Source organism: Aeromicrobium sp. (genome assembly GCF_047606445.1).
Lineage (GTDB): Bacteria > Actinomycetota > Actinomycetes > Propionibacteriales > Nocardioidaceae > Aeromicrobium.
The window spans coordinates 1-55750 of the sequence record NZ_JASGEK010000027.1; the positions used below are offsets into that span (position 1 = coordinate 1).

55 protein-coding genes and 1 tRNA gene are annotated in these 55750 nt (G+C 70.5%); 16 read left to right on the forward strand and 40 right to left on the reverse strand.

Annotated features, from left to right (window positions below):
• Positions 1–357 precede the first annotated feature (357 nt).
• The 4 genes from QM621_RS06105 to QM621_RS06120 form a co-directional block, all read right to left on the reverse strand.
• Positions 358–431, reverse strand: a tRNA-Met gene (locus QM621_RS06105).
• 90 nt (positions 432–521) lie between these two features.
• Complete coding sequence (locus QM621_RS06110; protein ID WP_414989478.1) at positions 522–3416, reverse strand: UPF0182 family protein; 2895 nt, start codon at positions 3414–3416, stop codon at positions 522–524.
• Between the two features lie 45 nt (positions 3417–3461).
• Positions 3462–4025 carry a PPA1309 family protein gene (locus QM621_RS06115; RefSeq protein ID WP_414989479.1) on the reverse strand — a complete coding sequence of 188 codons (564 nt, stop codon included), beginning with the start codon at positions 4023–4025 and terminating at the stop codon, positions 3462–3464.
• Positions 4022–5143: a PDZ domain-containing protein gene (locus QM621_RS06120; RefSeq protein ID WP_414989480.1), complete on the reverse strand. Its 1122-nt coding sequence runs from the start codon at positions 5141–5143 to the stop codon at positions 4022–4024. The genes QM621_RS06115 and QM621_RS06120 overlap by 4 nt, the downstream gene beginning before the upstream one ends.
• A gap of 36 nt (positions 5144–5179) precedes the next feature.
• Between QM621_RS06120 and QM621_RS06125 the strand changes: the two genes are divergently transcribed.
• The gene (locus tag QM621_RS06125) at positions 5180–6496 is read left to right on the forward strand and encodes a zinc-dependent metalloprotease (protein WP_414989481.1); all 1317 of its coding nucleotides are present in this window, start codon (positions 5180–5182) and stop codon (positions 6494–6496) included.
• Positions 6497–7054 carry an NUDIX hydrolase gene (locus tag QM621_RS06130; RefSeq protein WP_414989482.1) on the forward strand — a complete coding sequence of 186 codons (558 nt, stop codon included), beginning with the start codon at positions 6497–6499 and terminating at the stop codon, positions 7052–7054.
• Here the strand turns inward: QM621_RS06130 and QM621_RS06135 are convergent.
• Positions 7017–7508 carry a M48 family metallopeptidase gene (locus QM621_RS06135; protein WP_414989483.1) on the reverse strand — a complete coding sequence of 164 codons (492 nt, stop codon included), beginning with the start codon at positions 7506–7508 and terminating at the stop codon, positions 7017–7019. The two genes, QM621_RS06130 and QM621_RS06135, sit on opposite strands and share 38 nt — an antisense overlap.
• Before the next feature lie 223 nt (positions 7509–7731).
• Here QM621_RS06135 and QM621_RS06140 point away from each other — a divergent pair, with 223 nt between their 5' ends.
• Together QM621_RS06140 and QM621_RS06145 are read left to right on the forward strand one after the other, a co-directional pair.
• On the forward strand, positions 7732–8631 hold the full coding sequence (locus QM621_RS06140; protein WP_414989484.1) for a hypothetical protein: 900 nt from the start codon (positions 7732–7734) through the stop codon (positions 8629–8631).
• 4 nt (positions 8632–8635) lie between these two features.
• The gene (locus QM621_RS06145; RefSeq protein WP_414989485.1) at positions 8636–9985 is read left to right on the forward strand and encodes an ABC1 kinase family protein; all 1350 of its coding nucleotides are present in this window, start codon (positions 8636–8638) and stop codon (positions 9983–9985) included.
• Here QM621_RS06145 and QM621_RS06150 read toward each other — a convergent pair.
• Both QM621_RS06150 and QM621_RS06155 read right to left on the reverse strand, forming a co-directional pair.
• A complete protein-coding gene (locus QM621_RS06150; protein WP_414989486.1) occupies positions 9953–11983 on the reverse strand; it encodes an ATP-dependent DNA helicase UvrD2 in 2031 nt (676 codons plus the stop codon). The genes QM621_RS06145 and QM621_RS06150 overlap by 33 nt on opposite strands.
• Positions 11984–12039: 56 nt before the next feature.
• Positions 12040–12279, reverse strand: coding sequence for a hypothetical protein (locus QM621_RS06155; RefSeq protein ID WP_414989487.1), 240 nt, complete (start codon positions 12277–12279; stop codon positions 12040–12042).
• 153 nt (positions 12280–12432) lie between these two features.
• Between QM621_RS06155 and QM621_RS06160 the strand changes: the two genes are divergently transcribed.
• Positions 12433–12675 carry a mycoredoxin gene (locus QM621_RS06160; protein WP_414989488.1) on the forward strand — a complete coding sequence of 81 codons (243 nt, stop codon included), beginning with the start codon at positions 12433–12435 and terminating at the stop codon, positions 12673–12675.
• A gap of 162 nt (positions 12676–12837) precedes the next feature.
• Here QM621_RS06160 and QM621_RS06165 read toward each other — a convergent pair whose 3' ends face one another.
• The 4 genes from QM621_RS06165 to glpK all read right to left on the reverse strand — a co-directional run bounded on the left by QM621_RS06165 (position 12838) and on the right by glpK (position 17486).
• Positions 12838–13380 (reverse strand): nucleosidase, encoded by a 543-nt coding sequence (locus QM621_RS06165; protein WP_414989489.1) that lies wholly within the window; start codon positions 13378–13380, stop codon positions 12838–12840.
• Positions 13377–14162 carry a DUF4097 family beta strand repeat-containing protein gene (locus QM621_RS06170; protein ID WP_414989490.1) on the reverse strand — a complete coding sequence of 262 codons (786 nt, stop codon included), beginning with the start codon at positions 14160–14162 and terminating at the stop codon, positions 13377–13379. The genes QM621_RS06165 and QM621_RS06170 overlap by 4 nt, the downstream gene beginning before the upstream one ends.
• Complete coding sequence (locus QM621_RS06175) at positions 14159–15907, reverse strand: glycerol-3-phosphate dehydrogenase/oxidase (protein WP_414989491.1); 1749 nt, start codon at positions 15905–15907, stop codon at positions 14159–14161. Before QM621_RS06175 ends, QM621_RS06170 begins: the two co-directional genes overlap by 4 nt.
• A gap of 73 nt (positions 15908–15980) precedes the next feature.
• Complete coding sequence (gene glpK / locus QM621_RS06180; RefSeq protein WP_414989492.1) at positions 15981–17486, reverse strand: glycerol kinase GlpK; 1506 nt, start codon at positions 17484–17486, stop codon at positions 15981–15983.
• A 77-nt stretch (positions 17487–17563) separates the two neighbouring features.
• Between glpK and QM621_RS06185 the strand changes: the two genes are divergently transcribed.
• Positions 17564–18139: a hypothetical protein gene (locus tag QM621_RS06185; RefSeq protein ID WP_414989493.1), complete on the forward strand. Its 576-nt coding sequence runs from the start codon at positions 17564–17566 to the stop codon at positions 18137–18139.
• Positions 18140–18146: 7 nt separating this feature from the next.
• Here QM621_RS06185 and QM621_RS06190 read toward each other — a convergent pair whose 3' ends face one another.
• Positions 18147–18995, reverse strand: coding sequence for an SDR family oxidoreductase (locus QM621_RS06190; RefSeq protein ID WP_414989494.1), 849 nt, complete (start codon positions 18993–18995; stop codon positions 18147–18149).
• Between the two features lie 129 nt (positions 18996–19124).
• On the opposite strand from QM621_RS06190, the gene QM621_RS06195 reads away from it, so the two are divergent.
• Positions 19125–20984 carry a hypothetical protein gene (locus tag QM621_RS06195; RefSeq protein WP_414989495.1) on the forward strand — a complete coding sequence of 620 codons (1860 nt, stop codon included), beginning with the start codon at positions 19125–19127 and terminating at the stop codon, positions 20982–20984.
• A gap of 7 nt (positions 20985–20991) precedes the next feature.
• On the opposite strand, the gene QM621_RS06200 is transcribed toward QM621_RS06195, so the two are convergent.
• From QM621_RS06200 to QM621_RS06220, 5 genes are read right to left on the reverse strand one after another with little or no spacing between them, the layout of a single operon-like run.
• A complete protein-coding gene (locus tag QM621_RS06200; RefSeq protein WP_414989496.1) occupies positions 20992–21720 on the reverse strand; it encodes a DsbA family protein in 729 nt (242 codons plus the stop codon).
• Positions 21721–21768: 48 nt separating this feature from the next.
• On the reverse strand, positions 21769–23904 hold the full coding sequence (locus tag QM621_RS06205) for a M28 family peptidase (protein WP_414989497.1): 2136 nt from the start codon (positions 23902–23904) through the stop codon (positions 21769–21771).
• A complete protein-coding gene (locus QM621_RS06210; protein WP_414989498.1) occupies positions 23888–24655 on the reverse strand; it encodes an ABC transporter permease in 768 nt (255 codons plus the stop codon). Before QM621_RS06210 ends, QM621_RS06205 begins: the two co-directional genes overlap by 17 nt.
• Positions 24652–25419 carry an ABC transporter permease gene (locus QM621_RS06215; RefSeq protein WP_414989499.1) on the reverse strand — a complete coding sequence of 256 codons (768 nt, stop codon included), beginning with the start codon at positions 25417–25419 and terminating at the stop codon, positions 24652–24654. Before QM621_RS06215 ends, QM621_RS06210 begins: the two co-directional genes overlap by 4 nt.
• Positions 25416–26366, reverse strand: coding sequence for an ATP-binding cassette domain-containing protein (locus QM621_RS06220; RefSeq protein WP_414989500.1), 951 nt, complete (start codon positions 26364–26366; stop codon positions 25416–25418). Before QM621_RS06220 ends, QM621_RS06215 begins: the two co-directional genes overlap by 4 nt.
• A gap of 112 nt (positions 26367–26478) precedes the next feature.
• On the opposite strand from QM621_RS06220, the gene QM621_RS06225 reads away from it, so the two are divergent.
• Both QM621_RS06225 and QM621_RS06230 read left to right on the forward strand, forming a co-directional pair.
• Positions 26479–27165 (forward strand): helix-turn-helix domain-containing protein, encoded by a 687-nt coding sequence (locus tag QM621_RS06225; protein ID WP_414989501.1) that lies wholly within the window; start codon positions 26479–26481, stop codon positions 27163–27165.
• A 138-nt stretch (positions 27166–27303) separates the two neighbouring features.
• Entirely contained in the window at positions 27304–29031 is a 1728-nt protein-coding gene (locus QM621_RS06230) for an AMP-dependent synthetase/ligase (protein WP_414989502.1), read from the forward strand.
• Here QM621_RS06230 and QM621_RS06235 read toward each other — a convergent pair.
• From QM621_RS06235 to QM621_RS06245, 3 genes are all read right to left on the reverse strand, one after another.
• Positions 28998–30224 carry a hypothetical protein gene (locus QM621_RS06235; RefSeq protein ID WP_414989503.1) on the reverse strand — a complete coding sequence of 409 codons (1227 nt, stop codon included), beginning with the start codon at positions 30222–30224 and terminating at the stop codon, positions 28998–29000. The two genes, QM621_RS06230 and QM621_RS06235, sit on opposite strands and share 34 nt — an antisense overlap.
• 40 nt (positions 30225–30264) lie before the next feature.
• Positions 30265–31173: an NlpC/P60 family protein gene (locus tag QM621_RS06240; protein ID WP_414989504.1), complete on the reverse strand. Its 909-nt coding sequence runs from the start codon at positions 31171–31173 to the stop codon at positions 30265–30267.
• Between the two features lie 226 nt (positions 31174–31399).
• Entirely contained in the window at positions 31400–31630 is a 231-nt protein-coding gene (locus tag QM621_RS06245) for a hypothetical protein (RefSeq protein ID WP_414989505.1), read from the reverse strand.
• 122 nt (positions 31631–31752) lie between these two features.
• Between QM621_RS06245 and QM621_RS06250 the strand changes: the two genes are divergently transcribed.
• Complete coding sequence (locus tag QM621_RS06250) at positions 31753–33414, forward strand: DEDD exonuclease domain-containing protein (protein WP_414989506.1); 1662 nt, start codon at positions 31753–31755, stop codon at positions 33412–33414.
• On the opposite strand, the gene QM621_RS06255 is transcribed toward QM621_RS06250, so the two are convergent.
• From QM621_RS06255 to QM621_RS06265, 3 genes are all read right to left on the reverse strand, one after another.
• The gene (locus tag QM621_RS06255) at positions 33415–33591 is read right to left on the reverse strand and encodes an Lrp/AsnC ligand binding domain-containing protein (RefSeq protein WP_414989507.1); all 177 of its coding nucleotides are present in this window, start codon (positions 33589–33591) and stop codon (positions 33415–33417) included.
• 94 nt (positions 33592–33685) lie between these two features.
• On the reverse strand, positions 33686–34723 hold the full coding sequence (gene trpD / locus QM621_RS06260) for an anthranilate phosphoribosyltransferase (RefSeq protein WP_414989508.1): 1038 nt from the start codon (positions 34721–34723) through the stop codon (positions 33686–33688).
• Complete coding sequence (locus tag QM621_RS06265) at positions 34720–35139, reverse strand: hypothetical protein (protein WP_414989509.1); 420 nt, start codon at positions 35137–35139, stop codon at positions 34720–34722. The genes trpD and QM621_RS06265 overlap by 4 nt, the downstream gene beginning before the upstream one ends.
• A gap of 84 nt (positions 35140–35223) precedes the next feature.
• Between QM621_RS06265 and QM621_RS06270 the strand changes: the two genes are divergently transcribed.
• The 4 genes from QM621_RS06270 to QM621_RS06285 all read left to right on the forward strand — a co-directional run bounded on the left by QM621_RS06270 (position 35224) and on the right by QM621_RS06285 (position 39521).
• Complete coding sequence (locus tag QM621_RS06270) at positions 35224–35826, forward strand: cytochrome c oxidase subunit 3 (protein WP_414989567.1); 603 nt, start codon at positions 35224–35226, stop codon at positions 35824–35826.
• A gap of 79 nt (positions 35827–35905) precedes the next feature.
• Complete coding sequence (locus QM621_RS06275; protein WP_414989510.1) at positions 35906–36748, forward strand: c-type cytochrome; 843 nt, start codon at positions 35906–35908, stop codon at positions 36746–36748.
• The gene (locus QM621_RS06280; RefSeq protein WP_414989511.1) at positions 36745–37815 is read left to right on the forward strand and encodes a Rieske 2Fe-2S domain-containing protein; all 1071 of its coding nucleotides are present in this window, start codon (positions 36745–36747) and stop codon (positions 37813–37815) included. Before QM621_RS06275 ends, QM621_RS06280 begins: the two co-directional genes overlap by 4 nt.
• On the forward strand, positions 37815–39521 hold the full coding sequence (locus QM621_RS06285; RefSeq protein WP_414989512.1) for a cytochrome b: 1707 nt from the start codon (positions 37815–37817) through the stop codon (positions 39519–39521). The genes QM621_RS06280 and QM621_RS06285 overlap by 1 nt, the downstream gene beginning before the upstream one ends.
• A 244-nt stretch (positions 39522–39765) precedes the next feature.
• Here QM621_RS06285 and QM621_RS06290 read toward each other — a convergent pair whose 3' ends face one another.
• From QM621_RS06290 to QM621_RS06325, 8 genes are read right to left on the reverse strand one after another with little or no spacing between them, the layout of a single operon-like run.
• Positions 39766–40167, reverse strand: coding sequence for a metal-sulfur cluster assembly factor (locus QM621_RS06290; protein WP_414989513.1), 402 nt, complete (start codon positions 40165–40167; stop codon positions 39766–39768).
• A complete protein-coding gene (gene sufU, locus QM621_RS06295) occupies positions 40167–40610 on the reverse strand; it encodes a Fe-S cluster assembly sulfur transfer protein SufU (RefSeq protein ID WP_414989514.1) in 444 nt (147 codons plus the stop codon). Before sufU ends, QM621_RS06290 begins: the two co-directional genes overlap by 1 nt.
• An 18-nt stretch (positions 40611–40628) precedes the next feature.
• Complete coding sequence (locus tag QM621_RS06300) at positions 40629–41864, reverse strand: cysteine desulfurase (protein ID WP_414989515.1); 1236 nt, start codon at positions 41862–41864, stop codon at positions 40629–40631.
• A complete protein-coding gene (gene sufC / locus QM621_RS06305) occupies positions 41864–42640 on the reverse strand; it encodes a Fe-S cluster assembly ATPase SufC (protein ID WP_414989516.1) in 777 nt (258 codons plus the stop codon). Before sufC ends, QM621_RS06300 begins: the two co-directional genes overlap by 1 nt.
• A gap of 1 nt (position 42641) precedes the next feature.
• On the reverse strand, positions 42642–42959 hold the full coding sequence (locus QM621_RS06310; RefSeq protein WP_414989517.1) for a Rieske (2Fe-2S) protein: 318 nt from the start codon (positions 42957–42959) through the stop codon (positions 42642–42644).
• Complete coding sequence (sufD, locus tag QM621_RS06315; RefSeq protein ID WP_414989518.1) at positions 42952–44112, reverse strand: Fe-S cluster assembly protein SufD; 1161 nt, start codon at positions 44110–44112, stop codon at positions 42952–42954. Before sufD ends, QM621_RS06310 begins: the two co-directional genes overlap by 8 nt.
• The gene (gene sufB, locus QM621_RS06320) at positions 44109–45551 is read right to left on the reverse strand and encodes a Fe-S cluster assembly protein SufB (protein ID WP_414989519.1); all 1443 of its coding nucleotides are present in this window, start codon (positions 45549–45551) and stop codon (positions 44109–44111) included. Before sufB ends, sufD begins: the two co-directional genes overlap by 4 nt.
• Positions 45548–46246, reverse strand: a complete 699-nt coding sequence (locus tag QM621_RS06325) for a helix-turn-helix transcriptional regulator (protein ID WP_414989520.1) — start codon at positions 46244–46246, stop codon at positions 45548–45550. Before QM621_RS06325 ends, sufB begins: the two co-directional genes overlap by 4 nt.
• 102 nt (positions 46247–46348) lie before the next feature.
• Here QM621_RS06325 and QM621_RS06330 point away from each other — a divergent pair, with 102 nt between their 5' ends.
• Entirely contained in the window at positions 46349–47428 is a 1080-nt protein-coding gene (locus QM621_RS06330) for a DNA polymerase domain-containing protein (RefSeq protein ID WP_414989521.1), read from the forward strand.
• 10 nt (positions 47429–47438) lie between these two features.
• Here the strand turns inward: QM621_RS06330 and QM621_RS06335 are convergent, their stop codons facing one another.
• From QM621_RS06335 to QM621_RS06345, 3 genes are all read right to left on the reverse strand, one after another.
• The gene (locus tag QM621_RS06335; RefSeq protein ID WP_414989522.1) at positions 47439–48053 is read right to left on the reverse strand and encodes a hypothetical protein; all 615 of its coding nucleotides are present in this window, start codon (positions 48051–48053) and stop codon (positions 47439–47441) included.
• Positions 48054–48139: 86 nt separating this feature from the next.
• Entirely contained in the window at positions 48140–48607 is a 468-nt protein-coding gene (locus QM621_RS06340; protein ID WP_414989523.1) for a helix-turn-helix domain-containing protein, read from the reverse strand.
• Positions 48532–48879 (reverse strand): hypothetical protein, encoded by a 348-nt coding sequence (locus QM621_RS06345; RefSeq protein WP_414989524.1) that lies wholly within the window; start codon positions 48877–48879, stop codon positions 48532–48534. Before QM621_RS06345 ends, QM621_RS06340 begins: the two co-directional genes overlap by 76 nt.
• A gap of 61 nt (positions 48880–48940) precedes the next feature.
• Between QM621_RS06345 and QM621_RS06350 the strand changes: the two genes are divergently transcribed.
• Positions 48941–49276, forward strand: a complete 336-nt coding sequence (locus tag QM621_RS06350) for a VOC family protein (RefSeq protein ID WP_414989525.1) — start codon at positions 48941–48943, stop codon at positions 49274–49276.
• A 74-nt stretch (positions 49277–49350) separates the two neighbouring features.
• Here QM621_RS06350 and QM621_RS06355 read toward each other — a convergent pair whose 3' ends face one another.
• From QM621_RS06355 to QM621_RS06380, 6 genes are read right to left on the reverse strand one after another with little or no spacing between them, the layout of a single operon-like run.
• Complete coding sequence (locus tag QM621_RS06355; protein WP_414989526.1) at positions 49351–50178, reverse strand: GNAT family N-acetyltransferase; 828 nt, start codon at positions 50176–50178, stop codon at positions 49351–49353.
• A 13-nt stretch (positions 50179–50191) separates the two neighbouring features.
• A complete protein-coding gene (gene ispG, locus QM621_RS06360; RefSeq protein ID WP_414989527.1) occupies positions 50192–51343 on the reverse strand; it encodes a flavodoxin-dependent (E)-4-hydroxy-3-methylbut-2-enyl-diphosphate synthase in 1152 nt (383 codons plus the stop codon).
• A gap of 22 nt (positions 51344–51365) precedes the next feature.
• The gene (locus QM621_RS06365; RefSeq protein WP_414989528.1) at positions 51366–52664 is read right to left on the reverse strand and encodes a M50 family metallopeptidase; all 1299 of its coding nucleotides are present in this window, start codon (positions 52662–52664) and stop codon (positions 51366–51368) included.
• A complete protein-coding gene (dxr, locus tag QM621_RS06370; protein WP_414989529.1) occupies positions 52661–53863 on the reverse strand; it encodes a 1-deoxy-D-xylulose-5-phosphate reductoisomerase in 1203 nt (400 codons plus the stop codon). Before dxr ends, QM621_RS06365 begins: the two co-directional genes overlap by 4 nt.
• A gap of 28 nt (positions 53864–53891) precedes the next feature.
• Entirely contained in the window at positions 53892–54710 is an 819-nt protein-coding gene (locus QM621_RS06375; RefSeq protein ID WP_414989530.1) for a hypothetical protein, read from the reverse strand.
• Complete coding sequence (locus tag QM621_RS06380; RefSeq protein WP_414989531.1) at positions 54707–55618, reverse strand: ABC transporter ATP-binding protein; 912 nt, start codon at positions 55616–55618, stop codon at positions 54707–54709. Before QM621_RS06380 ends, QM621_RS06375 begins: the two co-directional genes overlap by 4 nt.
• Positions 55619–55750 lie beyond the last annotated feature (132 nt).

Here is a 55750-nt window from a genome sequence, read left to right on the forward strand (position 1 = left end):
CGACGCCGCGCCGGACGAGCCGAAGGCGAGTGCGGCGCGGCGTCGGCGCCGGGGTGGACCTCACGCCCTCGCGGGCGAGCGCCAGCGAGGCCCGCGAGGGCGTGAGGGACTGGTCATAGAGGACCGGTCCCGTCACCGATCAGTGCCCGACCCGATCCCGTGGAGCCGGGCCGAGGCACGAGGCCCGGATCGTCGCCCGCGCGAGCGGATCACCGACCTGGTCCAGCATCCGAGAAAACGACGTGATCTAGGTCACAATCTAGGTCTCTACGCAACACCTTACGCAACTTCGGCCATTTTCGGCCTATTTCAGGCAAAAGCAAAGCCCGGGATTCCTTGGAATCCCGGGCTTTTTAGTAGCGGGGACAGGATTTGAACCTGTGACCTCTGGGTTATGAGCCCAGCGAGCTACCGAGCTGCTCCACCCCGCGTCGGCTTGTCCTACAGTACACGACGGTGTCGGGCAGACAAAATCGAGGCGGTGTGACGTGGCCGACACCAGGCCACACCGCCCGTCGAGATCACTCCGTCAGCGAGTTCTGCGCGCCCTTGATCGCCTCGTTCATCTTGTCGACCTGAGTCTGGTACTCGCCCAGGTCGCCGGCCTCCATGGCCTCCTGGGCGGCGTTGTAGGCCGCAGCGGCCTCGGCCAGCCATTCGTCAGTGGTCTTGTCGGGGGTCGAGTCCTCGCCGTCGGCGTCAGCGTCCTCGTCGGGCACCTGACCCGGCTGCAGGCCGAGCGCCACCGCCAACGCGTCGTCGAGCGTCGTGCCGAAGCCGACGTCGCCGCCCATCGACACCGCCACGAACTGCAGCACCGGGAAGGTTCCCTCGCCCGCGCTGCGCTGGATATAGACCGGCTGCACGTACAACAACCCGCCGCCGACCGGCAGCGTCAGCAGGTTGCCGCGCAGGATCCGGGCCTCCTCGGACTGCTCGAACTGCAACAGCGCCTGCGTGACGCCCTTGTCGCTCTGGAAGGAGTTCGCGATCTGCGACGGGCCGGGCACCTGCGTGTTGCTCGGCAACTGCAGGATCTGCATCGTCCCGTAGTCCTCGCTCGTCGCCTCGGAGTTCACCGACACGAACGACGCCAAGTTCTGACGGCTGTTCGGCAGGAACACGCTCGTCAGCGAGAAGTTCGGCGTCTCCTCCCCCGGGCGGCTCATCGACAGGTAGTACGGCGGCTGCAGCACCGGCGAGTTCTTGCCCTGCGTCGGGTCGCTCGGCACCTTCCAGCGCTCTCCGTCCTCGTAGAACGTCTGCGCGTCCGTCACGTGGTAGCGCGCCAACACGTCGCGCTGCACCTTGAACAGGTCGACCGGATAACGCAGATGGCTCATCAAGTCGTCGCTGATCGTCGACTTCTCCTTCACCGTCCCCGGGAAGACCTCCATCCACGCCTTCAACAGCGGGTCCTCGGTGTCCCACTGGTACAGCTCCACCGTCCCGTCGTAGGCGTCCACGACCGCCTTGACCGAGTTGCGCATGTAGTTGATCTCGTCGGTCGGCAGCGCCGCCTGCGCGCTCGTCTGCGTCAGCGTGTCGGCCGTGGCCTCGCCCAGAGAACGATGCTCGGAGTACGGGTAGAAGTTGCTCGTCGTGTACCCGTCGACGATCCACACCACACGCCCGTCGACCACCGCCGGGTAGACGTCGCCGTCGACCGTCAGCCACGGCGCGACCTTCTGCACCCGGTCGCGCGGATGACGGTCGTAGAGGATCTTCGAGTTCTCGTTGACGCGATCGGACAGCACGATGTTCGGCTCGCCGAACTTCACCGCGTACAGCACCTTGTGGAACATGCCGCCCACCGGCACGCCGCCCTCGCCGTCATAGACGTTCTGCGTGGCCTGCGCCTCGCCGTCGGCCTCGGCCGACTCGTCGCTCGATCCGCCGCCGCGCGGGATGTCGACCTCGACGGGCGCGGCGCCGTCCGGACGTCCCACGATCGAATAGCTCGGGGAGTTCTCGCCGAAGTAGATGCGCGGCGGGACGTCGGTCTCGATCTCGCCCACCGGCGGGATGTCCTTCTCCACCCACACCGGCGCGCCCTGGTCGCCGCGCTGGTTGCCGCGCGCCGCGATCACGCCGTATCCGTGGGTGTAGACGGTGTGGTCGTTCGACCACGTGCGCTCGCTCGGCTGCAAGCCCTCCAAGTCGACCTCGCGCGCGGCGATGATGACGTCCTGCGGCGTGTCGCCGCCCTCCAGCGCGTACCGGTCGACGTCGAGCGTCTGCGGCACCGTGTAGTAGCCGCGCACCTGCTGCAACTGCTGGAAGGCGTCGGAGATGAGCGTCGGGTCCAGCAGACGGCTGCTCACCCGCGACTCCGCCGACGCGCTCAGCTCCTGCGGCGTCAGCTCGGTCTTGGCCGAGTAGTCCTCGACCGTCGAGTCGGCGACGTCGTAGGCGTCGCGGGTCGCCTCGATGTTGTGGGCGATGTACGGCCCCTCCTTGTCCGGCTCGGACGGCTTGACCTGGAAGGACTGCATCGCGTATGGCCAGATGCCTCCGATGACGACCGAGGCGACCAGGAGCCCCGCCAGGCCGATTCCCGGCAGTGTCCACGACTTCATGAAGACGGAGGCGAAGAACAACAGCGCGACGACGATCGCCAAGACCGTCAGCACGTCGCGCGCCGGGATGCGCGCCATCGCGTCGGTGTGGCCGATGCCGTCGAACAGTGCCGAGTTGCCGACCGCGTAGCCGAAACGGTCGAGGTAGTAGCCGAACGCGCGCAGCAGCAGGCCGATGCCGACCAGGACCGCGATCTGCGTCTTCGCCGCCCGCGTCATGCGCACGCCGCCGACCACACGGATCGCGCCGAACACGTACAGCGTGAACACCGTGACCGACAGCGCGACCACGAGCATCGTGAAGCCGAAGCTCGACAGGAACCGCAGCCACGGGTAGTCGAACATGTAGAAGCCGACGTCTCGTTCGAAGTGCGGATCCTTCACGCCGAACGAGCCGCCCGCGCGCCACAGCAAGTACGTCTGCCACTGGCCGGAGGCGACCGACCCGGCGAACGCGGCGAACAGCAGCGACGCCGCGACGGTGATCGGACGCAGGATCGGGGCCAACGCCTGGCGGTAGCGGACTGCGGGATCGTCGCGTCGCGTCGGCGGGCTCGACGGGCGGAACCGCCACGCCAGATGCGCGCTGCCCGTGACGAACAGGCTGAAGAACAGGCCGAACACGACGAACAGTCCGATCCGCGTCACCAGCACCTTGGTGAACACGTCGGTGTAGCCGACGGATTGGAACCAGAGCCGCTCGGTGTAGACGTTGGCGAGCAGCGACCCGACCACCGCCAGCACGGCGACGGTCACGAGGGTCGGCATCAGCACTCGTCGTCGGCGCTCCGGGACGGGCTGCTGCGGGGGCTGGGCGGTACCGAAGATGTCGCTCACTGGGCTCCTGAGTCGGATGAGTCCGTGGACGTCGGCAACTCTACGTCACGTCGTCTCAGTCAAGGTCTGGTCGAGGAGGGCGACCAGCTCGGGCACCAGGTCGGGCCCTTCGAGCAGGTCCGAGTCGTCCGAGCCCTCCCCCGCCGCGCGACGGCGGACCGTCGTGTGGGCCTTCCCTCCGCGCAGCACCGCGGCGACGAGCCGCACGTCCTCGCGGTCGGGGTGGGCGGCGGCCGCCTCGGCCACCAGCGCGGGGTCGGCGGGCAGATCCTCCTGCGCCGACGGCGGCAGCATGACCCGCTCGAGGGCGACCGCGCAGCCGTGCACCGAGTCCGGCCAGCTCAGCCGGGTGAGCGCCTCCTCGAAGCCGGGGTCGACGGGCACGCCGTCCTGCTCGACCGGCGTGAACGAGCCGTCGGAGCCGTCGCCGAGCTGCTCGGCCAGACCCGGCTGGCTCGCCACGAGGTCGGCGGTGCGCACCAACGCGAACAGCCGTGGCGGCTGGTCCCACCCCTCGGCGGCCACATGCGCCTCCACCTCCAGCGCCGCGCGGCGCAGCGGCGAGTCGGGGCGCAACTCCAGGACAGGGGTCTCCTCGCCGTCGCTCATGAGCAGGTCTCCACCGGGGCGTCAGCGTCCTCGGCCAGCGCCTCCAACGCCGCGATGGCGTCGTCGAGCGTCTCGACCCTCACCAGGGTCATGCCGAAGTCGTCGCCCTGGACCGCCTCGGCGCAGTTCTCCGCGGGGACGAGGAAGATCTCGATGTCGTCGGCCGACGCGCCCGCCATCTTCTGCCGCACGCCGCCGATGGGGCCGACCACGCCGTCGGGGCTGATCTCGCCGGTGCCGGCCACCCGATGGCCGCCGGTCAGGCTGCCGGGCGTCAGCAGGTCGTAGATCGCGAGGGCGAACATCGTGCCGGCGCTGGGGCCGCCGATGGAGTCGCCGACGTTGTTGGTGACGCTGACCGGCAGGTCGAAGCTCGACGACAGGCCCACGCCGATACGCGGCTTGTCCGGGTCGTCCTCGTCGGGCCGCGTCGTGACCACGACCTGCTGGGCCGCGTCGTCGCGGGTGATCGCGAGGGTCACCTCGTCGCCCGGCGTCAGCGCGCCGATCACGTCGACCGCCTCCTGCGGCGCGTCGACCGGCGTGCCGTCGACCGACCGCAGGACGTCGCCGTCCTGCAAGACCTCGGCGGACGCGCCCTCCTCGTCGACGCCGCTGACGACCACCTGCTCGGGCACCTCGTAGCCGAGCGCCCGCAGCGCAGCGACCGCCGAGTTGTCCTTCGAGGAGGCCAGCTGCGCCGCCGAGACCGCGTCGGACTCCTCGGCGGTCTCGTCGTCGGGGTAGAGGAAGTCGCGCGGGACGAGGTTCACGTCGTCGTCGGCATAGGCCCACAGCGCCTCGACGAAGCTGACCGAGCCCTCCGGCGACGTGACCGAGACGGTCGTGAAGTCGAGCGTGCCGTCGGTCGGGTACAGCTCGGCCCCCTCGATGCTGAGCATCGGCTGGTCGTCGAACTCGCCCAGCGTGTCGAACACCGGCCCCGGCTGCATCGTCGCGTAGGGCACGGGCAGCAGCATGGCGACGCCGGCGAGGACGATGCTGGTGACCGCGGCGACGGCGACCGTCAGATAGCGGTCGCTGGCTTTCGGATCGGACTGCGGCTCGTCGGCGGCGTCGGTCGGGGCGTGCGTGCTCGGTGGGGGCGTCTCTGACACGGCCCCCACGATAGGCCAGACCGCTATCGTGGGGTCATGTCCGATCTCAGCCGCCCCGACGACAGCGGCGACGACGCCCCCCAGAACCCCTTCGCCGGAACGCCCTTCGAGGCGATCTTCGCCCAGTTCGGCTCGGCCGGAGCCATGCCCGGCGCGATGGGCGGACAACTGCCCGACCTCACCGCGCTGATGGCGCAGATGCAGCGTATGTTCACCCCGCACGAGGGCACGATCAACGGCGACCTCGCCCTCGACATCGCCCGGCACACCTCTGCGGCGGCCGGCGCCGACCCCTCGCCGACCGCCGCCCAGCAGGCGGCCGTCGCCGACGCGGTCCAGCTGGCCGAGATGTGGCTCGACCACGCCACCGACCTGCCGCGCGGCGCCACCACCAGCGCGGCGTGGAGCCGGGCCGAGTGGATCACCCACACCGCCGGCGCCTGGCGCGTCCTCGCCGAGCCGGTCGCCGAGCACGTCGTGGAGGCGATGGGGTCGGCGATGAGCGACGAGATCCGCAGCTTCGCCGGCCCGCTGGTCGGCATGCTCTCGCAGACCGGCAGCGCGATGTTCTCCCAGCAGCTCGGCCGCGGCCTCGGCGAGCTGTCCGGCGAAGTCGTCTCCTCGACCGACATCGGCCTGCCGCTCGGCCCCGACGGGGTCGCGGCGGTCCTGCCCGGCGGCATCGCGGCCTTCGGCGACGGATGGGAGCAGTCCGCGACCGACCTGCTGCTCTACGTCGTCTTGCGCGAATGCGCCCACCACCGGTTGTTCGCGGCGGCCCCATGGCTCAAGCCCGCGCTGGTCGCCGCCGTCGAGGAGTACGGGCGCGGCACCCGCATCGACCTGTCGTCGATGCGGGAGAAGGCCGCCGACTTCGACCCCTCCCGTCCGCAGGAGATCCTCGAGGCGGTGCAGAACGGCCTGTTCGACCCCGAGCCCACCGCCGACCAGCGGCAGGCGCTCGCGCGGTTGGAGCATCTGCTGGCGCTGGTCGAGGGCTGGGTCGACGAGGTCGTCGCGCAAGCCACCGTCGACCGCATGCCCGCCGCGGTCGCGCTCGCGGAGTCGATGCGCCGCCGCCGGGCCACCGGCGGCCCGGCCGAGCAGACCTTCGCCAGCCTCGTCGGCCTGCGCCTGCGGCCACGTCGCTCGCGTGACGCGCTCGGCCTGTGGGCGGCCGTGCGCGACCGGCACGACGCCGCCACCCGTGACCGGTTCTGGCAGCATCCCGACGTCATCCCGACGCCTGCCGACCTCGACGACCCGTTGGGCTTCGCCGAGCGCGCGGGCACGCCCGACGCCGACGGCGACGACTTCGACGACGCGCTGCGCCGCTTGCTCGACGAGGGCTGAGTGGGCCCGCTCCACGCCGACGCGGCCGCGTGCCTGTCCGGCTGGACCGCGTCGGACGCCGCCCAGGAGTCGCTCCGGCAGGACTACCTGCGGCTGCTGGCCGACCGGCCCGACGCGATGTGGCGCACCTGCCATCCCGACCATCTGACCGCGAGCGTGCTGGTGTTCTCCGCCGACCTGCGTCGGGTCGCGCTGACCCTGCACGCGAAGGCGGGCCTGTGGCTGCAGACCGGCGGCCACTGCGAGCCCGACGATCGGACGCTCGCCGGGGCCGCGCTGCGCGAGGGCGCCGAGGAGACGGGCGTCGACGGGTTGTCCGTCGACCCCGTGCCCGTGCTGTTGTCGCGTCACGAGGTGCCGTTCTGCGGCCCTGTCCAACCGGCCCACCATCTCGACGTGCAGTTCGTCGCGGTGGCGCCGCCCGACGCTCGGCTGACGGTCAGCGAGGAGTCCGCCGACCTGGCCTGGTTCGCCGTCGACGACCTGCCCGTACAGACCGACGAGGCGGTGCGACGGCTGGTCAGCTCAGGTGGGCGACGCCTGCGAGGAAGCCTTTGACCCACTCGGCCTTCGGGTGGCGGTCGGCGAGCTCCCAGAACGTCGGCGTGTGGCCGTCGGTGACGACCAGATGCGCCAACTCGTGCAGCAGCACGCACTCGACCACGTCGGCGGGCATGCCCCGGACGCGGTCGGACAGCCGGATCTCGCCGGTGTCGATCGAGCACGATCCCCAGCGCCGCTGCTGATTGCCCACCCACCGCACCGAGGTGGGCCGCGCCGCGCCGTCGAGGTGCCGCCGGGACAACTGAGCGGCCAGTTCCATGAGGTCGTCGTCGCTGCGACGGGCTTTGCGCTCGCGCCGTTCGACCTTGGCGACCATGTCGTCGACCAGCGCGCGCTCGGCCGCCAGGTCGAGCCCCGCCGGGACCATGACCACGACCCTGTCCCCCTCGCGCCGCGCGGCCACCGTGCGCCGACGCCGTGCCGACCGACGGATCTCCACCTCGTCCATGCCCCGAGCCTACGACGCGCCTCGGACGCGCCTCGGAACTGCGGGAACACTGAATCCTTGCCACTCACCCACAGGTTCGTCCACATGCCCGCTCGGCGATTCGCACAGGAAATCCACACCCTTGTCCACAACAGTGGAAACTCTGAAGGCGAACATGAGAGAACCGCTCAGATCTGTGGATAAGCCAGGTGACAGCCTCGGCGATCAGCGCCACAGTGAGACCATGACCTCCTCGCCCCACCTCGCCCTCCCTCCCGGCGCCCGCGTCGCCCGGCACGACGCCCGCCGCCTGCGCGTCGGCTCCCGACCCGGTGTCCTCGTCGACGACTCCCCCGGCGCCCGCGCGGTGCTACTGGCCGTCGACGGGGTCCGCGACCGCGACCGCGTGCGCTCGGCCGCCGCCAAGACCAGCGGCGAGCCCGTCGAGGCGATCGACCGACTCCTCGACCGACTGATCGACTGCGGCGCCGTCCTGGCGAACGCCCCGTGGACCCGGCTGCGCGCGCCCGCCGACGAGATCCAAGCCGCCGTCCTGCGCGGTCGCGACCCGCACGCCCTCTCCGGCCGGTCGCACGCTTCGCTGACCACGCACGCCGCCCTCGGCTGCGCCGACCTCGCCGAGCTGATCGCCCTCTCCGCCCGTGTCGGCGGGGTGTCGCCCCGCCCCAACGGCGGCCCGCGCCTGCACGTCGTCGCCACGCCCGGCGAACCGCCCCGAGACGACGTCGACGAGCTGACCGACACCGGGGCGACCGTCCTTCCCGTCGGGCTGATCGAGGGACGTTGCGTCGTCGGCCCGTGGATCGTCCCTGGCCAGACGCCCTGTCTGCGCTGCGCGGACCTCACGCGGGCCACCTGGGAGCCCGGCTGGACCGGCCACTGGCCCGACCTCGACCGCCCCGACCGGCCGCACGCGGTCGGCGTCGAGCTGCTCCAGGCGGTCGCCGCCTTCGTCGTCTCCGACGTGCTGGCGGCCTGCGACGGACGTCTGCCCCGCACGCACTCGGCGCGTTTCCTGCTCGGCCCCGAACCCGACCAGGCGCACCGCTCCCGCGTCGACCTCCATCCCACCTGCGTCTGCCACGCGGCTCCGTCCCCCTCCACCGCCGAACCCGTACCCTGAGCAGGTGGGCAACCAAGAGGGCGAACGCCCCAGCGCCGTCCCCGGGGGCGTCGTGGGACGCACCGCACGACTCGCCGCCCTCCCGATGAGCTTCGCCGGACGCTCGGCGCTCGGCGCCGGAAAACGCATGGTCGGCCGCCCCGCCGAAGCGGTCATGAGCGACGTCCAGCGCCGCACCGCCGAGCAGGTCTTCTCGGTCCTCGGCCAGCTCAAGGGCGGCGCGATGAAGTTCGGCCAGGCGATGAGCGTGTTCGAGGCGGCCCTGCCGGAGCAGTTCGCCGAGCCGTATCGCGAGGCGTTGACGAGATTGCAGGACGCCGCGCCGCCGATGCCCGCCGCGACCGTGCGGAACGTGCTGGAGATCGAGTTCGGCGACTTCTGGCGCGAGCGGTTCCGCGACTTCGACGAACGCCCCGTCGCGGCGGCCTCCATCGGCCAGGTCCATCGCGCGGTCTGGCATGACGGGCGCGAGGTCGCGGTCAAGCTGCAATATCCCGGAGCGGCGAAAGCGCTGCGCGCCGACCTGCGCCAGATCAGCCGCCTGTCGCGCCTGTTCGGCGTGTTCGCGCCGGGCCTCGACGTCAAGCCTCTCGTCGCCGAGTTGCAGGCCCGGGTCAAGGAGGAGCTCGACTACTCGCTGGAGGCGCTGTCCCAAGAGCAGTTCGCCGCCGCCTACGCCGACCACCCTGACTACGTCGTGCCCGGCGTGGTGGCGCACAGCCAGCGGGCGTTGGTCACCGACTGGCTGGATTCCGACGGCTCGCTCGCCGACGTCGTCGCCGACGGCTCGCAAGCCGAGCGCGACCGTCGCGGCGAGCAGTTCGCTCGCTTCCTCATCGGCGCCCCGCGCCGCGCGGGCCTGCTGCACGCCGACCCGCATCCGGGCAACTTCCGGCTCTGCCCCGACGGGCGGCTCGGCGTGGTCGACTTCGGCGCCGTGGCCGCTTTCCCCGACGGACTGCCGCCGGCCATCGGGACGCTGATGCGCGCCGCCGCCCGCGACGACGCCGACCAGGTCGTCGAGGGACTGCGCGCCGAGGGCTTCATCCTGCCCGGCACCCAGATCGACCCCGAGCAGCTGCTCGACTACCTGCGTCCCTTCGTCGAGCCCGCGCTGACCGACGAGTTCAGCTTCGGCCGCGCCTGGCTGCGCGAGCAGACCACCCGCGTCATGACCCCGACCAAAGAGGGCATGGGGCTGGCGCTCAAAGTGAACCTGCCGCCGTCGTACCTGTTGATCCATCGCGTGTGGACAGGCGCGATCGGCGTGCTGAGCCAGTTGGGCGCGACCGCGCCGTTCCGGCAGATCCTGCTCGACGAGCTACCCGGATTCGCCGACGATCTCCAAGACTGAGGCGCCGAACTCCTCGAGTTTGCGCCGCCCGACACCACTGATCCGCAGCAGCGAGGCCTCGTCGGCGGGCTTCGCCTCGGCGATCAGCTGCAAGGTGTGGTCGTTGAAGACGACGTAGGCAGGGACCTTGCGGTCGGCGGCGACCTCGGAACGCCAGCCGCGCAGACGCTCGAACAGCTCCTCGTCATAGGTGACCGGACAGTCGGCGCAGCGTCCCCGCTTGCGGTCCGCCGACGTCGCCAACTCGTCGCCGCACACCGGGCAGCGGCGCACCTTGCGGTCGCCGCCGCGGGTGGCGCGAGCCGCGTGCGCAGGCGGCAGCAGGGTGTCGAGGAAGCGCGTCGGGCGACGTTGGGAACGTGACCCGGGCGTGCGCGCGGTGGCCCAGGCGAGGTAGAGCTTGTCGCGGGCGCGGGTGAGGCCGACGTAGAACAGCCGCCGCTCCTCCTCGACCGCCTCGGGGGTCTGGGCGTGGACGATCGGCATCATGCCCTCATGCAGTCCGGTGCAGAACACCGCGTCCCACTCCAGGCCTTTCGCGGAGTGGAAGGTGGCCAGCGTGACGCCGTCGGCGGTGGGCGCGTGCGCCGACTCGGCCCGGCGCTCCAGGTCGGCGACGAGCGCGGCGATGGTGGCGTGCGGGTCGGCCTCGACCAGATCGGCGGCCATCGAGGTGAGCGCGTGCAGCGACTCCCACCGGTCGCGGGCGGCGCCGGCGTTCTTCGGCGGCTCGTCGGTGTAGCCGAGACCTGAGAGCACCGCGCGCACCTCCGACATGAGGTCGCCGTCGGCCGAGGCCGAGGTGGCGGCGCCACGCAACAGAGTGACCGCCTGACGCACCTCGGCACGCTGGAAGAAGCCCTCGACGCCGCGCAGCACGAACGGGACGCCGCGCGAGCCGAGCGCCTCCTCGAAGGCCTCCGACTGGGCGTTGACGCGGAACAGCACCGCCATCTCGCGATACGGCGTGCCCGCGCGGCGCAGGGCGACGATCTCCTCGGCGACGCCAGCGGCCATGGCGGGCTCGTCGGCGTAGCCGGTGTAGTCGACCGGGACGCCGGGCTCGCGCTGGGCCTTCAAGGTGACGCCGGAGCGGTCGTGACCTGCGAAGACGGCGTTGGCGGCGGCCACGATCTGCGGGGTGGAGCGGTAGTTGCGCACCAGCTCGACCCGTTGGGCGTCGGCGAAGCGCTGGGCGAAGGTGCGCAGCGTGGCCGGCGACGCGCCCGCGAAGGTGTAGATGGTCTGGTAGGGGTCGCCGACGACGCAGACGTCGGAGCGGCCGCCCATCCACAGGTCGAGCAGGGTGGACTGCAACGGGTTGACGTCCTGGAACTCGTCGACGACGAACCAGCGGTACTGGGCGCGCACCTGCGCGGCGACCCGCTCGTCGCTGTCGAGCATGGAGGCGGTGAACAGCAGGATGTCCTCGAAGTCGAGCACGCGGCGGTCGCGCTTGAGGTCCTCATAGGCCCGGTAGACCGCGCCGACGTCGGCCCGGTCGAGGTCGCCGACCGAGCGGTGCGCGGCCTTCGCGGTGTAGACGTCGGGGGTGACGTTGCTGACCTTGGACCACTCGATCTCGGCGGCGAGGTCGCGCACGGTGGCGTTGTCGGGACGCAGGCCGGTGCGGCTGGCGGCGGAGGCGACGAGCGCGAACTTGGATTTGATCAACTCCGGGAACTCGCCGCCGTAGACCTGCGGCCAGAAGTAGCGGAGCTGGCGCAGCGCGGCGGAGTGGAAGGTGCGCGCCTGCACGCCGGGCGCGCCGAGCTGGGCGAGGCGTCCGCGCATCTCGCCTGCCGCCCGGGTGGTGAAGGTGACCGCGAGGACTTCCTGCGGCTTGTAGACCCCCGTCCGGACGCCGTACGCGATGCGGTGGGTGATCGCCCGCGTCTTGCCGGTGCCGGCGCCCGCGATGACCACGACCGGCCCTTTCAGCGCGACCGCGACCTCACGCTGCTCGGGGTCGAGCGCGTCGAGCAGGGAGTCGGACACAGGCTTCCTCAGGGTCGTCGAGCAGGGACTGGCCCAGTTTAGAGGCGACGGTGCGCTCAGTCAGAGTCCCGCCAGTACCACTCGTGGCACCTGACGCCTTTCTCACGCAGCCAATCCTTCGTGTCCAAGCTTCTCCCCCAATGGCTGAAGGTTTCCGCCTGCGCTTCGATCAACTCGACCGGATCATCGTCAGGACCACCACCGAGAGCAGCCACGAGCGCGACCACGTCGGCACTCCTGATCGTGATGATGTGCTCACCATGCCACCCCGGACCCGGCAAGTAGTCGAGAACCACGTCTCCATTCGATTTGCGATAAGGCTTCACTGACAACCTCCTTCGACGACGAGGCAACAGCCTACTCTCGACCACCGTCGGCCATCCGCTCAATGAGGGAATCGGCGGGCCTCGGTCGTGGTTGACTCCGAACGAGAAATCACAGGAGACGACATGAGCGATACCTTCACGATGTACACGACCACGTGGTGCGGCTACTGCCACCGGCTGAAGAAGCAGCTGGAGCGCGAGGGCATCGCCTTCGAGGAGGTCGACATCGAGGCGCGGCCGGAGACGGCGAAGATCGTCGAGGAGGCCAACGGCGGCAACCAGACCGTCCCGACGCTGGTCTTCGCCGACGGCACCGCCCTCACCAACCCCAGCGTCGCGCAGGTCAAGGCCCAGCTCGGGGTGTGACGCTGGATGAGGATGAGCTCATGACTCGGCTCGACCGCATCACCTCCCACCCCGATTGAGCGTCATACAGCCAACGTGGCGACTGCCTTGTCGACCAACGATCGCGTCGAGATCACCCCTACGCACATCGTGATCCACCGCTGAGCCGCCGCACGACACAGCTCAGAGCAACGCGTTCGCCCGCAGCCAGTCGCCCAGCGCGCGGGCGCTGGCGTCGACCTGGGCGGGCCAGTCCGTCGCGGTCTCGTCGGCGTGATCGCTGACGTGTTTGACGAGGCGCACCGGGACGCCCGCGCGCTGGCAGGCGCGGGCGACGGCGAAGCCCTCCATGTCGACCAGGCCGGCCCGCCGAGCCAGCGCGTCGCGCAGGGCCGGGTCGCTGACGAAGACGTCGCCGGTGGCGAGCACCGTGCCGTCGCCTCCGGGGATCGTCACCTCGTCGACCGCCTCGCCGCCGAGGAAGCGGATCGCTTCGGAGCTGAAGTCGTGGTTGAGCGCCACCGACGGACAGAACAGCCCCGTGCGGCCGTCGAGCGAGCCCGCCGTGCCGATGTTGAGCACCACCGACGGACGCTCGGCCGCGATCGCCTCGGCCACCGCCGACGCCGACTCGACCTTGCCGATCCCGCTGACCAGCAGCCGCAGACCGTCGGGCACATAGGTCGCCTCGGCCGCGACGGCCGCGACGACGAGGGGTCGGCTCACCGACTGACCAACTCGATGTCGCCGCTCTGCGACTCGGAGAGCAGGAAGCCGACGGCCTCGTCGCCTCCGTCGGGGACCTGGTTGTCGACCGTCCCGGACTCGCTCGTGGCGTCGACCGCGTAGGCGATGTCGCCGGGAGGCAACGACACCGCCACGTCGCCTGAGCCGGTGATGGCCTTGACGCCGAACGGCTGGATGGAGAAGCCGAGGTCGACGTCGCCGGAACTCGTCGTCACGCCGATGTCGACCACTCCCAAGTCCTCGCCACGCACGTCTCCGCCGCCGGAGCGCACCGTGACGAGACCAGCGACGCCGTCGAGCACGACGTCGCGCCCCGCCGTCGCGAGTTCGAACTCGGTGTCGGCCGGGACGCCGATCACCACCGACCCGCCGCAACCGGGGATCAGCCAGCCCTTGCAGGACGCGCTCACACGGATGTCGCCCCGGTGCTTCTTCGCGGTCATCGTCGTGTCGAGCCAGCCGCCGACCACCTCGGCCTCGACGGTGACCTCCGAGCCGCCGACCGGGACGACCGTGATGTCGAGCCCTTCGACCAGCAGCCGGAGCGGCTCGGCGGGGTCGAGCCCGAAGGACTGCTCGACAGTGTCGCTGGTGCGGCTGAGCCGGCCCACCGCCAGCACGACCGCGACGACGATCAGCGCCACCGCCATGGTCGTGGCGACGGAGATCAGCGTCAGCGCCAACGGCGAGCGGCCGTCCTCGTCCTCCTCGTCGTCGAGGGCGTCGAGGTCCGGGACGTGGGGTTCGTCGACCTCGCTCACCCGCTCCACACCGCCTCGGCCGCACTCAACACCGGCACGACGTCGGCCGCGCCCATGCGCGCGGCGTCGGCGGTCTCGTCGTCGGGCATCGTCTGGCTCTCCCGCTCGGCCTCGATCCGCTTGAGGTAGTGCTCGACCTCGCGCTGGCGCTGCTCGTCGCTCCAGCCCAGGACGCCGCCCATCAGCCCGGCGACCTCCTCGGCCGCCTCGACGCCACGGTCGAAGGTCTCGAAGGAGATGTGCGTGCGACGGGCGATGACGTCGTCGAGGTGACGGGCGCCCTCATGGCTGGTGCCGTAGACGACCTCGGCGCGCAGGTAGTCGTCGGCGCCGACGAGCGGCACGGCCAGGCTCGGGTCGGCGTCGATCAGCTCCAGCACCTCCAGCGTGAGCGAGCCGTAACGGTTGAGCAGATGCTCGATCCGGCCGACCCGCAGGCCCGCCGACTCCGCCAACTGGTGACGCTTGTTCCACAGCGCCTCGTAGCCGTCGGCGCCCAGCAGCGGGACGTCCTCGGTGCAGCAGGGCGGCACCAAGCGGTCGAGATCGGCGCTCATCGCGTGCACAGCGGCGTCGACGGCGTCCTTGGCCATGACCCGGTAGGTCGTGTACTTGCCGCCGGCGATGACGACGAGTCCCTTGGTGCTGGTGGACACGGCGTGCTCGCGCGACAGCTGGCTCGTCGCGTCGGACTCCCCGGCCAGCAGCGGGCGCAGGCCCGCGTAGACGCCCTCGACGTCGTCGTGGGTGAGCGGCTCGACGAGGACCGAGTTGACGTGGTCGAGCAGATAGTCGATGTCGCTGCGGCTGGCGGCGGGGTGGTCCTTGCTGAGCGACCAGTCGGTGTCTGTGGTGCCGATGAGCCAGTGGCGGCCCCACGGGATGACGAACAGGACCGAGGTCTCGGTGCGCAGGATGAGGCCGGACTCGCCCCGGATGCGGTCGCGCGGCACGACGAGGTGGATGCCCTTGGAGGCGCGCACGTGGAACTGGCCGCGCTCGCCGGCGAAGCCCTGCGTCTCGTCGGTCCAGACGCCGGTGGCGTTGACGACCTGGCGGGCGCGGACCTCGATCTCGCGGCCGGTCTCGAGGTCGACGACCTTCGCGCCGACGACGCGTCCGCCGTCGCGCAGCAGGTCGACCACCCGCGAGCGGGTGGCGACGTGCGCGCCGTAGGCGGCGGCGGTGCGGGCGATCATCATGGTGTGCCGGGCGTCGTCGACCTGGCCGTCGTAGTAGTGCAGAGCCCCGACGAGGGCGTCCTTGCGCAGCGCGGGCATGACCCGGCGGGCGCCGCGCCGCGTCAGGTGGCGGTGGTGCGGCACGCCGCGCGAACGGCCCGACAATTTCGCGAGGGAGTCGTACAGCAGCACGCCGGAGCCCGCGTAGAAACGCTCCCAGACGCGGTGGGTGAGCGGGTAGAGGAAGGGCACCGGCTTGACCAGGTGGGGGGCCAGCTTCTCGATGAGCAGGCTGCGCTCGGCGAGCGCCTCGGCGACGAGACGGAAGTCGAGCATCTCCAGGTAGCGCAGGCCGCCGTGGATGAGCTTGCTGGACCGGCTGGACGTGCCGGAGGCGAAGTCGCGCGCCTCGACGAGGCCGACCGACAGGCCGCGGGTGGCGGCGTCGAGCGCCGACCCCGTGCCGACGACGCCGCCGCCGATGACGAGGACGTCGAGCTGCTGGCCGGACATGGCGTCGAGCGCCGCCTGGCGCTGCGAGGGTGACAGGGCAACCGAAAGCATGGGCCTAGTCAACCAGCCTTTCGTCTGTCCTAGTCACCCGACACGGCCGGTCGGCGCAGGTCACACCGGTGATTCACACCCAGCCGTGGGTGCGCTCGACGGCTTTGGCCCACTGGGCGTGGCCGGCCTCGCGCTGGTCGTCGTCCCAGGTCGGCTGCCACTGCTTGCTCTCGGCCCAGTTCCGGACCAGTTCGGCGGTGTCGCTCCAGAAGCCGACGGCGAGCCCGGCGGCGTAGGCCGCGCCGAGCGCCGTGGTCTCGGTGACGACCGGCCGGCTGACCGCGACGCCGAGCACGTCGGCCTGGATCTGCATGCACAGGTCGTTGGCGGTGACGCCGCCGTCGACGCGCAGGATCGACAGGTCGAGGCCGGCGTCGACCGCCATCGCGTCGACGACGTCCTTGCTCTGGTAGCAGATCGCCTCGAGGGTGGCCCGTGCGATGTGGGCCTTGGTGTTGAACCGCGACAGACCGGCGATGACGCCGCGCGCGTCGGCCCGCCAGTGCGGCGCGAACAGGCCGGAGAAGGCGGGCACGAAGGCGACGCCGCCGTTGTCCTCGACGCTCGCGGCCAACGCCTCGGTCTCGGCGGCGTCGTCGATGATCCCGAGTTGGTCGCGCAGCCACTGGACCGCCGAGCCGGTGACGGCGATGGAGCCCTCCAGCGCGTACACGGCGGGCTGGTCGCCGAACTGGTAGCCGAGGGTGGTGAGCAGGCCGTGGGCGGACCGGACGATCTCGGTGCCCGTGTTGAGCACGAGGAAGTTGCCGGTGCCGTAGGTGTTCTTGAGCTGTCCGGGTTCGAAGCAGGCCTGGCCGACGAGCGCCGCGTGCTGGTCGCCCAGGTCGCCCGCGAGCGGCACCTCGCCGCCGAAGGGTCCATCGGTGCGGGTGTGGCCGTAGACCTCCGAGGAGGAGCGGATCTCCGGCAGCATCGCGCGCGGCACGTCGAAGACGGCCAGCAGCTCGTCGTCCCAGTCGAGCGTCTCCAGGTCCATGAGCATGGTGCGGCTGGCGTTGGTGACGTCGGTGAGGTGGCGTCCGCCGTCGGGGCCGCCGGTGAGCTGCCACAGCAGCCAGGTGTCAGTGGTGCCGAAGAGCGCGTCGCCGGCCTCGGCGGCCTCCCGCACGCCGTCGACGTTCCGCAGGATCCAGGCGATCTTGCCGCCGGAGAAGTACGCTGCGGGCGGCAGGCCGGCGCGATGGCGGATGAGGTCGCCGTGCGCGTCGTCGGCGGCCTGGGCGATGGCGGCGGTGCGGGTGTCCTGCCAGACGATCGCGTTCGTGTAGGGCTCGCCGGTGCGCCGGTCCCAGACGACGGTCGTCTCGCGCTGGTTGGTGACGCCGACGGCGGCGAGGTCGGCGTGGGTCAGACCTGCCTGGACGAGCGCCTCGCGCACGCACAGCTCGGTGTTGCGCCAGATCTCCGTCGGGTCGTGCTCGACCCATCCGGCCTGCGGCAGGATCTGCTCGTGCTCGACCTGGTGGCGGGCCACCTCGACGCCCGCGTGGTCGAAGACCATGAAGCGGGTGCTCGTGGTGCCTTGGTCGATCGCTCCGACGTACTGGGCCTGAGTCATGGGCGCCAGCCTAGAGGATTGGCTAGGCTCGTCGCTGTCTCGTGCGGACACGATTCGCCGCACAGTGAGGGGGAAGCATGCGTGCGGTGAGATGGTCGGCGGCGGCGCTGGTGGGCGTCTGCCTGGCCTCGGGATGTTCGGCGATCGACTCACGGCTCGACCGGATCTTCGGCGACCGCGAGAGCGAGTTCAGCCTGGGCGAGGAGGCGCGGGTCACGTTCCGGCTGGGGAGCCGGACCAAGAAACTCGACGTGAGCGTCACGCGGGTCGAGTCGGCGCCGGAGTTGCTGGACCGGCTGAAGTTCACCTCCGGGTACGAGCCCCGCGAGGCCTATCGGGTCACCTACACCGTGCGCGTGGACGAGCCGTTGACGGAGTGGAGCGATTTCGAGCTCGACTTCGCCGAACCCGGGAACCGCTGGGAGGCCGCGCCCGACTATGACAACCTCACCGAGGTCACGGACTACCAGAGCGACAACCGCGACGTGCTGGAGACCGAGTGCCCGCCGGCGGACATGGTCGCGTTGAGCGAGGAACTGGAGACGACGGGCTGCGTCGTCCTCACCTCCGAGGGCACGAAGCCCCTGGCGGAGGTGTCGATCGATCCGGTCCGACGCGGATTCCCCGGCGACTACACCTGGCACGTCGGCTGATCGGAGCTCACGCCAGGGCGCGCAAGGTGTCGATCAGCGGGGTGCTGGCGCGGCCGAGGACGCGCGAGAGCGTTCCGGGCGTGTCGGCCAGGGCTCCGGCGGCGATGTGCGCGTCGGTGGCGACGAGGAAGGAGATCGTCGCCTCGTCGAGGCCCTGCGCCCGCAGCTCCGTGGCGTGCTGCTCGGCGTCGACGTGCCACACCTGGACGGGCCGACCGACGATGGCGCCGAGCGTCTCGGCCAACTCCTCCTGCGTCCACGCGGCGTCGCCGGACAGCTCGTAGACCGGCTCGGGCGATTCGGTGGTGATGATCGTCGCGGCCGCCTCGGCGAGGTCGGCCCGCGAGGCGCTGGCGACCCGGCCGGTGCCCGCGCTGGTGAGCAGCAGGCCCGTCGACCGCGCGGCGGCGAGCGCCGACGCGTAGTTGTCGTGGTACCACCCGTTGCGCAGCAGCGTGTGGGCGATGCCGGAGGCCGCGAGCATCGCCTCGGTCGCGGCGTGCTCGGGCGCGACCAGCAGCGGCGAGCGGTCGGCGTGCAGCACGCTCGTGTAGGCGACGAAGCCGACGCCCGCGGCCTGCGCCGCCTCGACGACGTTGCGGTGCTGCCGAACCCGCTGGCCGACGTCGGAGCCCGAGACGAAGACGAGCCGGTCGACGCCCGCGAAGGCGGCGGTCAGGGCCACCGGGTCGTCGTAGTCGGCCAGACGCACGGGGATGCCGTGCTCGGCGTAGGGCGCGGCCTTGGCGGCGTCGCGTGCGACGGCGACGACCTCCGAGGCGGGGACCCGCTCCAGCAGGCGCGTGACGACGAGCGCGCCGAACTGTCCGGTGGCGCCGGTGATAGCGAAGGGCATGGTCGTCCTCTCGACGGTCTTCCCCACGTTAAGCCACCCTGACGGCCCCTCGGTCGACACCCCGAACGCCATGCGCCATCATGACAGTGACACTGCGAGTGTCACAGTTGCACTGACGAGAGGAAGACCGTGCTCACGACACAGTCCACCGAGCCCGCCGTCCGGCCCGCAGGCGGCGCCGACCTGAGCGAGATCGCCGTCGCCGTCGCCATCGTGGCCGTCGCCACCGCTCCCCTGCTCTGGGTCGTCTGGCGCGAACGCGTCCAGGGCCGTGGCGGCGAGCGCGGACTCGCCACGGCGATGTCGCGCCGGCTCGGCCTGCCCCGCTGGGCCGCCTGGCCGATGGTGCTCGGCGTCGTCGGTCTGCTGCTCGGCGGCTATGGCGTCTACTGGGACGTGCCGATCCACCTGCAGGACGGCCGCGACGAGGGGCCGCTGGCCAACCCGTCGCACTACTTCATCCTGTTCGGCATCCTCGGCTTCTTCGCCGCGGGCGTGCTCGCCATGACCTACCGCGACGACGCCGAGCCTCGCCGCACGCTGCGCCTCACCCGTCAGTGGCGCGCCCCGCTCGGCGCCTGCGTCATGGCGGCCTGCGGCTTCGTCTCGCTGCTCGGCTTCCCGCTGGACGACCTCTGGCACCGGCTCTACGGCCAAGACGTCACCGAGTGGGGGCCGACCCACATCCTCATGATCGGCGGCGCGGTCACCTACGGCTTCGGCCTCACACTGCTCTACGCCGAGGCGCGCCAGATCGGCGCGCGGGGCGCGTCGGGCGGCCGCGGCCGGTGGGTCATGGTGATCCTCCTGGGCCTGTGCAGCATCCCGTTCGCCTTCCTCATGGAGTTCGACATGGGCGTGCCGCAGTTCCCGGCGGTCACGCTGTTCATCATCACCGGACTGCTCTGCGGCTGGATCTTCGTCGCCTGCCGCCTGTGGTTCGGCCCCGGCGGCGCGCTGGTCGGCGGAGCGGCCTACATCTTGGTGCGCCTGGCGCTCATCGGGTTCATGCTGCCCTTCGGCCATGTGCTGATCGGCAGGTTCTCGCTGTTCCTGCCCTCAGCGATCATCGTGGAGCTCGTGGCGCTGGCGCTCGGCACCCGGCGCGTGCTGCGCTTCGCGCTCGTCTCCGGCGCGCTCGTCGGCAGCGTCGGCCTCTGCGCCGAATGGCTGTGGAGCAAAATCTTCATGCCGCTGCCACAGCCCTTCCCCGCCGACAGCCTGACCTTCCTGCTGCCCTTCGGCCTGCTCGCGGCCGTCGGCGGCGCGCTCATCGGCGCCTGGCACGTCGAGCAGGTGCGACGCGCCAGCGGCGACGACGCGGGCCTCGCCGCCCGCCGAACGACCTGGCGCGCACGGCACTGGCCGGTGGCGGTCGGCTGGGCCACCTTCGTCGCCCTGATGGCGGCCTTCGCCATGCCCGGCGGCGACGCCGACGTCAGCGCCCGGATCGACCTCGACAAGACGTGCGGCGGCCAGCCCGACTGCATGTCCGACGTCACCGTGACCTTCGACGATCCGGCCGAGGTCGAGGACGCGATCTGGCTCTACGCGCTGCACTGGCAAGGACGCCACACCACCGACGGGGCCGTGCCCCGCGACCCGTCGACCGACACGCCCGGCATCATGCGCGTGGCGCTGGAGCCGACCGGCGTGCCCGGCCAGTTCCGCACCGAGCACGCGCTGCCGTTCTACGGCGAGGGCAAGACGGCGCTGCGCCTGCATCTCGCGCCCCGGACCATGGTCGGCGCGCTGCTGTGGGCCCCCGACGACCCGGCGATCACGAGCGAGCGCGGGCGTCAGCAGCTGGTGGAGTCCGGCGAGTCCGTGAAGTTGGCCTACGAGCCGCACATCATGCAGCGCGAGCGCAAGACCGGCGTGCCGACCTGGCTCTGGGCGACCGGCTACGCCGTGGTCCTGTCGATCTGGCTGGCGATGTTCGCCTTTTTCGGCTGGTGCTACGCCTCCGCCGCCCGCCCGAAGGAGTGAGACTCACTCAGTCCTGGGCGTCGGCGACGGCGTCCTCCGCCTCGTCGACGACGTCGGCCGGGTCCGTGAGCATCTCGCCGTCGACGTAGACCGTCGGCGTGCCGGTGACCCCGCGGTCGACGCCGTCGTCCTTGGCGTCCTCGATCCGGTCGAAGTAGGTCTGGCCGTTCACGCAGTCGTCGATGCCGTCGAACTCCAACGACGCGGCGGCGGCGATCAGCTCGTCGTCCTCGGGACCGGGCGTGCCCTCGGCGGGCTGCCGGCTGAACAACAGGGCGTGGAACTGCGCGTAGGCCTCGGCTCCGTGCTCCTCGTACACGCAGATCGCGGCGTTGGTGGCGCGCTTGGAGTAGTCGTTGGGGCTGCCGCCCACATCGTCGAGGAAGGAGAAGGGGCGGTAGCGCAGCTCGATCTCGCCCGCCGCGACCATGTCGACCAGCTGCTCGCCGTATTCCTCCTCGAAGAGCGCGCAGTGAGGACACTGGAAGTCCTCGTACAACTCCACGACCACCGGCTCGTAGCCGGGCGCGACCTCGCCGCCGAGGTCGTCGGGGGTCAACGCGACGTGCCAGTCGTCCTCGAAGTCGGCGGGGTCGTCATCGTCGTCCTTCTCGACCGACTCCGAGGAGTCGTCGGAGGATGTCTCGTCGTGTTCGTCGTCGCCGCACGCGGCGAGGGCGAACAACGTCGCGAGAGCGGCGATGAGGGCGAGCAGTCGGCGACGGGCGTCGGTCACGGTGTCTCCTGGGTAGGTCGGCCGCGTCAGCGTAGCAACGACGGGCGCTCACAGGGTCAGCTCACGGCGGACTTCCAGCATGGGCCAGACGAGCGAGAGGCCTTCGGGCGGGACGGCCGGGCCGCGGGCCTCGGTCAGGTCGTAAGTCACGTCCACGACGGTCAGGTCGACCGGACCGTCGACGACCGCCTCGACCGTCACCGTCTGGCCGGGCTCCACCCCGTACAGCTCGACATGCGACAGCTCGCCGTCGGTCACGTCGGTCCCGTCCACCGAGACCTCCCGCAGCGAGTCGTCGGGCAGGGTGAGCTTCACGAACGGCGCGCCGCGCGGCGAGGAGATCCGCAGCGTGACCCGGTCGCCCTGTCGCGTCACGTCGACCTCGGGTCCGGGCAGGTCGCTGGCGTCGGTGAGACCGTCGAGCGAACGGCTCCACTCGTCGCCGCCAGTAGCCGACCACTCGATCCGCCCACGGTCGGCGTCGACCCGCGCGGTGACCTCTATCTGCGTCGGCTCGGCGCTGCGGAGATTCGCGGCGACTCCGGCGCCGATCAGGACGACGGCGAGCGCGGCGGCCACCGTCGCGGGCAGCCACGGCCGCCGCGCCTCGGTCTCCCGCTCGCGCGCGACCAGCGGCGCCGCGACCGCGAGGCCGACCACGACGAGCGCCGCGACGAGCCCACGAGCCGAGGCGACGCCGAACTGGCTCAGCAGGGCGAGCTTCGTGCCGCACATCCACGCCATCGGCGACAGCGCGACGAGCCGGACCACGGTCGACGTCGTCAGCCCGCCGACCGCCGCCACGACCACCGGCACGACCAGCCACACCGACAGTGCCGGGGAGACGACGGCGACCACCGCGACGACGACCGACGCCGCCAGCCCCGCGCCCACCGCCAGATCCGTCGCCCGCCGACGCCGTCGGAGCCACCAGCCGAGGAGCCCGGCCACCGCCACCGCGACGCACACCTCGGCGGCGATGAACGGACCGCAGTGGACGGGCTCGCTCAACATCGCCGACAGGCGCCCGTCGATCGCCGCCGCGATGCCGAGCCAGGCCAGCACGGAGACAGCGACGCCGAGCACCAGCGCCGCGAGGAACCCGCCGGCGCCGACGAGCACGCCACGCCACCGGACGTCCCGCCGCACGGCCGCCGCGCCGATCAGCGCCAGCGGGGCGGCGAGCCCGAGCAGTGTGACCAGGAGCGGCGGCAGGGCGACGATCCCCCACGGGGCCGTCGTCATCACGGGCCGCTCGGCAGTGCGGTCCTCCAGCGCGGCCAGGTCGGCGCCGGCCAGCGACCGGGCGACGGCGAGACTCAGGTCGCCGTAGTGCTGCAGCGTGGAGCGGTCGAGATGGTCGAGGTCGTCCTGCGGGCTGTGGTACGCCCACGATCCGCCGATCATCGCGAGGTCCATGCCCCACCAGCCGGCGGCGCGGTACTCGGTGAAGTCGGAGTCGTTCGGGACGACGGCGAACATGGCGTCGACGACCGACTCGGCCTGCGGCTCGGGCATCGCCGACAGCGCCTCGCCCACAGGTCCGGCGGTCCGCACCACGAGCGGACGCCCGGACACCCCGCGCGCCTCGTGGTTCAGCACGACGACCGGCTCGGCCAGGTGGTCGAGCCGGCCGGACCGCAGGAGTCCGTCGGCGCCGAGCATGCCGTCCTCCTCCCCGTCGACGAGCAGGACCACGAGGTCGTTGCGCAGGACGTCGTCGCCGAGCGCGCTGACGGACTCCAGGATCACCGCGAGGCCGACGCCGGGGTCGGCCGCTCCCGGCGTGCCCGCGACGGAGTCGACGTGGGTGGCGAGGACGACCGTGCCGGTGGGGTCGGTTCCGGGCCGGGTCGCGAGGAGGTTGCGGGTCAGGCCGACACGCGCGCGGCCCGCGTAGGGACCCTCGCCGACCAGAACGCCGACGGCCTCGGGCTCGGCGACCGTGAAGCCCTCGTCGGCCAGCTTCTCGGCGAGCAGCTCCCGGGCCCGCGTGTTCGCCTCCGTCCCGGCCGGTCGCGGCTCGGCGACGACCGGCGCGACCGCCTCGGCGGCCCGCGCGGCGCTGAACTCGTCGGACGGGACGTCGGCGGGGGCCGGGTCGCCGAGGCCCTGCGAGAAGTACCCCAGGAGGACGGCCGCCAGCACGAGCGCCGGACCTGTCCGTTCAACGACGCCGCGCATATCCCCTGACCGCCACGAGCCCGAACACCAGACTCAGGCCGACCGTCCAGGCCAGCACCGCGGTCACGTCGTCGGCCGCCGGTCCCCCATGGGCGAGCGACCGCATCGCCTGGCAGACGCGGGAGATCGGATTGGCCTCGGCGACCGGCCGCGCCCGGTCCGGCAGGTCGGCCGCCCGCACCATGCCGGTCGACAGGAAGGACGCGAGCAACATGAGCGCGCTCATGACCGAGCTCGCCGCCTCGGCCGACCCGGCCCAGCCCGCGACGGCCACCATGAGCCAGGTCAGCCCGACGCCGTAGAGCACCGGGACGAGGACGAACCCGAGAGCGCTGAGCGGCCCGTCGGTGAGCCGGAAGCCGATCACCACGCCGACGCCGGTGACCACGAGGACGCTGGCGAGGTTGCGGAGCGCGTCGGCCACGATGCGTCCGAGCAGCGGCGCGACCGGCGAGACCGGCAGCGTGCGGAGCCGGTCGTCGAAGCCGCCCGACCGGTCGGCCATCACCGCCAGCGCCGTCGAGACGCCGGAGAAGGTCACGCCCATCGTGACGAACACCGGCAGCGCGTAGTTCACATAGTCGGCGTGGGTCGCCCCCGGCAGCACCACCCCGCCGAGCGAGGCCGACATGAGCAGCAGCAACAGGATCGGGAAGGTGACCGACGCGCCCAGGGTCGCCGGCGAGCGCGACATGAGCCGCACTTCTCGCCCCGTCATGGTGAGGGTGTCGGTGAGGAGGTGTCCCGTCATCCGCGCCTCCCGACGACCCGCGCGGCCAGGACCGTGAACACCGCGAAGGCGCCGAGGATCCAGACCCAGGCGATCAGCACGGCGCGGGCCGGGTCGTCGACGCCGTCCGTCGACAGCGCCCGCAGCGCGTCGACGACCCGCGAGAACGGCTGGTGCTCGACCGCCGGACGCAGCCAGTCGGGGAAGGCCGACGCGGGCACGAACAAGGTGGAGACCAGCAGCAGCGGGTAGTAGGCGACGCCGCCGACCGACTGGACCGCCTCGACCGACCGCAGCGCGAAGCCGAGCACGAGGTAGCCCAGGCAGACTGCGGCGGCGGCGGCCAGCGCGGTCACGAGGAAGCCGAGCGTCGCCCACGACCCCCGCTGAAACCCGAAGCCGATCACCTGCCCCGCGCCGAGCGCGACCGCCAGGCTGAGACAGCAGCGCGTCAACTCGCCGCCGAGCAGTCCGAGCAGGGGCGCGGTCCGCGCGACCGGCAGCGAGCGGAGCCGGTCGACCATGCCCCCGGAGGCGTCCTCGGCGGCCCAGACCGCCGCCGACATCGCCGCGAAGAAGATCGACTGCACGACGATGGCGGGCACGAGGTGCTGGGCGTAGTCGACGCCGAGCCGGGCCATCGGCCGCGACAGGATCGTCAGGAACAGGACCGCGAACAGCAGCGGCAGCACCACCGCGCCGATCACCGACGCGGGACGTCGCGCCATGAGCCGCAGGTGCCGCCTCGTCAGCGTGGCGACGTCGCCGAGCAGGGCCGCCGTCATCCGACGGGCTCGCCGACGCGGGCGGCGGGCGCCGCGGTGAGGTCGAGGAACACGTCGTCGAGGGTGGGGCGGCGAAGGCCGATGTCGCTGACGGCGAGGCCGTGGGCGTCGAGCGCGCGCACCACCTCGACCAGCGTCTCGGCGCCGTCGGCGGGAACCGCGAGCTCGTCGCCCGTGCGGGCGACCGGCCATCGGCGGGCGAGCACCCGCTCGATCTCGGCCAGCGTCTCGCCGTCGGCCCGCAGGTGGCAGACCGCGCCGCCGACGCGCTCCTTCAACTCCGCGGCCGTCCCCTCGGCGACGACCCGCCCCTGGTCGATGACGACGACGCGGTCTGCCAGCTCCTCGGCCTCGGCGAGGTACTGGGTGGTGAGCACGATGGTCATGCCGTCGGCGCGCAGCCGCCGCACGGTGTCCCACAGGGCGTTGCGGCTGCGCGGGTCGAGGCCGGTGGTGGGCTCGTCGAGGAAGAGCACGCGGGGCCGTCCGACCATCGAGGCGGCCAGGTCGAGACGGCGGCGCATGCCGCCGGAGAACGTGCCGCTGCGCCGGCGGGCGGCATCGGCGAGGTCGAACTCGGCGAGCAGCGCGTCGGCCCGACGCGCCGCGCCCGCACGCCCGAGTTTGAGCAGTCGGCCGAACAGGATCAGGTTCTCGCGGGCGGTGAGGTTGGCGTCGAGGGCGGCGAACTGGCCGGCGAGCCCGATCCGGGACCGCACCGCCGGGGCATCACGGTCGACGTCGAACCCGTCGATCCGCGCCGTGCCCGCGTCGGCGCGCACGAGCGTGGCGAGCACGTTGATGGTCGTGGTCTTGCCCGCGCCGTTCGGACCGAGCACGCCCAGGATCTCCCCCGCGTCGGCGTGCAGGCTCAGTCCGCGCAGCGCCTCGACGTCGCCGAAGGACTTGCGCAGATCGACCGCTTCGACCATGTGTGGGGCACCCATGCTCGGCATCCTACGGACATGCTTGTCCGGTGAGGTCGATCAGCGTGTCCGATGGCCTACGCAGGGCTGCCTATTCACGAAAACGCGCCGACAGCAGTGGCAGGATGCCCCCATGCCCACGTGCCGCCACGACACCCACGAGCTCGCGTGGGCCAGCGAGGGAACCGCGACGCTGACCATCGAGGGCATCCCCTGGGTGGTGTCGCCGGAGTGCGCCGTGTGGATTCCGAAGGGCGTGCCGCACAAGGTCCCGGTGCTACGCAAGGCGATCGTCTTCCCGCTGTGGTTCGAGGACGACGCCCCCGCTCCCGACTGGGAGGCGACGACGGCGGTCTGGGTGAGTCAGGAGCTGCGCTCGCAGCTCATGCGCTACATCCAGTCGCGCTTCGGCTCGGGCGAGACCGAGTCGGCTGAACGCGACACGCTGCTGGGCATGCTGCCGTCGCACGCGCAGCACGAGCCGCAGCTGCCGACGCCGTCGGACCCGCGCGCCGCCTTCGTCGCCGAGCGCCTGTTGGCCGATCCGTCGGACGCGCGCAGCATCGAGGAGTGGGCCAAGGAGGTCGGCACGAGCAGCAAGACCTTGCAGCGCGCCTTCACTTCGACGACCGGCCTGAACTTCGTGGAGTGGCGTATGCGCGCCCGGCTGAGGGCGTCGCTGCCGCTGCTCGCCCAGGGCGTCCCGGTCTCGCAGATCGCCGAGCGGGTCGGCTACTCCAGCGCCCCCGGCTTCATCACGGCCTTCCGCCGTCAGTTCGGCCACACCCCCACCGCCCACGGCCAACCCGCCGAGGCCTGATACGACTGGAGAGCGTGGCGGCCGTCGCGGATGATCGCGGGGCCGAAGCACGGACGCGTGACAGGGTGATCCGCGAGTTCGCGCATCTCAGGACGGCCGCCCGTGCGCGGCACCGGCTTCAACGAGTAGCCTGCGGCTGTGAGCGTTGATCCTTACGACGGCGACCTGACCCTCGACCTTCTGGAGCGTCTCGACGATCCGGACTCCCCCGCGCTGGCGCGTCGCACCGCCGACGGCTGGACGACGGTGCCTGTCGGCGTGTTCCACCGCGAGGTGACCGCCGTGGCCAAGGGGTTGATCGCCAGCGGTGTCGAGCCGGGCGACCGGGTGGCCGTCGTCTCCAAGACACGCTATGAGTGGACGCTGCTCGACTACGCGATCTGGTGGGCCGGCGCGGTGACCGTGCCGGTGTACGAAAGCTCATCGACGGCCCAGATCGCCTGGATTCTCAGCGATTCCGGCGCGGTCGCCTGTGTCGCGGAGACGCCCGCTCACATCGAGAAAGTGAACGCCGCCAGCGCCGAGGCCCCCGATCTGCGGTCGGTGTGGTCGCTCGACGCCGCAGCGGTCAGCGCGCTCACCGCCGTCGGCGAGGAGATCTCCGACGAGGAGTTGGAGGCCCGCCGCGCCACGCTCACCAGCGACACCCCCGCCACCGTCATCTACACCTCCGGCACCACCGGCCGCCCCAAAGGATGCGTGCTCACCCACGGCAACTTCCGCGCCGAGCTCGCCGGGGCGCTGGAACGGCTGCCCGAGCTGTTCAAGGCCGAGAACGCCTCGACGCTTCTGTTCCTCCCGCTGGCGCACGTGTTCGCGCGCATCATCCAGATCGGCTGCCTGCGCTCGGGAGCTGTCTTGGCGCACACCGCCGACGTGAAAGACCTCACCACCCATCTGGGCGAGTTCCAGCCGACCTTCGTCCTCGGCGTCCCCCGCGTGTTCGAGAAGGTCTTCAACACCGCCAGCACGAGAGCGTGGGCCGACGGCAAGGGAAAGGCCTTCGACAAGGCGGTCTCCACCGCGATCAACGTCAGCCGGGCCGAGGCGAACGGACGCAAGCCGTCGGTGGCGCTGCGCGCGCAGCACAAGCTCTTCGACAAGCTGGTCTACGCCAAGCTGCGCGCGGCGCTCGGCGGACGGGTCGCCTGGGCCATCTCCGGCGGCGCCCCGCTCGGCGAGCGGCTGGCGCACTTCTACCGGGGCATCGGCATCACCGTCCTGGAGGGCTACGGCCTGACCGAGACCACCGCCGCGCTGACGGTCAACACGCCGCAAAACCATCGGGTCGGCACGGTCGGCCAGCCGTTCCCGCACACCGAGGTGCGGGTCGCCGCCGACGGCGAGCTGCAGTTCCGCGGACGTCAGGTGTTCACCGGGTACTGGAACAACGAGGGGGCCACCGCACAGGCGATCGACGCCGACGGCTGGTTCGCCACCGGCGACCTCGGCGACGTCGACGCCGACGGCTACGTCCGCATCACCGGGCGCAAGAAGGAGATCCTGGTGACCGCGGGCGGCAAGAACGTCGCCCCGGCCGTCCTCGAGGACCGCATGCGCTCGCATCCGGTCATCAGCCAGTGCCTCGTCGTCGGCGACGGCAAGCCGTTCATCGCCGCGCTCGTCACCATCGACCCCGAGGGCTGGAACGGTCCCCTCGACTCCCCCGAGCTGCGCGCCAAGGTCCAGGACGCCGTCAACGAGGCCAACACGCTCGTGTCACAAGCCGAGTCGATCCGCAAGTTCGTGATCCTCGACGAGGACTGGACCGAGGAGAACGGCTATCTGACGCCGTCGTTCAAGGTCAAACGCACTGCGGTCGTCCGCGACTTTCACGACACCGTCGAGGCGTTGTACGTCACGTAGTCGCGCCACTGCTCGGTGAGCTCGGCCGTGGAGGAGCCGATCGACGCCAAGGCGTCGTCGACGGTCGCGCCGTCGAGCACCTGGCGGTAGACCTCGCGCACCGCCTCGTCGCCGTATTGGTCGGCGAGCACGACCACGGCGAGCCAGGCCCCCTGATAGGCGGCGGTCCGCGCGTCGCCGACGAGATCGTCGGCCGTCGGCAGGGCCTCAGGGACCCCGTGCTCGGCCGCCCGGCTCAGCACCGCGTTCGCGGAGAGACCGAGCGGCGCCGTGTCCTCGTGGAGCGCGACCCAGTCGGCGAAGCCCTCGACCAGCCACGGCTCGGCCTCGGAGCCGACCGCGCCGGTCATCGCGTGCGTCAGCTCATGGGTGACCACGATCTGGCGGCCTCGTTCGTCCATCGAGGCGAACTCGTCGGGGTTGAGCACGACGGCCGACGGACCGACGCCGTCGAGCGTCGTCGCGACACCCGCCGTCGAGCCGAGGGCCTCGACCGACTGCCCCAGCAGCGCGGCGGTCTGCTCGGAGCTCTCCGGGACGACGAGCACGGCGGGGGCGCTCGCCCCGGTCAGCGTCGTCACCTGCCGGGCGGCGACACCGATCCAGGCGAGCGCCTGCTGGGCGTCGGCCCCGCCGAGACTGACCACGGTGACCGGACCGCTGTGGCCCACGGCCACCTCGTCGGCGAGCCACAACGGCATCGCCGACGCCCGCCGGCCCTGTCGAGGCTCGACGCCCGTGATGTCAACCTGGGCGGGATCTACCGTCGAAGGCACCACCCGCAACGTCAGTTCGACGGGGTCGACGGAGCTGTCGGCGTCGCGGCCGACACCGCCCTGCCACGCGACGGCGACCGAGGCCGAGTAGGTGCCGTCCTCGCGGTCGGGGGCCGCGCCGACGCTCACCAACTCGAACTCGATCACCTCGACATCCAGCACCTCACGCGCCCGCCAGGAACGGTCGGCGAACGCCTCGGCACCCGCTCCCGCGCCGAAGGCCGCCCGCCAGGCCGAGGCGTCGGCCGCCTCCTCGGCGGCGGCGAGTTGGCTCCGCAGCTGTTCGGCCAGCTCCGTGCTCTCCACGCTCTCCGCCGCCGAGCCCTCCTCCCACGGGCGTTGCCACCACAGCACGCCCGCTCCGAGAACGGCCAGCACCAGCAGCGCCACGAACGACGACGAGAGGCGACCACCCATGTGGAAGCCTCTCGCCGTCTGGGGAAGGATATGTCGGTACTCAGCCGATGCGGACCGCCTTGACGAAACGGCCGTACAGGCTCGTCACGCGGGTGCCGGCGGCGGGGTTGGCCGCCTCGGCGATCTGGCCGTTGCCGATGTACATGGCGACGTGCTGGTTGACGTTGGAGTAGAACACCAGATCGCCGGGCTGCAGCTGGTCCATCGAGATGGGGGTGCCCGCGGCGTACTGCGCGCCGGAGGTGCGCGGAATGCTGATGCCCGCCGACGCGTAGGCGGCCCAGACCAGGCCGGAGCAGTCGTAGGCGTCGGGTCCGGTGCCGCCGGCGCGGTAGGCCTTGCCGTGCTGAGCCGCGGCGAAACCGACCGCGCCGCCGCTGTAAGCACTGGGCGCGGCGGCGGGCATGACCTCCTCGACCGCCGGGTTGATGCGTTCGAACTCGGCGCGCTGCTCCGCGTCGAGGGAAGCGAGCTTGGCCTCGGCGTCCTCGAAGGCCGCGTCGACCTCGGCCTTCTTGGAGTCGGCCTCGGCCTTGTCGGCGTCAAGGCTGGCCTGGAGCTGGCGCAACTGATCCTGGCGGACCGCCAGGTCGTCGGCGACCTCGGCGAAGGAGTCCAACGCCTCGGCCTGGGTGGAGTTGAAGGCCTGGACCGCGCTGAGGCCCTCCAGGAAGGCATCCGGGTCCTCACTGGCGAGCAGACTCGCCGTCGGGCCGAGCGGGGAGTCGACGTGCTGCTGCGCGATGACCGAGCCCAGCACAGCGCGCTGCTCGTCGTAAGTGGCCTTCACCTCGGCGATCTCAGCGTCGATCCCGGCGATCTCGGCCTGCGTGGCCTCGATGTCGGAGTTGAGCTGGTTGACCTCTTCGTTGGCCGCCGTGGCGGCCTGGAAGGCCTGCTCCACCTGGGCGACCGCGTCGGCGCGGTCCGGCTCCGCCTGAGCGGCCACGCTCAGAAGTCCGCAGGTCAACGTCAGTGTGGCGACGCCGATCGCCATTCGTCGGGCAGGGCGGTGAGTGGAAGCCACGCACGTCTCCAGATCGTCGACACCGTGTGTTCGGGCATCTTCCCCACGCCCGTCCAGCACAGTGGTGGTCCGACGCCGATCAGGGGGATCAGCGTTCTCCGAACACACAACACCTTACTGTACGAGATCGCTCACAGTCCTCCAAATCTCAACCGACGTCAGCGCGTCGCTCAGGAGCCGACACGACGAGCCGCAGCGGCGGCACCAGTCCGCTGTCGGCCAGCGCGTCCAACGCCTGCCGCTCCTCGGCCGCGAGCTCGACGCCCGCGGGCGGAGCGCCGATCAAGACGGTGACGACGCAGTCGCCGCAGGCGGCGGGGCTGCGCACCACGCAGCGGTCGCAGTCGATCCGGACGGAATCATCACGGACAGTCCTCATGGGAGGCCTCCTCTGTCTCACTCGAATAGTGATCTGCGCCGACCGTAGGGCGGCCCACTGACACTTTCGAACACGCGCGCGACCAGCGAATCTGTCCGCCCCTCCCCTTACCGTCCTGTGCCATGACGACGGCCACCTGGCGACAGAGCGCCCTGGACGACCTCGGGCGACAGCTCCACGACGTCGTCTTCTGCGTGGTCGACCTGGAGACCACCGGCGGATCGCCCGCGGCCGGGTCGAAGATCACCGAGGTCGGCGCGGTCAAGGTGCGCGGCGGCGAGGTGCTCGGCGAGTTCCAGACGCTCGTCAACCCCGACGAGTCGATCCCGGCCTTCATCACCGTGCTCACCGGCATCACCGACGCCATGGTCGCCCCGGCCCCACGGATCGCCGAGGTGCTGCCGAGCTTCCTGGAGTTCGCCCGCGGCACGGTGCTGGTGGCTCATAACGCGCCGTTCGACACAGGTTTCCTGCGGCACGCCGCACGCGAGCTCGGCGTCCCGTGGCCGCGCTTCGAGGTGCTCGACACCGCCGTGCTGGCCCGGCGGCTGCTCCACAAAGACGAGGTCCGCAACGCCAAACTGTCCACCCTCGCGGCGTACGTCGGCGCCGAGACCACGCCGAACCACCGCGCGCTGGCCGACGCCCGCGCCACCGTCGACGTCCTGCACCACCTCATCGGGCGGCTCGGCTCGTTCGGCGTCCACTCGTTGGAGGAGACGCAGGACTTCACCCAGGCGGTCTCCGCGAAGCAGCGGCGCAAGCGCCATCTGGCCGACCACGTCCCCTCGGCGCCGGGGGTCTACCTGTTCCGCGACGCCCGCGACGAGGTGCTGTACGTCGGCACCTCACGCGACCTGCGCTCGCGGGTGCGGTCGTATTTCACCAAGGCCGAGACCCGCACCCGTATGGGCGAGATGATCAACCTCGCCCAGCGCGTCGAGGTGGTCGAGTGCGCCACCGCCTTGGAGGCGCAGGTACGCGAGCTACGGCTCATCGCCCGGCACCGACCGCCGTACAACCGTCGCTCCAAGTTCCCCGAGCGCACCACCTGGATCCGATTGACCGACGAGCCGTGGCCGCGTCTGTCGATCGTGAGTAAGACCACCGCTGAGGCCACCCACCTCGGCCCCTTCCGCGGACGGGCCGACGCCGTCGCCGCGCTCGACGCCCTCCACGAGGTCTTCTCGATCCGGCAGTGCTCGCAACGCCTCGGCCGGTCTCCTCGGTCCAGCCCCTGCGCGCTGGCGGAGATCGGCCGGTGCCTCTCCCCCTGCGATCAGTCGGTCGGGCCCGAGGAGTACGCGGCCGAGGCCGAGCGGGTGCGCGCGGCGGTCGTCGGCGATCCGGCCGTCGTGGCCGAGCGGCTCGAGGCGCGCATGCGGACCCTGTCCGACGCCGAGCGTTTCGAGGAGGCCGCCGCGGTCCGCGACCGCCTCACCTCGCTGGTGCGCGGCGTGGCACGTTTCCAGCGCCTCGCCGAGGTGAGCGATCAACCCGAGATCGTGGCCGCCTCTCCCCACCCGGAGGGCTGGCAGATGCACGTCGTCCGACACGGCCGACTCGCCGCGGCCGGCGTCCTCCCCCGCGGCCAGGCCTACGTGCCCTGGCTCGACCGGCTCCTGGCGGGCGCCGAGACCGTCCTGCCCGACCGGCCCGGCCCCGCCCCCGCCAGCACCGTCGAGGAGGTCGAGACCATCCGCCGCTGGCTCACCACCGACGGCGTCCGCCTCGTCCGCGGCCGCTGGTCCTCCCCCTACCCCAGCGCCCAGCGGAGGCTGTGATCAGAAACCGAGGTCGAGGGCGGCGTCGAGGTCGTGCTGGCTGTAGGCGCGGTAGGCGATCTGGGTCTGCGTGGAGTGGACGCCGGCGACCTTGTTGATCCCGTCGGCCACGGTGGTCGCGACGTCGTCGACGGCCCGCACCCGGACCATGGCGACGAGGTCGATCTCGCCGGTCACCGAGTAAACCTCGCTGACGCCCGGCACCCGAGGACGTCCTCGGCGATCCGCGACAGCTCGGCGACCTCGGCGCGGATGAAGACGATGGCGGTGATCATGGCGCCACCTCCTGTGTGGCGGCGGTCCACCGAGTCAGGACGTCACGCGCGGCGCCGGAGTCGATCGACTCCGCGGCGCGCTTCAGACCAGTGGCGAGTCGTTCGGCGAGCGAACCCTCCTCGGCCGCGTGCGCCGCCAGGCCGGCGGCGGCGTTGAGCAACACGGCGTCGCGAATCGGTCCGGTCTCGCCGTCGAGCACCCGGGTGAACACCTCGGCGTTGTGCGCGACGTCCCCGCCGCGCAGCGCGTCGACCGGGGCGATCTCGAGTCCGAGGTCACGGGGATCGAGCGTCGCCTCCTCGACCTCGCCGCCCTCGACCACCCAGACCCGCGAGGTGGTGGTGGTGGTCAGCTCGTCGAGGCCGTCGTCGCCCCGGAACACCAGCGCGTCGGCCCCCCGGTCGGCGAACACGCCCGCCATCAGCGGGGCCATGCGGGGGTCGGCGCAACCGACCGCCGACGCCTGCGCCGCCGCCGGGTTGGTCAGCGGGCCGAGGAAGTTGAAGACCGTCGGGATGCCCAGCTCCGCCCGCGTCGGGCCGACGTGGCGGAACGACGGGTGGAAGACCCGGGCGAAACAGAAGGTGATGCCCGCTGTGCCATAGACGTCGAGGACGCGCTCCGGCGCGACGTCGAGCCGCACGCCGAGCGCCTCGATGACGTCGGCCGAGCCGCTGGAGCTCGACGCCGACCGGTTGCCGTGCTTGACGACGCCCGCGCCCGCGCCCGCCGCGACGACCGACGCCATCGAGGAGATGTTGACGGTGTTGGCGCGGTCGCCGCCGGTGCCGACGATGTCGAGCACCCGGCCCGGCGCCTCCAACCGGATCGCCGACTCCAGCATCTGGTCGGCGAGCGCCTGCAACTCCACGCGCGTCTCGCCTTTCGTCCGCAGGCCGACCGCGAGCGCCGCGATGTGGGCGGGACTCGCCTCCCCGGCGAGGATCTCCCCCATCGCCCAGCGGACCTGTTCGGCGTCGAGATCGTCGCGACGGGTCAAGGTCTGCAGCACATCGGGCCAGGTGGGGGTCATCGGACCTGCTCTCGGGAGGAATGGAGGAGTCCGACGACGGTCTCGCCGAACTCCAGGGGGTCGATCGGATGGGAGACGACGGCGTCGGCACGCGACCACTGGGCGAGCCACGCGTCCTGAGGGCGACCGGTCACCACGACCACCGGCGGCGCGTGGAACACCTCGTCCTTGATCTGTCGCGCCACGCCGAGACCGCCGGCCGGAGCCGCCTCGCCGTCGAGCACGACCAGGTCGACCGGCCACCGGTCGCCACGGCTGTCGAACTCGCGCCAGAAGGCCGCCTCCGTCGCGATCTCAACGAATCCCAGGGCTGGAAGGTCAGGGTGAGGACGGGACCCGAGGGCGCGTGCCACCTCGGATCGGACGGCGCTGTCGTCGCTGTAAACAAGGACACGCAGGGGGCGGTCACTTCGCACAGTCGAATCGTACATAATGATCCCGTGGCGACTACTTCTGTGATTCCCGCGTCCCGACTCCACGGCCAGGAGGGCCGTCCGTCCATGGTGACGGTCGGCACCATCATCTGGCTGGCGAGCGACCTGCTGTTCTTCGCGGCGTTGTTCGCGGCGTACTTCACGGTCCGCAACGTCACCGGCGGCATGCCGCTGGACGACGGCACGACGCTGTGGGAGCACAGCACGTCGAAGCTGAACATCCCCTTCGCCTCGGCCAACACCACGATCCTGGTGCTGAGCTCCTTCACCTGCCAGTTCGGCGTGTTCGCCGCCGCGCGCGGCAAGGCGGGCCGCTCGGGCAAGATCTGGCAGGTCAATCAGTGGGGCATGCGCGAGTGGTTCGTCCTCTCGTTCATCATGGGCGCGATCTTCATCGGCGGCCAGGCCACCGAGTACGCCGAGCTCGTGCACCACGGCATCACCTTGTCCTCGTCGGCGTACGGGAGCCTCTTCTACCTGGCGACCGGCTTCCACGGCCTCCACGTCTGCGCAGGCCTCCTCGCCTTCCTGCTCGTCATCGGCCGCACCTTCGTCAGCCGCAAGTTCACCCACGAGCAGGCCATCAGCGCGATCGTCGTGTCGTACTACTGGCACTTCGTCGACGTGGTCTGGGTGGCGCTGTTCGCCTCCATCTACCTGCTCCGCTGAGCAAGGTTCACCTAAGTCTGAGTCCGCGCCCCCGCGCGGATAGTCTGGCGCTGTCCACAACACGGAATTGAGGTATCCGGTGCGTACCTTGTCGACCTGGCGGCGACACCCCCTGTCCGGCGTCTTTGTGATCCTCGGGGCGCTCGCCGTCGCGGCGGTTCTCTACATGGTCTTCGCCCCCAAGGGCGCGACGGCCGAGGAGTCCTCACTCGACGACATCGAAGCCGGTCGCGAGCTCTTCGTGATCGGCTGCGCGAGTTGCCACGGCCAGAACGCCGAAGGCGTCGTGACCAGCAGCGACGGCAACTACGGCCCCTCCTTGATCGGCGTCGGCGCGGCCGCCGTCGACTTCCAAGTCGGCACCGGCCGCATGCCGATGGCGCAGACCGCGCCGCAGGCGCCGCGCAAGAACGCCGAGTACACCGACGAGGAAGTCAGCCAGCTCTCGGCGTACATCGCCTCGCTCGGCCCCGGCCCGGCCATCCCCGCCGAGGAGAGCCTCGACTGGGAGAGCGCCACGACCGAGGAGGTCAGCCTCGGCGGCGAGTTCTTCCGCACCAACTGCACCGCCTGCCACAACTCGGTCGGCGCCGGCGGCGCGCTTCCCAACGGCCGTTACGCCCCCACGCTGCACGACGTCGAGGCCCAGCACATCTACGAGGCCATGCAGACCGGGCCCCAGCAGATGCCCGTCTTCTCCGACGACGTCGTGACCCCTGAGGACAAGCGCGCCATCATCGCCTACATCAAAGCGATGGAGACCCAGCCCAGCCACGGCGGCCTCGGCGGTGGCGGCATCGGCCCCGTCGCTGACGGCCTATTCATCTGGCTCTTCGGCATCGGCGGGCTCTGCGCCTTCGCGGTCTGGATCGCGGCGCACGGCACCCGGTCGTCCAAGAAGCCGAAGGGAGCACAAGAGTGAGCCAGGAAGTGGAGCACCAGACCGAGGGCGATGTGGCCGAGCCCATAGCCGACCCGGGCCTCCCGGAGCACCATTACCGCGTGACCGACGTCGACGAGGCGCAGTCACGGCGCACCGAACGACAGATCTCGGCGATGTTCGTGATCGCCTCGCTGTTGGCGGTCGGCTTCTTCGTCGCGTACTTCACCGTCGAGTTCGACACCACATTCCTCGGATGGTCCGCCCAGAACGTCGCCCTCGGCGGGACGCTGGGCGGCTCCCTGCTGCTGATCGGCCTCGGCATCATCCAGTGGGCGAAGAAGATCATGTCCGACCACGAGATGATCGAACTACGCCATCCCGCGAAGTCGTCCGACGACGACCGTGAGGCGGTCCTCGCCGATCTCAACGCCGGCATCCAAGAGTCGCAGATCGCACGCCGTCCACTGCTGCGCAACACGCTGCTCGGCTCGCTCGCGGCGCTCGCGCTGCCCGGCGCGGCGCTGCTGTGGGACCTCGGTCCGGTCCCCTACGGCCACAGCCAGACGGTGTGGCGCAAGGGCATGCGCGTCGTCAACGACGTCTCCGGCCTGCCGATGAAGCCCTCCGACCTGGAGGTCGGCCAGCTCGTCAACGCCGAGCCCGCCGCCTTCTTCCCCGGCCCCGACGGCGAGGAGGCCGAGGTCCACGGGCACGACCTGCTCGCCGCCAAGGCCAAGGCCGCCGTGATCGTGGTGCGCATGCGTCCCGAGGACATCACCCCGGAGAAGGGCAAGGAGAACTGGGGCGTCGACGGCATCCTGTGCTACTCGAAGATCTGCACCCACGTCGGCTGTCCGATCTCCTTGTGGGAGCAGCAGACCCACCATCTGCTGTGCCCCTGCCATCAGTCGACCTTCGACCTCGCCGACAACGGCAAAGCCGTCTTCGGCCCCGCCTACCGCCCGCTCCCCCAGTTGCCGCTCAAGATCGACTCGGAGGGCTATCTCGTGGCGCAGAGCGACTTCCCCGACATCGTCACGCCGAGCTATCCCGAGATCGCCCAGGACCAGAAAGATCTCGACGAGAAGAACGGGCGGAATAAGTGATGAGCACCGACACCTCCTACACCGACGTTCAGGACACCAAGCTCGGTCGGAAGGCCGCCGGTCCTGTCGAGTGGCTCGACGACCGCCTCGGCCTCGCCGGGGTGGCGCGCAAGAACATGCGCAAGATCTTCCCCGAGCACTGGTCGTTCATGCTCGGCGAGATCGCCCTGTGGAGCTTCGTCGTGCTCCTCGTCTCGGGCACCTTCCTGACCCTCTGGTTCCAGCCGAGCATGGCCGAGACGGTCTATCAGGGCGACTACCAGCCGCTCAACGGCATCGAGATGTCGCACGCCTACGCGTCGAGCCTCGACATCTCCTTCGAGATCCGCGGCGGCCTGCTCATGCGGCAGATCCATCACTGGGCGGCGGCGCTGTTCGTCGCAGCCATGATGATCCACATGATGCGCGTCTTCTTCACCGGCGCGTACCGCAAGCCGCGCGAAGTCAACTGGCTCATCGGCGTCGGCCTGCTGGTGCTCGGCATGGTCGAGGGCTTCGCGGGCTACTCGCTGCCCGACGACCTGCTCTCCGGAACGGGCCTGCGCTTCGTCAACGGCATGATCCGCTCGGTGCCGTTCATCGGCTCGTACGTCGAGTTCTTCGTCTTCGGCGGCGAGTTCCCCGGCGACGTGATCATCCCACGCCTGTACATGGCGCACATCCTGCTGATCCCGGCGCTGATCCTCGGCCTGATCGCCGCGCACATGCTGCTGCTCATCTACCACAAGCACACGCAGTGGCCTGGACCCGGCCGCACCAACGACAATGTCGTGGGCTACCCGATGCTCCCGGTGTACGCGGCCAAGGCCGGCGGCTTCTTCTTCGTCGTCTTCGGCTTCACCGCCTTGTTCAGCACCTTCATCCAGATCAACCCGGTGTGGACCTACGGCCCGTACAACCCGTCGGAGGTCACCGCTGGCTCCCAGCCTGACTGGTACATGGGCTTCTCGGAAGGCTTGGTCCGCATCATGCCGGGCGTCGAGTCGACGATCTTCGGCTGGACGTTCAGCTGGAACATCTTCGTCCCGGGCGTCGGCGGGCTCGGCCTGCTGTTCACCTCGCTGGCGCTGTGGCCGTTCATCGAGCGGTGGATCACCGGCGACGACCGCGAGCACCACCTGTTGGAGCGTCCGCGCGACAACCCGACGCGCACCGGCCTGGGCGCTGCGGGAATCACGGCCTACCTGGTGGGCTTGCTGGCCGGCGGCAACGACATCCTCGCGACCAAGTTCAGCCTCGACTTGTTCGCGTTGACCTGGATCTTCCGGTTCGGTTTCTTCCTCTTCCCGGTGATCGCCTTCCTCATCACGAAGCGCATCTGCATCGGTCTGCAGCATCGTTCCAACGACCTGGTGCTGCACGGTTACGAGACGGGCGTGATCGAACGCTCCCCGGAGGGCGGTTACAGCGAACGCCACGCACCGCTGCCGGTCGGCGAGCAGTACGCGATCACCGCCCGCGAGCGCACGCCTGAGCTGGAGGCGGCCGAGACCGTCGACGCCAACGGGGTGGAGGCTCCGAAGAAGCACCGCGCCAAGCTGCGTGCGAAGCTGCGGGACTTCTACTACTCCGGCGCGCTCGACAAGCCGACCGTCGACGACGTCCACCACGCCGAAGAGCACCTGGGTCACTTCGAGGGCCATCCCAACGAGTTGGGCGAGGACTTCCAGGGCGTCTCTGACGCAGGCGTCCCGAAGGTCCACTGAGGCCCAGGGCCCCACAGAGCGACCCGCGTATCGAAGAAGGGTGGCCACTCCCCCGGGAGTGGCCACCCTTCGGCGTCTCTCTGCCCTTCTTCCCGCTCGTAAGATTCTGCATCGCCGGGGAGAGAGTTTCGTCCCATCGGACGTGTCTTCGCTACTCGGTCAAGCCACAGCTGCGGGCTGGAATCCGCGTGAGAACGTCTACAAAACAGCTCAACCCGAAGGGCCGTGCCTCGGGGACCGACGACTAACCGATGTTGAAGCCCAGTGCGCGGAGCATCTCGCGACCGTCGTCGGTGATCTTGTCCGGGCCCCACGGCGGCATCCAGACCCAGTCGATGCGGAACTCGTTGACGATGCCGTCGAGCGCCGAACGGGTCTGGTCCTCGATGACGTCGGTCAGCGGGCAGGCCGCCGAGGTGAGCGTCATCTGCAGCACGAGGTTGCTGTGCTCGTCGACGTGGGCTCCGTAGACGAGGCCGAGGTCGACGACGTTGATGCCCAGCTCGGGGTCCACGACGTCCTTCATCGCCTCGATGACGTCCTCCTGGGTCGCCGCCGCGCTGGGAGCGCTCGGCGCGGCCGTGTCGACCTCGGGGAAGTCGGAATGATCGACCACCTGTTCGGGGGCCTCAGTCTGCTCGCTCATCACACGTCCTTCCCCGCGGCTTGCGCCACGGCGTCTTTGAAAGCCATCCACGACAGCAGCGCGCACTTGACCCGCGCCGGGAACTGCGCGACCCCGGCGAAGGCGATGCCGTCCTCCAACACGTCCTCGTCGGGCTCCATCTGGCCCTTGCCCTGCATCAACTCCTGGAAGGCCTCCAGGGTGGTCATCGCCTCGTCGACGCTCTGCCCGACGACCAGGTCGTTGAGCACCGACGCCGACGCCTGGCTGATCGAACAGCCCTCGGCCGCGTACGACACGTCGCGCACGCTGTCGCCGTCGAGGTGCACCCGCAGGGTGATCTCGTCGCCGCAGGTCGGGTTGACGTGGTGCACCTCGGCGTCGCCGCCGTCGCGCAGGCCCGCGCCGTGCGGGTGCTTGTAATGGTCGAGGATGATCTCTTGGTAGAGGGCGTCCACGTTCATCGCGCTACTCATTGATGTTCACGCTCCGAAGTACTTCTTGGTGTGCCAGAGGGCGTCGATCAGCGCGTCGACCTCGGCCTCGGTCGTGTACAGGTAGAACGAGGCACGGGTGGTCGACTGCACGCCGAAGCAGGCGTGCGCAGGCTTGGCGCAGTGGTGTCCGGCGCGCACCGCGACGCCCCTGCTGTCGAGCAGTTGGGCGACGTCGTGCGGGTGGACGCCGTCGAGGGTGAAGCTGATCGCTCCCCCACGCTCGACCGCCTCTTTCGGACCGACGACCGTCAGACCGTCGACCTCCGCCATGCGGCCGAGCGCGTACGCGGTGATCGCCTGCTCGTGCGCGGCGATGTTCTCCATGCCGAGCGCGCTCAGATAGTCGACGGCCGCGCCGAGGCCGACCGACTGCGCGATCGGCGGGGTGCCCGCCTCGAAACGGTGCGGCGGCGCGGCGAAGGTCGAGCCCTCCATCGACACCGTCTCGATCATCTCGCCGCCGCCGAGGAACGGGGGCAACGAGGCGAGCAGGTCGTAGCGGCCCCACAGCACGCCGATGCCGGTCGGGCCGACCATCTTGTGCCCGGTGAAGGCCACGAAGTCCGCGCCGAGCGACCCCAGACTCATCGCGAAGTGCGGGGCGGCCTGCGAGGCGTCGACCACGACCAGCGCGCCGACCTCTTTGGCCCGCGCGATCACGTCGGCGACCGGATTGATCGTGCCGAGCATGTTGGAGACCCAGGTGACCGAGACGACCTTGGTCCGCTCGGTGATCGGGTCGTCCTCCAGGTCGAGACGGCCCTCCGGCGTCACGCCGTACCAGCGCAGCGTCGCGCCGGAGCGCTCGGCGAGCAACTGCCACGGGACGATGTTGGAGTGGTGCTCCATCTGGCTGATGACGATCTCGTCACCGGCGCCCACCGTGCCAGCGTCGCCGAGCACCCGCGCCACGAGGTTGAGCGCCTCGGAGGCGTTCTTCGTGAAGATGACTTCCTCACGACGCGGCGCGCCGATGAACTCCGCCACCTTCGTGCGACCCAGCTCGAAGGCCTCGCTGGCCTCCGCGCCGAGCTGGTGCATCGCCCGCGCGACGTTGGCGTTGTGCGCCAAGTAATGCGCGTCGATGGCGTCGACGACCTGGCGCGGCTTCTGCGAGGTGTTGGCGCTGTCGAGGTAGACCAGCGGCAGGTCCCCGGCCAGACGCCGCCGCAGGATCGGGAAGTCCTCCCGCACCCGCGCGACGTCGAAGCTGGCGCTCATCAGAGCGCCGCGGCCTTCACGTACTTGTCGTAGCCGTCGACCTCGAGCTGCTCGGCGAGCTCCTTGCCGCCGGTCTCGGCCAGACGGCCCGCGACGAACACATGCACGTAGTCGGGCTCGATGTACTTGAGGATGCGCGTGTAGTGGGTGATGAGCAGCACGCCGCGGTCGCCCTGGGCGCTGTAGCGGTTGACACCCTCGGAGACGATGCGCAGCGCGTCGATGTCGAGGCCGGAGTCGGTCTCGTCGAGGATCGCGAACTTCGGGTTGAGCAGCTCCAGCTGGGCGATCTCGTGGCGCTTCTTCTCGCCGCCGGAGAAGCCCTCGTTGACGCTGCGCTGCGCGAAGGACGGGTCGAGGGTGACCCGCTCCAGCGCGGCGTTGACGTCCTTGACCCAGGTGCGCAGCTTCGGGGCCTCGCCGTCGATGGCGGTCTTGGCGGTGCGCAGGAAGTTCGCGACCGACACGCCCGGCACCTCGACCGGGTACTGCATCGCCAGGAAGAGGCCGGCGCGGGCGCGCTCGTCGACGCTCAGCTCCAGCACGTTCTCGCCGTCCAGCAGCACCTCGCCGTCGGTGACGGTGTACTTCGGGTGGCCGGCGATGGAGTAGGCGAGCGTGGACTTGCCCGAGCCGTTCGGGCCCATGATCGCGTGGACCTCGCCGGACTTGATCGTCAGGTCGACGCCGCGCAGGATCTCCTTCTCGCCCTCCGAGCCATTGTTGTCAGATGCCGTGACCGAGACGTGCAGGTTCTTGATCTCGAGAGTGGTCATGTCAGTTCTCCTCGGGAAGGGCGACGTAGACGCGACCGCCCTTTATAGTCGTGGGGTAGGTGGGGACCGGCTCGGTGGCCGGGAAGTTCAGCGGCTCGCCGGTGCGCACGTCGAAGCGCGACCCGTGCAGCCAGCACTCGATCGCCTGGCCGTCGCACTCGCCCTCCGACAGCGGGATGGCCGCGTGCGAGCACTCGTCGCGCAGCGCGAACACCTCCTCGCCGTCGCGGACGAGCACGATCTCGTTCCCGTCCACGACGGTGGCCAACTGGCCGCCGTCGGGGATGTCGGCGAACGGCGCGGCGAACTGCTCAGACATCGGCGAGCTCGTCCTCCACGGCCGCGAGCAGCCGCTCCTGGACGTCGGGGATGCCGACGCGGCGGATGATGTCGTTGAAGAAGCCATGCACGACCAGGCGGCGCGCCTCGTCGGGCTCGATGCCGCGGCTCTGCAGGTAGAACAGGTGCTGGTCGTCGAAGCGGCCGGTGGTGCTGGCGTGGCCCGCGTCGGCGATGTTGCCGGTCTCGATCTCCAGGTTCGGCACCGAGTCGGCCTTGGCGCCGTCGGTCAGCACGAGGTTGTCGTTCTGCTCGAAGGTCTCGATGTCCTCGGCGACCTTGCGGATCAGCACGTTGCCGATCCACACGGTGTGCGCGCCCTGGCCCTGCAGCGCGCCCTTGTACTCGACGTTGCTGCGCGTCTTCGGCGCGGTGTGGTCGACGAACTGACGGTGCTCGAGGTGCTGGCCACGCCCTCCATCCAGCGCTGAGGCGAAGTACACGCCGAGCAGGTCGGCGCTGCCGCCCGGGCCGGTGTAGTCGACGTTGGTCGAGGAGCGCACGAGGTCGCCGCCGAGGGTGAACTCGAAGAAACGCACCGTGGCGTCGCGGCCGACGGTGATGTTGTTCTGCGCGGCGTGCACGGCGTCGTCGTCCCAATCGGCCAGGCTGACCACGTCGAGCGAGGCGCCGTCACCGACCAGGTAGGTCGTGGCGACGTCGTAGACGGCCGAGCCGGCGTGGTCGAACAGCAGCGTCGCCTTCGCGAACGGCGCGACCTTGACCACGATGTGGCCCCAGACGGTGTTCTCGACGGAGTCGCCGGTGAGCGTGATCCGGGCGGGGGCGTCGAGTTCGCCGTCGACGGTGATGAGCAGCGTCTCACCGGCGTTCTCGACCGCGAGCGCGGCGAGCCGATCGAGCGGGGCGATGCCGCCGAGCGCCTTGGCCTCGTCCGTGCTGACCGTCGAGATGGTCACGCCCTCGGGCAGCTCCTCAGCGCGGACGAGGTGGGCGTCGGACGGCGCGCCGTCGAGCAGACCGCGCAGCCGCTTGAGCGGAGTGAAGCGCCAGATCTCCTCCAACCCGTTCGGCACGGGGTGGTCGGCGACGTCGTAGGACGGCTCCGGGTGCAGGTGGGACTCGACGTGGTCGAGCTCCAGCGCCTCGTTGATGTTCTCGATGACGGTCATCCGACAGCACCCTCCATCTGCAGCTCGATGAGCCGGTTCAGCTCCAGCGCGTACTCCATCGGCAGCTCGCGGGCGATCGGCTCGACGAAGCCGCGCACGATCATCGCCATGGCCTCGTCCTCCTCCATGCCGCGCTGCATGAAGTAGAACAGCTGGTCGTCGCTGACCTTCGACACCGTCGCCTCGTGGCCGAGGGTGACGTCATCCTCGCGGACGTCGACGTAGGGGTAGGTGTCGGAGCGGCTGATCTGGTCGACGAGCAGCGCGTCGCACTTGACCGTGCTGGCCGAGCCCTCGGCGCCCTCGTTGACCTGCAACAGGCCGCGGTAGGACGTGCGTCCGCCGCCGCGGGCGACCGACTTGGACAGGATCGAACTGGACGTGCGCGGGGCCGCGTGGACCATCTTCGCGCCGGCGTCCTGGTGCTGGCCCTCGCCCGCGAAGGCGATCGACAGCGTCTCGCCGCGCGCGCCCTCGCCCATCAGGTAGACGGCCGGGTACTTCATGGTGACCTTGGAGCCGATGTTGCCGTCGACCCACTCCATCGTCGCACCCGCCTCGCAAACCGCGCGCTTGGTGACGAGGTTGTAGACGTTGTTCGACCAGTTCTGGATCGTCGTGTAGCGGACGCGGGCGCCCTTCTTCACGATGATCTCGACGACGGCCGAGTGCAGCGAGTCGGAGCTGTAGATCGGCGCGGTGCAGCCCTCGACGTAGTGGACGTAGGAGTCCTCGTCGGCGATGATGAGCGTCCGCTCGAACTGGCCCATGTTCTCGGTGTTGATGCGGAAGTAGGCCTGCAGCGGGATGTCGACGTGGACGCCCTTGGGCACGTAGATGAACGAGCCGCCCGACCACACGGCCGTGTTGAGCGCGGAGAACTTGTTGTCGCCGACGGGGATGACCGTGCCGAAGTACTCGGCGAAGATCTCCGGGTGCTCCTTGAGCGCGGTGTCGGTGTCGAGGAAGAGCACGCCCTGGGCCTCGAGGTCCTCGCGGATCGAGTGGTAGACGACCTCGGACTCGTACTGCGCGGCGACGCCGGCGACGAGGCGCTGCTTCTCCGCCTCGGGGATGCCGAGCTTGTCGTAGGTGTTCTTGATGTCCTCGGGCAGGTCGTCCCAGCTGGCGGCCTGCTTCTCCGAGGAGCGCACGAAGTACTTGATGTTGTCGAAGTCGATGTCGTCGAGCGACGCGCCCCAGGTGGGCATCGGCTTGCGGTCGAAGAGCTTGAGGCCCTTGAGGCGCAGGTCGAGCATCCACTGCGGCTCGTTCTTCTTCGAGGAGATGTCGCGCACGACCGCCTCGTTCAAGCCGCGCTGGGCGCTCGCGCCGGCGACGTCCGGGTCGGCCCAGCCGAACTCGTAGCGGCCGACGTCCTTCAGGCCCGGGTTCAGCTCCTCGATGGAGGGGCCGGGCTCATGCGACGTGGTGGTCATGAGGTCACCTTCTCTGGATCGACAGGTTCAGTGGAAAGAGGCAGATGGGTCGTGCAGACGCCGTCGCCGTGGGCGATGGTGGCGAGTCGCTGCACGTGGGTGCCGAGCACCTGGGCGAACATCTCCGCCTCGGCCTCGCACAGGTGCGGGAACTGCTCGGCCACGTGGGCGACCGGGCAGTGGTGCTGGCAGATCTGGGCGCCGGTCGCGGTCGAGCTGGTCCCGGCGGCGAAGCCCTCGGCGCTGAGCGCCTCGGCGAGGGCGGCGGGACGGTCGGCGGGCTCGACACCGGCGAGCCGTTCGGCGAGGCGCTGGCGCAGCGGCTCGAGCCGTTCGGCGGCGAAGGAGCGGACGGCGTCGTCGCCGACGGCGTCGCGCAGGAAGGCGAGGGCCTCGACGGCGAGCGCGTCGTAGGCGTGGGTGAACTGGTGGCGTCCGGCGTCGGTGAGCGCGAAGACCTTGGCGGGGCGGCCGCGGCCGCGCGGTCCGTTGACCCGCTGCTCACGCGGCTCCAGCACGCCGTCGGCGACGAGATGGTCGAGGTGACGGCGGATCGCGGCGGGCGTGAGGTCGAGTTCCTCGGCCAGCGTGGCCGCCGTGGAGGGGCCGCCGCGCAGGATCGCCTCGGCGACGCGCGCACGGGTCGGCGAGTCGTCGAACGACCCGCCTCCTGCCGTGTTCTCAGTCGTCGCCATGTTTTTCACAACGCCAGTGTGTCGTTAATGATTCCGAGCTTTCAACGAAGGCCCGCCTCAGTGAGGCACGCCTCACCAGCGCAAACGCGGTAGCGTCACCTCATGGCGACGAGAGCGAAGACGATCGAGGTGGACGCGGGCGGCGTCGGCGTGCGGGTGTCCAGCCCGGATCGGGTCGTCTTCGAGGCGACCGAGCAGACGCCGGAGTTCACGAAACTCGACGTCGTCGAGTACCTGGTCGCCGTCGAGGACGGGATCATGCGGGCGCTGCGCGACCGGCCGACCGCCCTGGAACGCTGGCCGAAGGGCGTGCGTGAGGGCATGAGGCTGACGACGAGCAAGGCCTATGGCGACGCCTTCTACTCCAAGCGGGTGCCGAAGGGCGCGCCGTCGTACCTGTCGAGCGTGAAGGTCCGCTTCCCGTCGGGGCGTCGGGCCGAGGAGGTGTGTCCGGCGCAGATCGCCGACGTCGTATGGGCGGCGCACATGGGCACGGTCACCTTCCATCCGTGGGCGATGCGTCGCGCCGACGTGGACCGTCCCGACGAGTTGCGGCTCGACCTCGACCCGCAGGAGGGCACCGGCTTCGGCGACGCGGTCGAGGCGGCGCTGGCGCTGCGCGAGTTGCTGGCCGAGTTGGGGATGCGCTCGTTCGTCAAGACCAGCGGCAACCGGGGCGCGCATGTGTTCGTGCGGATCGAGCCCCGCTGGACCGTCACGTCGGTGCGGCACGCGGCCATCGCCGCCGGCCGGGCCTTGGAGGCGCGCCATGACGGGGTGACGACGGCCTGGTGGAAGGAGGAGCGCGGGGCCCGCGTGTTCGTGGACTTCAACCAGAACGCCCGCGACCGCAGCATCGCCAGTGCCTACTCCCCCCGTCCGCGCCCCGGCGCGCCGGTGTCGTTTCCGATCTCGTGGGAGAAATTGCCGAGCGCCGACGGTCCGGCCGAGTTCCATCTCGGCTCGGTCCCAGAGCTGCTGCGCACGGACGGCGACGCCTGGGCCGAGATCGACGACGTCGCCCACGACCTCACGCCCCTGTTGGAGCTGTGGGCCGAGAACCCGGTCGAGCTGCCCTATCCCCCGGACTACCCGAAGATGCCCGGCGAGCCGCCCCGCGTCCAGCCGAGCAAGAAGGTCGCCGAGCATTGGGACGCCTCCGGCGAGCGCGTGGCGGAGTGAGAGTAACTCGTCAAGGTCGTTCTCGAAGAACAGCCGCAACCCGCGTCGTCTGGGTGATGTGCCGAGCGAGCGCCGATCCCAGACGACCGGATATGTCCACCAGCCGTCTGAAATCAGCGTCCAGATCACGAGTGTGAATCGGCTCGTGATGAGCGATTCGGTTGCGAAGACGTCGCACCTCGTCGAGTTCGGCGTGAAGTCTCCTCCGCCTCACCGGACCGGTGAACGCATGCCTCAGCGCGGGCTGCCAGAGACGGCGGTTGTACTCATCGGCGAGAAGCGACCACCAGAAGCCGAACGGGAGTTCCGCGACCACCTTCCCGCGAGGAACTTGCGGACCGCCCGCTTGCCGCACAGCGATCCGGACGACGTCACGAGAACGAGCGGTGAGCGCCGTCCCGGACGTCAGCCACATCGGCCCGAGACAGGCTGCGGCAGCACCGTCGAGCGAGTTGCGCAACCCGATCTCGAGGTAGTGAATGGACTCGAAGAAGGCCGACGAGGCGCGCACATTCCAGTCGTAGAGTTCGACGGCCTTGTCCCAAGTCCCGCCAGTCGCCACCAGGTAAGGCGACATGCGGGCTGGCGACAGCATGCGACGTAGAACCGTCTCATCGTCTGCCATCGATACCACTCCTGTTGGTTTTGTCTCGCATCGAGCGTAGACTCGCCCACAGACAGAGAGCCCCGGGATTCACGGCGTAGCGGCGTTCAGCCAGCGAAACCCCCCGGGGCCTTGTCGTTCCTGTCGGAGTGTCGCTCCTCAACCAACGCGCTGAATGTCGTACCCGCGAGGCGGCGGGTGTCGCGGGCGAGGTGGGACTGGTCGGCGTAGCCGGCGAGGACGGCGGCCTCGCTCGCCGGGCGGCCCGAGCGGGCCAGGCGCAGGGCCCGCTGGAAACGGTGGATCGACGCGAGCGTCTTCGGGCCGTAGCCGAACACCCGGTCGCTGACACGGCGCAGCGACCGCTCCGACAGCCCGTGGAGGGCGGCCGTCTCCGGCACGCTCAGGCCCGAACGGGCCGCCTGGTCGAGGGAACGGGCGAGCCGCAGCGCCTCGACATCGGGCTCACTTCGGCGCCAGAGGTCGTGAGCGAGCCGGGTCAGGGCGGCGACCGGAGCGACGTGCGCCTCGTCGGCGACTGAGCCGTCGAGCCGCGCCACGTCGGACAACTCCACCCGTTGATCGACCAGCTCGTCCGCCCTGACCTCCAGGAGCGCGTGCGCGAGACCGGCGCGAAACCCACACCCCAGGTGACCACGCCTGGCGACGACGGAACCAACTCTGCCATGGTGTCCGGCCCGGCGAAGAGCAGTCGGCCGTGCGAGAAGACGACGTCCATCACCGCGTCCGGGACGACCCGGAACAGGTCGGCGTCACCCTCCTCGGCGACCACCCGCCACAGCGTCGTCCCCGGGACGGGGCCTGGCCGGGACTGATAGCGACTCATCGCTCCCCTCCTGGCCGAAACGTTCAAGACCCGCACGACCAGTCTCCCCTAGCCTGCGGTCATGACACGATTCACGACAGTCGAGCTGTACTCCCGCGACGCGGCCGCCTCGGCGGCGTTCATGGCCCAAGCCTTCGGCCATCCGCATACCGTCTACGGCGACACCTATATCGACGTGCACGTCGGCGACGGCTTCACGGTCGCCTTCGAGACGCGCGACGTGACGCCGCCGCCGCTGACGATCTTCCAGGTCGACGACCTCGACGAAGCCCGCGCGGCCATCACCGCCGCCGGCGGCGTCGTGACGGTCGAGCCCTTCGACTTCCCCGGCGGCCGCCGCTTCCAGTTCCGCGAGCCGGGCGGCAACGAGTTGGCGGCGTGGGTGGCGGTCGCGTGAGCCGTCACCTCAGTCGTGGACAGAGAACCCGGGGATTCGCTGCGTAGCAGTCAGTCTTCCAGGGTGCGCGACATTCAGAGCAACACGGTGGCGAAGGTCGTGTGGCGGCGGAAGCCGACCCTGGCGTAGACCCGCAGGGCGCGGTCGTTGTAGCTGTTGACGTAGAGGTTGACCGCTGGGGCGACCTGGTCGCGCAGCAGATTGACCACGCCCGCCATGCCCGGAACGGACAGGCCCTGGCCGCGGAACTCCGGATCGACCCAGACCCCTTGCACCTGGCACGCCCGGTCGGTGACCGCGCCCAGCTCGGCTTTGAAGAGCACCCGGTCGTCCTCGACGATCGCGAACGCCCACCCGTGGGTGATGAGCTGCGCGATCCGCGCCCGGTACATCGACGCGTGGCTCACCTCCGGGTGGACGCCCACCTCCTCAGTGAACATGCGCACGCAGGCCGGGTAGAGCACGTCGATCTCGTCCATCACGACCCGCCGCACCCTCAGGTCGGGGGCGACCTCGGACGCCCGGTCCAGCACGAGGAAGGGCTGGCCGACCCGCAGCGAGCGCGGCGCGCCCCAGCGCGGCTCCAACCGCGACCACAAGCGGGTCACCGCGTCCTCGGGCCCGGCGATGGAGGCCGGGCGGACCGGACTCGTCCCGATCACCTCGGCGAAGGCGTCGACCGCCTCCGGCCCCGCCTCGCAGGGAACGATGTTCGCACCGACATGGCAGACCGCCTCCAGCCGTCCGGCGTCGAACCAGCCGAGCATGCGCCCGCCCAACCAGCGGGTCTCCAATCGGCTGCTCTCGGCCCGGTAGCGGACGAACGTGTTGGCCTGCGGGTCGCGGTCCAACACCTCCCGCACGGCAGGCAGGTCGCGGGCGGTCAACGCCCTCACGGTCATGCCGGTCTCCGCGTCAGCCGCTGACCGTCACCTCGGCCGAACCGCCCTCGACCGGCTCCATGCCCTCGGCGATACGCAGGGCCTCCTCGATCAGCGTCTCGACGATCTTGGCCTCCGGGACGGTCTTGACGACCTCGCCCTTGACGAAGATCTGACCCTTGCCGTTGCCCGAGGCGACGCCGAGGTCGGCCTCGCGCGCCTCGCCGGGACCGTTGACGACACAGCCCATGACCGCCACCCGCAGCGGCACCTCCAGGCCGTCGAGACCGGCGGTGACCTGCTCGGCGAGCGTGTAGACGTCGACCTGGGCACGGCCGCACGACGGACAGGAGACGATCTCCAACCGGCGCGGACGCAAGTTCAACGACTCGAGGATCTGCAGGCCGACCTTGACCTCCTCGACCGGCGGCGCCGAGAGCGAGACGCGGATGGTGTCGCCGATGCCCTTGCTGAGCAGCGCGCCGAAGGCGGTGGCGCTCTTGATGGTCCCCTGGAAGGCCGGCCCGGCCTCGGTGACGCCGAGGTGCAGCGGCCAGTCGCCCCGCTCGGACAGCAGCTCGTAGGCGCGCACCATGACGACCGGGTCGTTGTGCTTGACCGAGATCTTGAAGTCGTGGAAGTCGTGCTCCTCGAACAGCGACGCCTCCCAGACGGCCGACTCGACCAGCGCCTCGGGCGTGGCCTTGCCGTACTTCTGCAGCAGCCGCTTGTCGAGCGATCCGGCGTTGACGCCGATGCGGATCGACACGCCCGCGTCCTTGGCGGCCTTCGCGATGGCGCCGACCTGGTCGTCGAACTTGCGGATGTTGCCCGGGTTGACGCGCACCGCCGCGCAGCCGGCGTCGATGGCCGCGAAGACGTACTTCGGCTGGAAGTGGATGTCGGCGATCACCGGGATCTGCGACTTGCGGGCGATCTCCGGCAGCGCCTCGGCGTCGTCGGCGCTCGGGCAGGCGACGCGCACGATGTCGCAGCCGGCGGCGGTCAGCTGGGCGATCTGCTGCAGCGTCGAGTTGACGTCGGAGGTGAGCGTGGTCGTCATCGACTGCACGGAGACGGGGGCGTCGCCGCCCACGTCGACGCTGCCGACCTTGATCTTGCGGGTGGGGCGACGCGGAGCGAGCACGGGCGCGGGGGCCTCGGGCATGCCGAGTTCGGTGGTCATCACAGGCTCCATTCGACGCGGGTCATCCGACGCGCACGGGATTGACGATATCGGCGTAGATCAGGATCACGCTCATGACGAGCAGGAGGATACCGACCGCGTAGGCGACGGGAAGCATCTTGGCGACGTCGACCGGCCCCGGGTCGGGCTTGCCGCGCAGCCGCGCCCAGCGCGAGCGCGCGCCCTCCCAGACCGCGCCCGCGATGTGGCCGCCGTCGAGCGGCAGCAGCGGGACGAAGTTGAACAGCGCGAGGAAGAGGTTGAGGCTCGCCAGCAGGGTCAGCAGCCGTTGGGCGCGCTCGGCCCAGGTGGGCTCGTCGACCGTCACCAGCTCGCCGGCCACCCGACTGGCGCCGACGATGCTGATCGGGCTGTCCTCGGGACGCTCCTCGCCGAAGGCGGCCTTGACCACGTCGACCATGCGGACCGGCAGGTGCGCGATCGCCTCGCCGGTGCTCTGCGCGGTGTCCCACATGACCTCGCCGACGAACAGCGGACCCTCCCGCCGGACCTCGAACGTCGGCGAGACGCCGAGGAAGCCGACGTCCTCGACCTTCTCCGGGTCGTCGATGGCGAGCCGTTCGACGACCGAGGTGGTGACCGGGACGGTCGTGGTCCGACCGTCGCGCACATAGGCGATCGTCGAGGCGTCGCCGCCGTTGGCGCGGATGAGGCGGGTCAGCTCCTCCCACGACGCGACGTCCTCGCCGTCGAAGGCGGTGATCCGGTCGCCGGGCTCCATGCCGATCTCTCGAGCGGGGGTGAGCGGGTCGGCGTCGGTGCAGGCGCGTCCGGCCTCGGCGTCGCTGATGGCGCAGTCCGAGACGGTGCTGACGGTCGTGGTCGGCTGCTCGACGCCGAAGCCCATGATGACGACGGAGAACAGGACCGTCGCGATGGCGACGTTGACGAGCGGCCCGCCCGCCATGACGACGACCTTCTTGTACCAGGGCAGCTTGTAGAACAGTCGCGGCTCGTCCTCGGCCGTGATCGTCTCGTACTCGACCGCGCGCGCGTCGGAGACGAGCTGGGTGAACAGGCCGGTGTTGCTGTCGCGGACCGCGTGCGGGTCGTCGCCGGGGCCGGGCGGCAGCATGCCGACGAGTTTCACGAAGCCGCCGAGCGGGACCGCTTTGAAGCCGTACTCGGTCTCACCGCGCTGAGTCGACCAGAGGGTCTTGCCGAAGCCGACGAAGAACTGCGTGACCTTCACGCCGAAGCGCTGGGCGGGGATCATGTGCCCGCACTCGTGCAGCGCGATCGAGACGACCACGCCGACGAGGAAGACGACGACGCCGGCCGCGTAGATCAGCGCGGTCATCGGGCGGCCACCCGCTCACGCGCCCGCGTCCGCGCCCACGCGTCGGCGGCGAGCACGCCGTCGACGGTCAACGCGGACTCATGGGTCGCGGGGTCGGCGAGATGTTCTTCCACTACGGCTGCCACTGTGTCGACGATACCCAGGAAGTCCAGGCCGCCCGCCACGAAGGCGTCCACGCACTCCTCGTTGGCGGCGTTGAACACCGCCGGGGCGGTCCGGCCGAACTGTCCGGCCTTCCGGGCGACGCGGATCGCGGGGAAGGCGTCCTCGTCCAAGGGCTCGAAGCGCCAGTCGACCGGCTCGGTCCAGTCGCAGCCGCGCGCGGCGCCGGGCACGCGCTCGGGCCAGGCGAGGCCGAGCGCGATGGGCAGGCGCATGTCGGGCGGCGAGGCTTGCAGCATGGTGGAGCCGTCGACGAACTCGACCATGCTGTGCACGACCGAGCCGGGGTGCACGACCACGTCGATGCGGTCGAAGTCGACGTCGAAGAGCAGGTGCGCCTCGATGACCTCCAGGCCCTTGTTGACGAGGGTCGCGGAGTTGACGGTGATGACCGGACCCATGTCCCAGGTGGGGTGGGCGGCGGCCTGCTCGGGGGTGACGTCGGTCAACTCCTCGCGGGTGCGGCCGCGGAACGGCCCCCCGCTGGCGGTGACGACGAGACGTCGGACGTCCTCGGGCCGTTCCCCCCGCAACGCCTGGGCGAGCGCGGAGTGCTCGGAGTCGACGGGCACGAGCTGGCCGGGCGCGGCGGCCTTGGTGACCAGCTCGCCGCCGATGATGAGCGACTCCTTGTTGGCGAGCGCGACGGTCGTACCCGCCTCCAGCGCGGCGAGCGTCGGCAGCAGGCCGACCGCGCCGGTCATGCCGTTGAGCACGACGTCGCAGGGGGTGCGGGCGACCTCGGCAGCGGCTGCGGGTCCGGCGAGCAGACGCGGGATCCGATGGTCCCCGGCGTCCCAGCCGCGCCGCTGCGCCTCGGCGTAGAGGGCGAGCTGCACGTCTTGGGCGGCGGTGGCCTGCGCGACCGCGACCACCTCGACGCCATGCGCGATGGCCTGTTCGGCGATCAGCCGGGGCTGTCCGCCTCCCGCCGCCAACGCGACGACCTCGAACCGCTCCGACGCGGCCTCGACCACGTCGAGAGCCTGGGTCCCGATGGAACCAGTGGAACCCAGAATGGCGACACGCTTACGCATGCCGCCATTCTGGACCACTCGTGGTGGGTTACTTCACCTCGGACCGGAGAACCCTCATCCAGCCGAGGACGCCGGGGACGACGACCAACAGCGTCAGCGAGAAGAAGAACCGGAACCACTCGAGGAAGCCCACGTCGACAGGCGTGCCGATCATGTCCTGACCGGTCATGAGCGGCGTCGCAGCGTAGTTGAAGTCGATCCACGGAATGAGCTCCCGCGCCCACTCGAAGAATCCGACGAGCACCGAGTACACCATCATCGGCAAGAACAACGCGATCACATAGAACACCGCGATGGTGGCCGGCGAGTTCAAGATCAACGTCGCGAAGGCGAAAGCCATGATGAAGTAGGCCAGCTGCAACACGATGATCCACGTCAGATCGCCCGCGTCGACGTCCCAGCGGGCGTCATAACCGCCGATTCCCGAAGCGAGCAGGTTGCCGATCACGCCGAGCAGGATCGCCGCCACGATCGTGGCCGCCGCCAAGATCAGCACCGCCGTGAACTTCGCGGCGATCACGCGCGCTCGCCGGGGTTCCAGCGTGAACGTGGTGAGAGCGGCCCGCTGCCCCCACTCGGAGGTGACGGTCGTGATCGCGAAGACCGGGAGAAGGATCGACAGCGGGATCGTCATCGCCTGGGAGAAGCCCGACGCGGTGATCTCCGCGTTGTCGTTGAGAGCGATCACCAAGAGGATCACGCCCGCGACGAACACGATGAGAAGGCCGGTGATGATCAGCAGCCACGTGCCCGCCCGCGTGTCGAGCATCTTACGGGTCTCGACCGTGATCAGGCTGCCGAACTTGACGCCGGGGCGGTTCGTGTCGATGGGGGTTGCGGCGCTCATGCGACACCTCCGGTGGTGACGACACCCTCGCGCTGGGCGCCGGCGGTCAATTGCAAGAACATCTCCTCCAGGCCCGCGCTGTCGGCGCGGCGCAACTCGACGAGCACGTGTCCGCCGGCGGCGGCCACCTGGCCGATCTGCAGCGGCTCGGCGTCGACCCGCAGGCCCTCGCCGCTGGCCGAGACCGTGTGGCCGGCCTGCTGCAAACCGGCGGCCAGGCCCGGGTTGTCGACGGCCTGGACGTAGGCGCCGGCGCCCTGGAGCAGCTCGTCCTTGGTGCCCTGGGCGACGATGCGGCCGTTGCCGATGACGATGATCTCGTCGGCGATGATCTCGATCTCGTGCAGCAGGTGCGACGACAGCAGGACGGTGCCGCCCTGGTCGGCGTAGGCCCGCAGCAGGCTGCGCATCCAGTGGATGCCTGCCGGGTCGAGGCCGTTGGCGGGCTCGTCGAGGATGAGGATCTTCGGGTCGCCGATCAGCGCGTTGGCGATGCCGAGGCGCTGGCGCATGCCGAGCGAGTAGTTGCGCACCCGGCGCTTGGACTCGTCGGCGCTCAGGCTGACGAGGTTGAGCATGTCGTCGACCCGCGACAGGGGCAGGCCCATGGTGAGGGCGCTGAGCGTCAGGATCTCGCGGCCGGTGCGGCCCGCGTGCTGCGCGGAGGCGTCGAGCAAGACGCCGACCTGGGTGCCGGGGTTGGGGATGTCGTGGTAGTCGACGCCGCCGATGAGCGCCCGGCCAGCGTCGGGGCGGGTGAGCCCGGCCATGATGCGCATCGTGGTCGACTTGCCGGCGCCGTTCGGGCCGAGGAAGCCCGTGACCGCGCCGGGGCGGCAGGCGAACGAGACGTCATCGACAGCCCGGTACGCCCCATAGGTCTTGGAGAGGTGTTCGACGGTGATCATGCGTCCATCCTGTCACCGCCCCGCCCCTCCCGCATCTTCACCGAGCTCGACGCCGTCCACCGGGACCGAGCGGCCGGCCGCACGCACGACGCGGGCCTGCTCCGACCCTCCCTCTGAGCCCCTCGGCCGAAC

Coding starts and splice junctions, on each gene's coding strand:
- QM621_RS06350 (WP_414989525.1), top strand. CDS start 48,941: ATGACACGATTCACGACAGTCGAGCTGTACTCCCGCGACGCGGCCGCC.
- QM621_RS06290 (WP_414989513.1), bottom strand. CDS start 40,167: ATGAGCGAGCAGACTGAGGCCCCCGAACAGGTGGTCGATCATTCCGAC.
- QM621_RS06225 (WP_414989501.1), top strand. CDS start 26,479: ATGCCCACGTGCCGCCACGACACCCACGAGCTCGCGTGGGCCAGCGAG.
- QM621_RS06205 (WP_414989497.1), bottom strand. CDS start 23,904: ATGCGCGGCGTCGTTGAACGGACAGGTCCGGCGCTCGTGCTGGCGGCC.
- glpK (WP_414989492.1), bottom strand. CDS start 17,486: ATGACTCAGGCCCAGTACGTCGGAGCGATCGACCAAGGCACCACGAGC.
- QM621_RS06160 (WP_414989488.1), top strand. CDS start 12,433: ATGAGCGATACCTTCACGATGTACACGACCACGTGGTGCGGCTACTGC.
- QM621_RS06355 (WP_414989526.1), bottom strand. CDS start 50,178: ATGACCGTGAGGGCGTTGACCGCCCGCGACCTGCCTGCCGTGCGGGAG.
- QM621_RS06190 (WP_414989494.1), bottom strand. CDS start 18,995: ATGCCCTTCGCTATCACCGGCGCCACCGGACAGTTCGGCGCGCTCGTC.
- QM621_RS06300 (WP_414989515.1), bottom strand. CDS start 41,864: ATGAGCGCCAGCTTCGACGTCGCGCGGGTGCGGGAGGACTTCCCGATC.
- QM621_RS06335 (WP_414989522.1), bottom strand. CDS start 48,053: ATGGCAGACGATGAGACGGTTCTACGTCGCATGCTGTCGCCAGCCCGC.
- sufB (WP_414989519.1), bottom strand. CDS start 45,551: ATGACCACCACGTCGCATGAGCCCGGCCCCTCCATCGAGGAGCTGAAC.
- ispG (WP_414989527.1), bottom strand. CDS start 51,343: ATGACCACCGAACTCGGCATGCCCGAGGCCCCCGCGCCCGTGCTCGCT.
- dxr (WP_414989529.1), bottom strand. CDS start 53,863: ATGCGTAAGCGTGTCGCCATTCTGGGTTCCACTGGTTCCATCGGGACC.
- QM621_RS06270 (WP_414989567.1), top strand. CDS start 35,224: ATGGTGACGGTCGGCACCATCATCTGGCTGGCGAGCGACCTGCTGTTC.
- QM621_RS06365 (WP_414989528.1), bottom strand. CDS start 52,664: ATGACCGCGCTGATCTACGCGGCCGGCGTCGTCGTCTTCCTCGTCGGC.
- QM621_RS06140 (WP_414989484.1), top strand. CDS start 7,732: ATGACCTCCTCGCCCCACCTCGCCCTCCCTCCCGGCGCCCGCGTCGCC.
- sufC (WP_414989516.1), bottom strand. CDS start 42,640: ATGACCACTCTCGAGATCAAGAACCTGCACGTCTCGGTCACGGCATCT.
- QM621_RS06285 (WP_414989512.1), top strand. CDS start 37,815: ATGAGCACCGACACCTCCTACACCGACGTTCAGGACACCAAGCTCGGT.
- QM621_RS06380 (WP_414989531.1), bottom strand. CDS start 55,618: ATGATCACCGTCGAACACCTCTCCAAGACCTATGGGGCGTACCGGGCT.
- QM621_RS06250 (WP_414989506.1), top strand. CDS start 31,753: ATGACGACGGCCACCTGGCGACAGAGCGCCCTGGACGACCTCGGGCGA.
- QM621_RS06220 (WP_414989500.1), bottom strand. CDS start 26,366: ATGGGTGCCCCACACATGGTCGAAGCGGTCGATCTGCGCAAGTCCTTC.
- QM621_RS06310 (WP_414989517.1), bottom strand. CDS start 42,959: ATGTCTGAGCAGTTCGCCGCGCCGTTCGCCGACATCCCCGACGGCGGC.
- QM621_RS06125 (WP_414989481.1), top strand. CDS start 5,180: ATGTCCGATCTCAGCCGCCCCGACGACAGCGGCGACGACGCCCCCCAG.
- QM621_RS06175 (WP_414989491.1), bottom strand. CDS start 15,907: ATGCTTTCGGTTGCCCTGTCACCCTCGCAGCGCCAGGCGGCGCTCGAC.
- QM621_RS06210 (WP_414989498.1), bottom strand. CDS start 24,655: ATGACGGGACACCTCCTCACCGACACCCTCACCATGACGGGGCGAGAA.
- QM621_RS06185 (WP_414989493.1), top strand. CDS start 17,564: ATGCGTGCGGTGAGATGGTCGGCGGCGGCGCTGGTGGGCGTCTGCCTG.
- QM621_RS06375 (WP_414989530.1), bottom strand. CDS start 54,710: ATGAGCGCCGCAACCCCCATCGACACGAACCGCCCCGGCGTCAAGTTC.
- sufD (WP_414989518.1), bottom strand. CDS start 44,112: ATGACCGTCATCGAGAACATCAACGAGGCGCTGGAGCTCGACCACGTC.
- QM621_RS06345 (WP_414989524.1), bottom strand. CDS start 48,879: ATGAGTCGCTATCAGTCCCGGCCAGGCCCCGTCCCGGGGACGACGCTG.
- trpD (WP_414989508.1), bottom strand. CDS start 34,723: ATGACCCCCACCTGGCCCGATGTGCTGCAGACCTTGACCCGTCGCGAC.
- sufU (WP_414989514.1), bottom strand. CDS start 40,610: ATGAACGTGGACGCCCTCTACCAAGAGATCATCCTCGACCATTACAAG.
- QM621_RS06115 (WP_414989479.1), bottom strand. CDS start 4,025: ATGAGCGACGGCGAGGAGACCCCTGTCCTGGAGTTGCGCCCCGACTCG.
- QM621_RS06235 (WP_414989503.1), bottom strand. CDS start 30,224: ATGGGTGGTCGCCTCTCGTCGTCGTTCGTGGCGCTGCTGGTGCTGGCC.
- QM621_RS06215 (WP_414989499.1), bottom strand. CDS start 25,419: ATGACGGCGGCCCTGCTCGGCGACGTCGCCACGCTGACGAGGCGGCAC.
- QM621_RS06245 (WP_414989505.1), bottom strand. CDS start 31,630: ATGAGGACTGTCCGTGATGATTCCGTCCGGATCGACTGCGACCGCTGC.
- QM621_RS06325 (WP_414989520.1), bottom strand. CDS start 46,246: ATGGCGACGACTGAGAACACGGCAGGAGGCGGGTCGTTCGACGACTCG.
- QM621_RS06330 (WP_414989521.1), top strand. CDS start 46,349: ATGGCGACGAGAGCGAAGACGATCGAGGTGGACGCGGGCGGCGTCGGC.
- QM621_RS06135 (WP_414989483.1), bottom strand. CDS start 7,508: ATGGACGAGGTGGAGATCCGTCGGTCGGCACGGCGTCGGCGCACGGTG.